At 66.4% G+C, this 57671-nt stretch carries 54 protein-coding genes, 2 pseudogenes and 2 CRISPR repeat arrays (1 of these 58 running past the window's edge); of the genes and pseudogenes, 25 read left to right on the top strand and 31 right to left on the bottom strand.

Annotated elements, in window-relative coordinates:
• The 4 genes and pseudogenes from ACFXB5_RS10780 to ACFXB5_RS10765 form a co-directional block, all read left to right on the top strand.
• Positions 1-640, top strand: partial view of a winged helix-turn-helix transcriptional regulator gene (locus tag ACFXB5_RS10780; RefSeq protein WP_385205182.1) — the 3' portion only. The gene continues 278 nt to the left of window position 1, outside the view; only the last 640 of its 918 coding nucleotides appear in the window; its start codon lies off the left edge, out of view; the stop codon is at positions 638-640.
• Positions 641-1185: 545 nt separating this feature from the next.
• Positions 1186-1886: direct repeats of the CRISPR family, unit length 29 nt; unit sequence GGGGCCATCCCCGCGGGTGCGGGGAGCAG.
• A gap of 363 nt (positions 1887-2249) precedes the next feature.
• Positions 2250-3079 (top strand): annotated as a pseudogene (locus tag ACFXB5_RS10775) (IS5 family transposase).
• A complete protein-coding gene (locus ACFXB5_RS10770) occupies positions 3076-3219 on the top strand; it encodes a hypothetical protein (protein ID WP_385205179.1) in 144 nt (47 codons plus the stop codon). Before ACFXB5_RS10775 ends, ACFXB5_RS10770 begins: the two are co-directional and overlap by 4 nt.
• Before the next feature lie 101 nt (positions 3220-3320).
• Entirely contained in the window at positions 3321-3497 is a 177-nt protein-coding gene (locus ACFXB5_RS10765) for a hypothetical protein (protein ID WP_020871798.1), read from the top strand.
• A gap of 156 nt (positions 3498-3653) precedes the next feature.
• On the opposite strand, the gene ACFXB5_RS10760 is transcribed toward ACFXB5_RS10765, so the two are convergent.
• The 11 genes from ACFXB5_RS10760 to ACFXB5_RS10710 form a co-directional block, all read right to left on the bottom strand.
• Entirely contained in the window at positions 3654-4388 is a 735-nt protein-coding gene (locus tag ACFXB5_RS10760; protein ID WP_385205175.1) for a hypothetical protein, read from the bottom strand.
• Between the two features lie 602 nt (positions 4389-4990).
• On the bottom strand, positions 4991-7894 hold the full coding sequence (locus ACFXB5_RS10755; RefSeq protein WP_385205172.1) for a hypothetical protein: 2904 nt from the start codon (positions 7892-7894) through the stop codon (positions 4991-4993).
• A gap of 89 nt (positions 7895-7983) precedes the next feature.
• Complete coding sequence (locus tag ACFXB5_RS10750; protein ID WP_385205169.1) at positions 7984-8430, bottom strand: TadE/TadG family type IV pilus assembly protein; 447 nt, start codon at positions 8428-8430, stop codon at positions 7984-7986.
• Positions 8427-8939 (bottom strand): TadE/TadG family type IV pilus assembly protein, encoded by a 513-nt coding sequence (locus ACFXB5_RS10745; RefSeq protein WP_385205167.1) that lies wholly within the window; start codon positions 8937-8939, stop codon positions 8427-8429. The genes ACFXB5_RS10750 and ACFXB5_RS10745 overlap by 4 nt, the downstream gene beginning before the upstream one ends.
• Positions 8936-9301, bottom strand: a complete 366-nt coding sequence (locus ACFXB5_RS10740) for a TadE/TadG family type IV pilus assembly protein (RefSeq protein ID WP_385205164.1) — start codon at positions 9299-9301, stop codon at positions 8936-8938. The genes ACFXB5_RS10745 and ACFXB5_RS10740 overlap by 4 nt, the downstream gene beginning before the upstream one ends.
• A 120-nt stretch (positions 9302-9421) precedes the next feature.
• Positions 9422-9610 (bottom strand): hypothetical protein, encoded by a 189-nt coding sequence (locus ACFXB5_RS10735; protein WP_385205161.1) that lies wholly within the window; start codon positions 9608-9610, stop codon positions 9422-9424.
• A gap of 30 nt (positions 9611-9640) precedes the next feature.
• On the bottom strand, positions 9641-10537 hold the full coding sequence (locus ACFXB5_RS10730) for a type II secretion system F family protein (RefSeq protein WP_385205159.1): 897 nt from the start codon (positions 10535-10537) through the stop codon (positions 9641-9643).
• A complete protein-coding gene (locus ACFXB5_RS10725) occupies positions 10534-11433 on the bottom strand; it encodes a type II secretion system F family protein (protein WP_385205156.1) in 900 nt (299 codons plus the stop codon). Before ACFXB5_RS10725 ends, ACFXB5_RS10730 begins: the two co-directional genes overlap by 4 nt.
• Positions 11430-12734 (bottom strand): CpaF family protein, encoded by a 1305-nt coding sequence (locus ACFXB5_RS10720; RefSeq protein ID WP_385205154.1) that lies wholly within the window; start codon positions 12732-12734, stop codon positions 11430-11432. Before ACFXB5_RS10720 ends, ACFXB5_RS10725 begins: the two co-directional genes overlap by 4 nt.
• A gap of 130 nt (positions 12735-12864) precedes the next feature.
• A complete protein-coding gene (locus ACFXB5_RS10715; RefSeq protein ID WP_385205151.1) occupies positions 12865-13677 on the bottom strand; it encodes a hypothetical protein in 813 nt (270 codons plus the stop codon).
• Between the two features lie 38 nt (positions 13678-13715).
• Positions 13716-14306, bottom strand: a complete 591-nt coding sequence (locus ACFXB5_RS10710; protein ID WP_385205148.1) for a hypothetical protein — start codon at positions 14304-14306, stop codon at positions 13716-13718.
• 454 nt (positions 14307-14760) lie between these two features.
• Here ACFXB5_RS10710 and ACFXB5_RS10705 point away from each other — a divergent pair, with 454 nt between their 5' ends.
• Positions 14761-15003 carry a hypothetical protein gene (locus ACFXB5_RS10705; protein ID WP_385205146.1) on the top strand — a complete coding sequence of 81 codons (243 nt, stop codon included), beginning with the start codon at positions 14761-14763 and terminating at the stop codon, positions 15001-15003.
• A gap of 574 nt (positions 15004-15577) precedes the next feature.
• Here the strand turns inward: ACFXB5_RS10705 and ACFXB5_RS10700 are convergent.
• Positions 15578-15952, bottom strand: coding sequence for a hypothetical protein (locus ACFXB5_RS10700; RefSeq protein ID WP_385205143.1), 375 nt, complete (start codon positions 15950-15952; stop codon positions 15578-15580).
• 582 nt (positions 15953-16534) lie between these two features.
• On the opposite strand from ACFXB5_RS10700, the gene ACFXB5_RS10695 reads away from it, so the two are divergent.
• The 7 genes from ACFXB5_RS10695 to ACFXB5_RS10665 all read left to right on the top strand — a co-directional run bounded on the left by ACFXB5_RS10695 (position 16535) and on the right by ACFXB5_RS10665 (position 22094).
• On the top strand, positions 16535-17650 hold the full coding sequence (locus ACFXB5_RS10695) for a PrsW family glutamic-type intramembrane protease (protein WP_385205140.1): 1116 nt from the start codon (positions 16535-16537) through the stop codon (positions 17648-17650).
• Positions 17619-18605: a hypothetical protein gene (locus tag ACFXB5_RS10690; RefSeq protein WP_385205138.1), complete on the top strand. Its 987-nt coding sequence runs from the start codon at positions 17619-17621 to the stop codon at positions 18603-18605. Before ACFXB5_RS10695 ends, ACFXB5_RS10690 begins: the two co-directional genes overlap by 32 nt.
• Complete coding sequence (locus tag ACFXB5_RS10685) at positions 18606-19043, top strand: hypothetical protein (protein WP_385205135.1); 438 nt, start codon at positions 18606-18608, stop codon at positions 19041-19043.
• A 193-nt stretch (positions 19044-19236) separates the two neighbouring features.
• Positions 19237-20043 (top strand): BtpA/SgcQ family protein, encoded by an 807-nt coding sequence (locus ACFXB5_RS10680; RefSeq protein ID WP_385205133.1) that lies wholly within the window; start codon positions 19237-19239, stop codon positions 20041-20043.
• A 47-nt stretch (positions 20044-20090) separates the two neighbouring features.
• Positions 20091-20318, top strand: coding sequence for a hypothetical protein (locus tag ACFXB5_RS10675; protein ID WP_385205130.1), 228 nt, complete (start codon positions 20091-20093; stop codon positions 20316-20318).
• Positions 20276-21178 carry an SIS domain-containing protein gene (locus ACFXB5_RS10670; protein WP_385205127.1) on the top strand — a complete coding sequence of 301 codons (903 nt, stop codon included), beginning with the start codon at positions 20276-20278 and terminating at the stop codon, positions 21176-21178. The genes ACFXB5_RS10675 and ACFXB5_RS10670 overlap by 43 nt, the downstream gene beginning before the upstream one ends.
• Before the next feature lie 166 nt (positions 21179-21344).
• Complete coding sequence (locus ACFXB5_RS10665) at positions 21345-22094, top strand: HAD family hydrolase (protein WP_385205124.1); 750 nt, start codon at positions 21345-21347, stop codon at positions 22092-22094.
• Here ACFXB5_RS10665 and ACFXB5_RS10660 read toward each other — a convergent pair.
• Positions 22084-23283: a helix-turn-helix domain-containing protein gene (locus ACFXB5_RS10660; protein ID WP_385205122.1), complete on the bottom strand. Its 1200-nt coding sequence runs from the start codon at positions 23281-23283 to the stop codon at positions 22084-22086. The genes ACFXB5_RS10665 and ACFXB5_RS10660 overlap by 11 nt on opposite strands.
• Positions 23284-23699: 416 nt before the next feature.
• Here ACFXB5_RS10660 and ACFXB5_RS10655 point away from each other — a divergent pair, with 416 nt between their 5' ends.
• The 9 genes from ACFXB5_RS10655 to ACFXB5_RS10615 all read left to right on the top strand — a co-directional run bounded on the left by ACFXB5_RS10655 (position 23700) and on the right by ACFXB5_RS10615 (position 32525).
• Complete coding sequence (locus tag ACFXB5_RS10655) at positions 23700-24662, top strand: SAM-dependent methyltransferase (RefSeq protein ID WP_385205120.1); 963 nt, start codon at positions 23700-23702, stop codon at positions 24660-24662.
• Positions 24663-24985: 323 nt separating this feature from the next.
• Complete coding sequence (locus ACFXB5_RS10650) at positions 24986-25138, top strand: hypothetical protein (RefSeq protein ID WP_385205117.1); 153 nt, start codon at positions 24986-24988, stop codon at positions 25136-25138.
• A complete protein-coding gene (locus ACFXB5_RS10645) occupies positions 25138-26082 on the top strand; it encodes a hypothetical protein (RefSeq protein ID WP_385205114.1) in 945 nt (314 codons plus the stop codon). Before ACFXB5_RS10650 ends, ACFXB5_RS10645 begins: the two co-directional genes overlap by 1 nt.
• A 43-nt stretch (positions 26083-26125) precedes the next feature.
• Positions 26126-27655, top strand: coding sequence for an amino acid permease (locus ACFXB5_RS10640; RefSeq protein WP_385205111.1), 1530 nt, complete (start codon positions 26126-26128; stop codon positions 27653-27655).
• Between the two features lie 251 nt (positions 27656-27906).
• Positions 27907-29034: a glycosyltransferase gene (locus ACFXB5_RS10635; RefSeq protein WP_385205108.1), complete on the top strand. Its 1128-nt coding sequence runs from the start codon at positions 27907-27909 to the stop codon at positions 29032-29034.
• 55 nt (positions 29035-29089) lie between these two features.
• A complete protein-coding gene (locus ACFXB5_RS10630) occupies positions 29090-29701 on the top strand; it encodes a LuxR C-terminal-related transcriptional regulator (protein ID WP_385205105.1) in 612 nt (203 codons plus the stop codon).
• 37 nt (positions 29702-29738) lie between these two features.
• Positions 29739-30704 carry an endonuclease/exonuclease/phosphatase family protein gene (locus ACFXB5_RS10625; protein ID WP_385205103.1) on the top strand — a complete coding sequence of 322 codons (966 nt, stop codon included), beginning with the start codon at positions 29739-29741 and terminating at the stop codon, positions 30702-30704.
• A 128-nt stretch (positions 30705-30832) separates the two neighbouring features.
• A complete protein-coding gene (locus ACFXB5_RS10620; RefSeq protein WP_385205100.1) occupies positions 30833-31654 on the top strand; it encodes a hypothetical protein in 822 nt (273 codons plus the stop codon).
• 211 nt (positions 31655-31865) lie between these two features.
• Positions 31866-32525: an HAD family hydrolase gene (locus tag ACFXB5_RS10615; RefSeq protein ID WP_385205097.1), complete on the top strand. Its 660-nt coding sequence runs from the start codon at positions 31866-31868 to the stop codon at positions 32523-32525.
• Between the two features lie 90 nt (positions 32526-32615).
• Here ACFXB5_RS10615 and tyrS read toward each other — a convergent pair whose 3' ends face one another.
• From tyrS to ACFXB5_RS10545, 14 genes are all read right to left on the bottom strand, one after another.
• Positions 32616-33884, bottom strand: a complete 1269-nt coding sequence (gene tyrS / locus ACFXB5_RS10610; RefSeq protein WP_385205094.1) for a tyrosine--tRNA ligase — start codon at positions 33882-33884, stop codon at positions 32616-32618.
• Between the two features lie 138 nt (positions 33885-34022).
• On the bottom strand, positions 34023-35165 hold the full coding sequence (locus ACFXB5_RS10605) for a glycosyltransferase (RefSeq protein ID WP_385205091.1): 1143 nt from the start codon (positions 35163-35165) through the stop codon (positions 34023-34025).
• A gap of 4 nt (positions 35166-35169) precedes the next feature.
• On the bottom strand, positions 35170-36123 hold the full coding sequence (locus ACFXB5_RS10600) for a phosphotransferase family protein (RefSeq protein WP_385205088.1): 954 nt from the start codon (positions 36121-36123) through the stop codon (positions 35170-35172).
• A complete protein-coding gene (locus ACFXB5_RS10595) occupies positions 36120-37025 on the bottom strand; it encodes a glycosyltransferase family 9 protein (protein WP_385205085.1) in 906 nt (301 codons plus the stop codon). Before ACFXB5_RS10595 ends, ACFXB5_RS10600 begins: the two co-directional genes overlap by 4 nt.
• A gap of 152 nt (positions 37026-37177) precedes the next feature.
• Positions 37178-38860: a pyridoxal phosphate-dependent decarboxylase family protein gene (locus ACFXB5_RS10590; RefSeq protein WP_385205083.1), complete on the bottom strand. Its 1683-nt coding sequence runs from the start codon at positions 38858-38860 to the stop codon at positions 37178-37180.
• Between the two features lie 43 nt (positions 38861-38903).
• Complete coding sequence (locus ACFXB5_RS10585) at positions 38904-39503, bottom strand: DUF4254 domain-containing protein (RefSeq protein WP_385205080.1); 600 nt, start codon at positions 39501-39503, stop codon at positions 38904-38906.
• Between the two features lie 1918 nt (positions 39504-41421).
• Positions 41422-41889, bottom strand: a complete 468-nt coding sequence (locus ACFXB5_RS10580; RefSeq protein ID WP_359534303.1) for a PPC domain-containing DNA-binding protein — start codon at positions 41887-41889, stop codon at positions 41422-41424.
• Between the two features lie 38 nt (positions 41890-41927).
• Entirely contained in the window at positions 41928-42926 is a 999-nt protein-coding gene (locus ACFXB5_RS10575; RefSeq protein ID WP_385205076.1) for an asparaginase, read from the bottom strand.
• Between the two features lie 65 nt (positions 42927-42991).
• Positions 42992-44545 (bottom strand): helix-turn-helix domain-containing protein, encoded by a 1554-nt coding sequence (locus ACFXB5_RS10570; protein WP_385205075.1) that lies wholly within the window; start codon positions 44543-44545, stop codon positions 42992-42994.
• Between the two features lie 269 nt (positions 44546-44814).
• Entirely contained in the window at positions 44815-45372 is a 558-nt protein-coding gene (locus tag ACFXB5_RS10565) for a class IV adenylate cyclase (RefSeq protein ID WP_385205072.1), read from the bottom strand.
• Positions 45373-45399: 27 nt separating this feature from the next.
• Positions 45400-46047 (bottom strand): class I SAM-dependent methyltransferase, encoded by a 648-nt coding sequence (locus ACFXB5_RS10560; protein WP_385205069.1) that lies wholly within the window; start codon positions 46045-46047, stop codon positions 45400-45402.
• Positions 45965-46603, bottom strand: a complete 639-nt coding sequence (locus tag ACFXB5_RS10555; protein ID WP_385205067.1) for a hypothetical protein — start codon at positions 46601-46603, stop codon at positions 45965-45967. The genes ACFXB5_RS10560 and ACFXB5_RS10555 overlap by 83 nt, the downstream gene beginning before the upstream one ends.
• A complete protein-coding gene (locus ACFXB5_RS10550; RefSeq protein ID WP_385205064.1) occupies positions 46596-47498 on the bottom strand; it encodes a radical SAM protein in 903 nt (300 codons plus the stop codon). Before ACFXB5_RS10550 ends, ACFXB5_RS10555 begins: the two co-directional genes overlap by 8 nt.
• Positions 47499-47596: 98 nt before the next feature.
• Complete coding sequence (locus ACFXB5_RS10545) at positions 47597-48289, bottom strand: HAD family hydrolase (RefSeq protein ID WP_385205269.1); 693 nt, start codon at positions 48287-48289, stop codon at positions 47597-47599.
• Between the two features lie 97 nt (positions 48290-48386).
• Between ACFXB5_RS10545 and ACFXB5_RS10540 the strand changes: the two genes are divergently transcribed.
• Entirely contained in the window at positions 48387-49160 is a 774-nt protein-coding gene (locus ACFXB5_RS10540) for a helix-turn-helix domain-containing protein (protein ID WP_385205061.1), read from the top strand.
• The gene (locus tag ACFXB5_RS10535; protein ID WP_385205059.1) at positions 49147-49614 is read left to right on the top strand and encodes an NUDIX hydrolase; all 468 of its coding nucleotides are present in this window, start codon (positions 49147-49149) and stop codon (positions 49612-49614) included. The genes ACFXB5_RS10540 and ACFXB5_RS10535 overlap by 14 nt, the downstream gene beginning before the upstream one ends.
• Here ACFXB5_RS10535 and ACFXB5_RS10530 read toward each other — a convergent pair.
• From ACFXB5_RS10530 to cas6e, 4 genes and pseudogenes are all read right to left on the bottom strand, one after another.
• On the bottom strand, positions 49596-50165 hold the full coding sequence (locus ACFXB5_RS10530; RefSeq protein WP_385205056.1) for an HD domain-containing protein: 570 nt from the start codon (positions 50163-50165) through the stop codon (positions 49596-49598). The two genes, ACFXB5_RS10535 and ACFXB5_RS10530, sit on opposite strands and share 19 nt — an antisense overlap.
• Positions 50166-50448: 283 nt before the next feature.
• Positions 50449-52866: direct repeats of the CRISPR family, unit length 29 nt; unit sequence GGGACCATCCCCGCGGGTGCGGGGAGCAG.
• An 83-nt stretch (positions 52867-52949) separates the two neighbouring features.
• Positions 52950-53306: a type I-E CRISPR-associated endoribonuclease Cas2e gene (gene cas2e, locus ACFXB5_RS10525; RefSeq protein ID WP_385205053.1), complete on the bottom strand. Its 357-nt coding sequence runs from the start codon at positions 53304-53306 to the stop codon at positions 52950-52952.
• Entirely contained in the window at positions 53303-54280 is a 978-nt protein-coding gene (cas1e, locus tag ACFXB5_RS10520; protein WP_385205050.1) for a type I-E CRISPR-associated endonuclease Cas1e, read from the bottom strand. Before cas1e ends, cas2e begins: the two co-directional genes overlap by 4 nt.
• Before the next feature lie 4 nt (positions 54281-54284).
• A pseudogene (gene cas6e, locus ACFXB5_RS10515) lies at positions 54285-55076 on the bottom strand (type I-E CRISPR-associated protein Cas6/Cse3/CasE).
• A gap of 221 nt (positions 55077-55297) precedes the next feature.
• On the opposite strand from cas6e, the gene istA reads away from it, so the two are divergent.
• A complete protein-coding gene (gene istA, locus ACFXB5_RS10510) occupies positions 55298-56932 on the top strand; it encodes an IS21 family transposase (RefSeq protein WP_385205267.1) in 1635 nt (544 codons plus the stop codon).
• On the top strand, positions 56929-57671 hold a 743-nt coding region (gene istB, locus ACFXB5_RS10505), incomplete at its 3' end, for an IS21-like element helper ATPase IstB (RefSeq protein WP_385205047.1). The genes istA and istB, both read left to right, overlap by 4 nt.

Here is a 57671-nt window from a genome sequence, read left to right as displayed (position 1 = left end):
TGTCCCCAGCTATTCTCTCACCGCCCCTCCGGGCCCACACTGGACTGTCCCGCCCTGTCCTGATGAGCCGTGGTCGACCAGTCCCAGGTTCCTCTGCCTCGCCCTCCACCTGGTCAGCATGGGGACTCGGTCGTCCAAGGCGCCCCAACAGCAACCATTAGCGTGGAAGGCACGAATGTCCCGCAGCGAGCACCGCCGACGCCCAGAAACGAATAGCGCAGAGGTCACCTCAAGCACGGGCGCGAAGCCCAGAGACCACATATTCACCTTAAACCTGCGCCACGCCCTCCATATTCTCAACGGAGAGTGGATACCCGACGTCCTGGTGGCACTGGCAGAAGGCCCCAAACAGTACACCGGATTACTGAGCACCATCCGAGAAGAGACCCACGAAGACGGCTGGTCAGAGACTCGGCACCTCTATCTCCAAGAAAGTGTGTTGAACCGGACCCTAAGGCGCCTGGAGCGGGAGGAGCTCGTCGAGCGTCACCGCGAGCCCACATTTCCCTACCGTGCCCGCTACCAATTGACGTCGGCTGCCAACGAGTTGCTGACAGCTCTCACCCCGCTGACGGAGTGGCCCAAACATCATGCGGACCTTGTGAGTCGCGCCCAGCAAGCCGGTCACAGGGAACAGTAGTCAAGAAACAGTCGGATCGAATCTCGGACCGGCCGGCTGCACCTGACGGCCAACCCGGCGCTGCGGGCGAAGGCGGACAGCAGCCTGGAGAACGCGGCCCCGTATCGTCACGATGTATCAGTGCGAGATCACGGCGCTGACCTCGGGCACGGTAAGGGGCTAGGACCCGGAGCAGACCTCGCGGAAGCTAGCGGCGAACGGGAACCCCGACCTGAGCGACGCCCCCACCGCTCTGCATCCTGGTATTGATCAGCATGAACGCCAGGAGCGAGGGCCTACGACGGTCTGGGGCCAGTGAGGCGCAAGGTGGTGACACTCGCCACCAGCGCGCCAGCAAGGCGTACCGATAGAGGCAGCGTCCGCGTCAAACAGCTGGACGTCCCGTGTGGCCAGGCTTACCGCACGCCGTTCCCAAGCGGAACTTCCCCTCCACCCACACCGAGCATGACTCACACCAACCGCAGATCTCGCCCCGCGCCGCCCACATCCATTACCGAGCCCTCCGCCGCGAGACTGCCACTCGTCGCCTGGTTCTGGCCATAGGCGGAACTATCCCCGCAGGTGGCGGGGAGCAGACGTGCCGACGACCAGACTCTGGGTGTCCGCAGGGACCATCCACGCGAGTGCGGGGAGAACTCGAGACGTCGCAGGAAGCGCGTCACCCCTTCGGAGCCATCCCCGCGGGTACGGGGAGCAGGAGATGTCCGTGACGGGACACGGCACTGCCACGGGACCATCCCCGCGGGTACGGGGAGCAGGGTCTGTCGCATCTGGCAGACCGCCCCTTTGTGGGGCCATCCCCGCGGGTGCGGGGAGCAGGGCAGGATGTGCCCGAAGTTCGGCCCGGCCGTGGGGCCATCCCCGCGGGTGCGGGGAGCAGGACCGTATGGAGCCGGTGCCGGACCCGGAGACGGGGCCATCCCCGCGGGTGCGGGGAGCAGAGGAAGGCGAAAGTGCCATCGCTTGGTTCCTCGGGGCCATCCCCGCGGGTGCGGGGAGCAGACAACGAACGGAACCCTCATGCCTCTCAAGTTGGGGCCATCCCCGGGGGTGCGGGGAGCAGCACAGGGCGCCGCTGTCCACGAGTGTCGCGAGGGGGCCATCCCCGCGGGTGCGGGGAGCAGAGTTCCCAGTGGCCGTGAATGCTGGCGTGGTCGGGGCCATCCCCGCGGGTGCGGGGAGCAGGCCCGCCGGATGGCGACTTCGCGGTTCTCGCAGGGGCCATCCCCGCGGGTGCGGGGAGCAGGCTCCCTGACCTGCATGTCTATCTGCCAGCAGGCGGTTCGCAGAGCACTTTCCCAAATTCCGGCATGCCGGACATAAGTTTCCCATCTCTTCCGAGATTCGCGCCATGGTTGCTTGGCCGACCCGCCTTCCCTAAAGCCCAGACCTCGGCCACCAGGGCCACCAACCCCTTCCCGCTCGACACAGCCTTCCTACGGTCTATATTCGCGCAGTCCTCGCGAGCCCACAGCACCCGCCAGGTGCACATCGTCCACGTCACTCAGAGGGTGGTATGTGACATGATGCCGCGTTTGTTGTCGCTGGAACGTGTGGCACAGTCGTATCGGGGCTGAACGGGGAGTCCTGTCGTGCTGGAGTGTTCTTCGTGAGCGACCGCCAGCCCTACAAGAGCAACTTATCTGACGAGCGGTGGGCCCTGATCGAGCCCGTCATCGCCTCCTGGAAGGCCCGGCATCCCTCTGTCAGCGGTCACCAAGGCGCCTACGAGATGCGGGAGATCGTCAACGCCCTGCTCTACCAGTCCCGTACCGGCTGCCAGTGGGACTACCTCCCCCACGACCTGCCCCCGGTCGGAGCGGTGAAGTACTACTTCTACAAGTGGCGCGACGACGGCACCGACCAGACCATCCACGACCTGCTGCGCTGGCAGGTCCGCGAGAGCCGGGGGCGCTAGGCCGACCCGAGCCTGGTGGTGCTCGACACCCAGAGCCTGCACGCGGCCGTCGGGGTGCCCGCCGACACCACTGGAAGGGACGCGACAAAAGAGTCCCAGGCCGCAAGCGCGGCCTGGGAGTTGATGTTCTCGGTCTGGTGATCGCGGTGGTGGTGCTGGCCGCGTCCGCGCACGACAACGCCGCCGGCATCGCCTTGCCGGACAAGGTCGCCGCCGACACCGGCACGGTGCAGAAGGCCCTGGTGGACCAGGGGTTCAAGACCGCCGTCGTCGACCACGGGCAGAAGGTGGGCATCGACGTCGAAGTCGTCGAGCGCAACCCGGCAGCCAGCGGGTTCGTCCCGCAGTCCAAGAGGTGGGTGGTGGAGCAGGTGAACGGGATCATGATGCTGCACCGCAGGCTGGTACGGGACTACGAGCACCGGCCCGCCTCCGCCGAGTCGAGGGTGTACTGGGCCATAAGCGACGGGATGGCCCGGATGCTGACCGCGACCTCCACCCCCACCTGGCGCGGCGCATGAACGGCAGCGAGCTGACCTTGGGAGCGGTGCTGGCGCACCTGAAGGAGCAAGAGTGCGAGATCGCCGCGCAGGCCGAGGCCGCGCGGGGACGCATCGCGGAACTCTCCGCGCAATTGGAGGAGTTCGACCGGGTCGCCTAGGAGGTCCGCATCACCCGCAAGACCTGCTGGCGCTGCCTGATCCGTCCCCGCCGACGCCGCCGGCCGCGAAGCTGCCGGACCATCCGGCCTACCGGCAGATCATGGCGGTGTTCGCCGCGGCCGACGCCCCGCTGCGGGCACGGGCGGTCTGCGAGGCGATGGATCTGGAGATCGCGCCCAGCAACATCAACAACGTCCGGCTGAAGCTCAAGCGGCTGGTCGAACGCGGGATCCTGATCGAGCCCGAGCAGGGATTGTTCACCCAGCCACGGCCATAGCCACCCGGAGAGGCCACCACCAGCCCGACAGCCCCAGCGGCAAGCGCGAAACGGGCAGCACGTCACTTACCGCTCTCTCAGTGCTGCTGCGTCCGGTCGAGGTCTTCGCTTCGCATCCCTGAGCCCGAGTCACCACCCCCCGGCCGCGTTTGCGGATCAGGTGAAGTCGACGCCCGTTTCGCTTATCCTGACCGACACGTTGTGCCAGGCCGCGGGAGACATGTGAGGGTTGAGGAACTGGCAGTCGTACCCGGTGTCCTCGCCCACCTTCACGACCTTGAACGCCGGCATCCGGTCGCAGCGCAGCTCCCAGCCGGGCTCGTGGTAGCCGTCCCAGAACCGGCTGTACACGGCCTCGGACTTCAGCACCGTCGTCCCGTGGGCGCTGACGCCGTACTCGACAAGAAAGTCGCTCTCCCGGTACGTGGAGGGGACGGAGATGGTCCAGTGGACGTTCACCCCGTCGTATTTAACGGTGCACTCCGTCTTCTTCCCTGCCGCCAATTGCACACCGCCGTCGGCGCACCACGCGCTCGTCCGGCCCTTGAACTGGGTCATGAGCAGCGTCTTCTGGCGGAGTGAGTACAGCACCTTCTCGGTCGCCGAGGCGCCCAGACCGGGGTCGGGCGGCAGGAGCTTCTCCGCCTGGTCGAGGCCGGAGACGAAGCCCTGGTACGTCTTCGTGACCCTGACCGGCAGTGCCTGGCCGGACGGTGAGGGGCTCCCCGTGGGGGTGAGGGTGGGGAAGGGGAAGGACGAGGCGCTCGGGCTCGGGACCGGTGCGGAGGCGGAGTCCTTGCCGCCGTCCTCGCCGGAGGAGGAACCGGAACAGCCGCTCATCACCGCCGCAGCGATCACGCACAGGGAAAGTCGTGCCCAGACAAGGTCCATGGGACTACTGATACCAGCTTCGCCCGGCAGGGGGGCCACGAGTCGAAACCGCAACGGGCTTGTGGGTCAGGCGTGCTGAACGCCTCCGTGCGGTTGCGGCAGGGAAGACGGCCGGCGCGTGCGCGGACGTGCTACTGCTTGGCGACTGCGACCGGGGAAGATGACCGTATGCCGCAGTTCAGCACACCCCAGGTGCGATTCCACCGCTCGGCCATAGCCACCCGGAGAGGCCACCACCAGCCCGACAGCCCCAGCGGCAAGCGCGAAACGGGCAGCACGTCACTTACCGCTCTCTCAGAACCCAACCGGCTCCTGGACCACCCAGCAAGCCCGCAAATACCTCACGGACCTCAGCGACGACGCCGAGACAATCAGATTCCACACTCCTCGCACCTCCCACTACGACGCTCAGGCGCGTGAACAGAGCTATGGCCTCCGGCAACATCAGCCGCGCCAAGAGGGTCAAATTCAGTGGGTTTCAGCGGGTTTGGACCGTCCATGAGCACAGCGCCTAGCGAAGTTGCTCGTCGACAGACTCATCCCGTACCAGCATGACGATCTCCGGTGCTCCCATGGTCAGGACGCCACGCACAAGCCGCCAGTCACCGGCGTGTACTCGGTGGACCCCAGTTGGTCCTACCACGGGGATAGTCGGCAGAAGGAACGCGTCGGCGAAGTAACTCGCACAGTGACACTGTTTCTTGGCTGGGTCTTTCTCCCAGCTCAGCCAGTGTGCTGGTGAGTAGAGCAAGGGTGCGTGCGACAGCATCACGCTGGCCGAGGTGTGCCTGAAGACGGGCGATGTCCTGGTACAGGGTCTCGTTGTAGCGGTCGAGTGTGCGGGCATGTTCCAGGAGGATGAGGGCCTGCTCCGGGTCGGTGTCGTCGATGGTGTGGGCCAGGGCGCCGAAGGCGTCGAGTACGTCGCGGCGCAGGGCTTCGCGAGGGGCCTCGATCCATTCAGCGGTCAGGTCTTCGGCGAGGTCGCCTCGGTAGAGATCGCCGAGGCGCTCCACCGAGGCCAGGCGGTGCTGGTTGGTGTGGCCAGGGCCGGTGGCGTCGAGAACGTCGTGCAGCTCCCACAGGTCGACGCTGACCCGGTCACGATCAAGGGTGTAGGGGCCGTCCGTGCGGACGATCACCTCGGCCAGTGCCTCTTGGGTCGCGGTGCGCAGTGCGCGGCGTAGTTGGCTCAGTGTGGCGTGGAGAGCGTTGTACGGGCGGTCGGCGGGGGCGTCCGGCCACAGCGACGCGGTGAGTGTCTCGCGACGTGCTCCGTTGCGCTGGAGGGCGAGGAAGGCCAGGACTTCGCGCTGGCGGGGTGCGAGAGCGCTGGTGATGTCTTGGTGGTGGTCACCGTGGTGATGGATCACTTGGAGATTGCCGAGGAGGTTGATCGTCAGTGCGCTGTCGGCCGGTGTGATGTCACGAGCAGGCCGGGGGTGGCGTGGTTTCCCCTCGACAAGGTCTCGCGGGTTCTCCCGTGGCGGCCCTCCGCCTGGAGGATCGCTCGTCTCGGTGGCGTTCTGTGGTGCTGCGGGTGTGGCGGCCGGTGGTTGTCGAGCATGTGTGTCGGGTGTCGAGGACGCGTCGCTGCTGGGTGCGGGCAATGACGTTGGTGGTGGCGGGGTATCGAGGAGTTCGGCGCTGTCGATGCTCGGTGGGTTGGGGTTGCTTTCCGACGATGAGGTGCCGCGGTCGGGTGGCTTCGGACTCGACGGTCTGTTGCCCTCTGGCGAGGCGGTGGTTGTCTCGTCGTGGGGTGAGTCGCGGTTGTGCGGTGGGGTTATGGCAGGGGTTTCGCGGGGCGAAGGGTCTGCTTCGGCTTCGCTGAGCAAGTTCATAAGGGCTTGGCTGTCGGGAGGTGGGAGGGTGAACAGCCTTGCGTTTGTGAGGGTGTTGGCCCATCGTGTGCTGGTGGCGGCGACAGTGCCGTCTGTACGGACGTGAGCGGTTGCTCCGGGGCGCCACTGTCCGATGAGTACACCTGACAGGCCGAGGCTTGATCCGTTGTCGAGGATGGCTTGCATCCGTCTCTGGGCATGCGGGACGGGTGTGGCGACCAGTATGAGTTCGTTGGCGTTCGAAGTGTTCGTCGTCGTGTCGGCGTCTCCTCGAGCCCGGGTGAGGAGTTCGGATTCGAGTGTGTCCAGGGCGGTGTCCAGGTCGTCGACGATGTGCAGTCGGCTGAGTCGCGGCTGGCGGTTGTCGTTCTCGCCGACCAGGAGGTGGACGTCGTGGGAGGGGATGAGGATGTCCGGGGGCGGCTGAGGTCCATGTCGTTCGGCGAGCAGGGTGATGATCAGAGCGCGGAGAGCGTCGAGTGCGCCGGGGCCGACCAGGCCGAGGCCTTGAGCGCGGGCCAGGTCCAGGACGAGCGCTCGGCCGTCTTTCACCGCGATAGGCCGTTCTGGCCTTGGCAGCGCCGCCAGGGCAGGGCGTCCGATCGGAGCCGTTCGATGAGTTGGGTCCGCGGACGCCTCGGACGTGACGTCGGCGGTGTCTGCGTCGGAGACGGAGGAGAGGTGGTCCTGGTCGTTGGCGAGGCGGAGTGCGCGGACGACAGGCGTGACGGTGAGGTCCTCGCGCTCGCCGCTGCCGGCACGGTAATGCATACGACGGCGCCACCGAACCGACAACCAGGCGGCGGAGATCAAGGCGGCCAGGCCCAGGCTCACGAACGCCCCCGTGGGCAAGGAGATGCCCGTACCGGGGCCGCTGTGGTGCGCTCGGTCGTCGGGGGCGTGGGAGGAACCTTGCTGTGTGGAAGGAGCGGGCTGGGTGCTCGGTGACTCCGGCGCGGTGGGGTGAGGGGCCGGAGGGAGTTTCGGGCTGCCGGGGATGGGTTGACCGTCGTGCCCGGGGCGAGGGTGCCGGGGTGTGTCGGGAAGATGGAGGATCCAGCCGGGCCGGATGAGACCTGGCGTGGTCAGGGCTCGGCCGTCTGGCTGCGTACGGCCCTCGTTGAGGGCATAGATCTTCGGCCAGAGGCGCCCATCGCCCAGTTCCCGCTCCGCGATGCGCCACAAGCTGTCATAGACGCCATCGTGTGGCGGGCGTACCACGGCCCTGCCCGGCGCTGCTCGCTGGTTCTCTGCTGCCTCGCTCGATACCGGTTGTGTGGGGACTGTCGGGCTGGTGGCGGTCGCGGTGTGGTCAACCACGGTAGTGGCGTGGGTGGGAATGCTCTGAGGGGTGGCTCTGCTGGTCGCCAGGGCCAGGAGAATCGTTCCTACGAGCGCGGTGGCCAGAGTGTGCACGAGGCCCGCCGGGCGTATCTCGGGCCACGCGGCGGTGCGCACGCTGTCGACAGTGGTGCGGGCGACGTCGAGGACGAAGACGGCCCATGTGGGCCAGAGCAGGCACGCCAGGATGTTGAGCAGCAGCGAGTCGCTCAACGGTGTGAGCAGGAGGTCTTGGATCTCGGTCCAGGTAGGCAGGTGGTCCGGCAGTGGCCAGCCGGCGAAGCACACCAGGCCCCAGGGGATGCCGACTGCAAGGACCATGAGAAGGAGTGCGGCCAACAGGGCACGGGCCACGGGACCGAACCGGCGCAGCCGCTGGTGGTGAGCATCATGGACCATATGGGGGTCTCTTAGGGTTCGGGGGTGCTGAGGCCGTGGCGGGGTCGGGCGGTGCCGGAGCTGGTGACGGTCAGTTCTTCGATGCCGGCCGCTTGGAGCAGTTGTGTGGGTTGTCGCACGGTGACGGCGACGGTCACCATCTGCTCAGTGGCCGTCACGGTGCCCGTGTCGTTAGTGGCGGCGAGGTAGCGGCGGGCCAACGCGCGGGCCTGATCGGGTTCGAGTCGTACTGTGCCGTTGGCCCGGTAGGCGCTCAGGTCGATTGCCTGAGCTCCCGCGCGGGCGGCTTCCTGCGCTTCGCCCAGAGCGCGGATCTTCGCAGCGAGCGCCAAGCCGCCGTCGACGGCCAGACCGGCGAACAGCACGACGAGTGCCGTGATGACGACGACGAACACCGTGATCTGTCCCCGGTCATCGGCCAGGTCACGTAGCCGGGAGACGGGGCCATCGGGGTTCACGGGCTCTCCTGTACGGAGTGGGGAGATGTTTCCGATGTGCCGCGAGCCGTTCTGCCGCGGTAGACGTCGACCGGGGCGGTGAAGCGGGCCTGGAGCACCGTCGTTCCGGGAAGTTGGAGGAGCGCGAGATCGTGCAGGTCTACCGTGCAGGCGACGGTGACGGTCACCGTCGAGCCGGGTAGCAGATTGCCGCGGGTGTTCACAGCGAGGGGCTGACAGGTGATCCCGGCCTGGTCCAGTGCCGCAGCGGCTGTGGAGCGGGCCTGGCGGGTGGCGGTGGCCGGACTGCGCGCCTGGCTTGCGGCGCGGGTGGCTTGGTGGGCCACGTCCTCAAGGCGCAGGCGTGCGTCGGGTAGCCGCGAGCAGTAGACGAGGAACCACACTGCCAGGAGCAGGACCGGGATGAGCAGGACGAGCTCGGCTGTGGCTGATCCCCGGTCTCCATGGTGGGCGGCAATCAGTCCACGCCGGTGCTGTGACGAAGGGCAACGTACGAAGGGGTGGTTCATGGCGCGGCCTGGTCGCCGGGCTGGAACCTCTCCAACGGCCCGGCCGATTCCGCGTGAACCGGCAGATGCAGGAAGGGCACGACACTTGTTCCGGTTCCCTCCACGCGCACCGAGGCACTGTCGGCGTCCCGGGTCACGCTGACCTTGACGCTGCGCAGCGGACCGCGGCCGAGCTGGTCCAGGACGTGTTGGGCGTCGGTTCTGCCGGACTGGGCGGTGCCGTCTTCCATGCGGGTGGCGGACAGGGCGTGCGAGGCGGTGGCCTGCGCCGTGTGGGTGGCGTGCGCCCACACGGTGACCTGCCCGATCACCAAGACAAGGGTGAATAACAGCGGGAGGACGAGCACGATCTCGGTAGTCACCGCCCCGCGGTCATCTCGGGTCCGCTCCAGCAGTCGGCGCCGTTCCGGGAAGCGGCGGCTTGGTAGGAGGTCAACCGGATCGGGCAAGCGGAGGGCCGCGATTACTGTCATGTTCGTGACCTACTTGAAGCGTATGTTGCGGGCGGCGTCCACGATCTCCGGACCGATCAGCGCGCCGACGGACAGGGCGAGTGCGGAGAGGAGCGCGATCCAGATCACGGTCTCCGAGGTGTACCCGCGGTCGTCGCGGGCCAGAGTGCGCAGCCGGGCTGCGAGGCGCGTCGTGATCGAGGTTGGCGGCGTAGGCACGGCAGGCTCCTTCTCGGCGTCGGGCTGGGTTCACAGCGAGCTGGTGACATTGGTCAAGGCGGGGTAGAAAACGAAGACGATGAAGCCGACCGCCATGAGCGCCGCCGGCAGCGTCATCCGTTCGGTGGCCGCGTTCGCCGCGGCCTCGGCATCACTGCCTCCTTGGTGGCGTAGCGCGGCGGCTTTGGCGGCGAGTGAGGCCCGGACCTTGGCTCCTTCGGTGCCGGCCAGGGAGAGTGCGGCGGCGAGTTCGGACAGCTCGTTGATCTCCAGTTCGTCGCCGAGTTGTCCCAGGGTCTGCCATGGGGAGGTGCGGGTGAGTCGGGCGAGGTCCAGTGCGCGGCTCAGCTGTTGGAAGGCCCAGCCGTGTCCTGCCCCGGCTGCGTCGGTGAGCGCTCCGTCGACGCCGGAGCCGCCGGCGAGCAGGAGGTGGACGAGGTTCAGGAAGGCTCCGAGCGCGTGGCGGAAGGCAGTCCTGCGTTTGGCGGCTTCGGAGCGCACCATGGCGTCCGGCAGGAGGAAGCCCCCCACCGCCAATGCCAGCGCCCCGGCCAGAGGCATCGTCCACGGCAGTGGACGGTCGCCGAGGGCCAGCAGCAGCTCGATCAGCGTGGGCAGCAGCAGGCCGGTCAGCGCCAGGGCCGCCTTTTCGGCGAGGTGGACCTCGGCCGAGCGCTCGGTGATCGCGAGATCCCTGCTGAGTGCGCTCTGGGGCAGTCCCAGAATTCGCATGACCTCGACGAAGGGGCGCCCCAAGCGCTGTGCCCACCCGCCGTCACCGGTACGGACGACGATCGGGGGCGGGTCGGGTTCGGTACGCAGGCGGGTGACGAGTGCGTCCAGGGGCGGGCGGGGCGGGATGAGCCACACCCACAGTGCCCACAACCCCGCACCCACACCGGCGGAGAGCAAGATCAGCACAGTCACCGGCTGGCCCCCTGGTGCTCGCCGACGATGTCGCCCCATGGTCCTGGTCCCGTGAGGAATCGTTCAGGCTCCTCGATCCGGGCCATCCGGCGCAGCCAGGCGAATCCGACGGTGAAGATCGCCCCGATCAGCAGCAGCATCAGCTGCCCGGTGGCGGAGTCGTACGGGCTGAGGAATTCCGAGTTGAGTAGAACCATGCCCCCGGCGAAGACCAGGGTGGTGGCCACCACCACGCGGACGGTGGTGCGCATCCGGGCGCGGCTGGCGTCTACCCGCTGGCGCATCCGGACCTGCGCGCGGGCAGTCGAGGCCAACTCGCCCAGCAAAGACGTGAGTTGCCGCGCCTGGTGCTGTGAGGCCAGCATGAGGGCGGCGATCACCAGATCGGCGGTCGGATCGTCCAGGTCCGCCTGCAACCGTCGCAGCGCGACGGTCAGGCGTTCTCCGCCGGCAAGCCGGGCGGACAGACTCAGCACGTGGGGGCGGATGGCCTTCGGCGCGGTGTGAGCGGTGGCCATGATGGTCTGCTCCAGGCCAGCCGCGGCGGCGAGGGTGTCGCGGAGCATCTCGGTCCACCCGGCGATGCCCTCGATCCGGGTGGTCTGCTGCTGATCGGCCCTGGTCGCCTCCAGGATGCGCGGCACGCTCCAGGTGGCCATCACCGCCAGCAACGCCCCGACCACCCAGCCGGTGACGCTCCCCGCCAGTACGCCGACCGCGACGGCCGCGGCCATCCACCACCGCGTCCGCGCTGGCTGCCGCGCCGAGCGACGTGAGCGTCGGCGCTCCGTTCGGGCACCGGTCGGGAGACTGCCGCGCCAGACACCAACCAGCACGATCAGGCCGGTGGCCACTCCGAGTCCGCACAGGCCCAGCAGGGCGACGTAGCCGTTCATGACCGCCACACCCCCTCCGGGCGCTTGAACAGCCCTGCCTCGAACCCGGCGGCGGCAAGGTCTTCCTCCGTCTCGGCGCGCAGCGGTGCCCCGGGCACCGCTCGACCATCCGGACCAGGTCGGAAGACTTCGTTGGACACGACCTGCTTGTCATCGGCGTCGACCACTTCCCTCACCGACGCGACGACCCGGCCTCCGCCACGCCCGGTATCCAGGTGGACCACGAAGTGAAGGGCGGAGGCGAGGAGGAGGTTCGTGGCCTCCAGTGGGAGCTTCTCTGGGCCCTGGACGGCGTAGGCAGCCAGTTTGGTGAAGGCCCCGCGGCTGGTGGATGCGTGGAGGGTGGCCATGGAGCCGTCATTGCCCTGGCTCATCGCGTTGCACATCGGGATCACCTCAGGTCCGCGGACCTCGCCGACGATGACGCGGTCCGGAGACATCCGCAGCGCCCATCGCACCAGTTCCGCTTGGGTGATGGCTCCTTGGCCCTCGACGTTGGCCTCGCGTGCCTGCATCGCCACCACGTCCGGATGCTTCTGGCTGTCGGCGTCCAGTCCGAGCTCGAAAGTGTCCTCGATCGTGATCAGCCGCTCCCACCAAGGGATTTCGCCGGCCAGAGCCCGCAGCATGGTGGTCTTCCCCATCACCGTCCCGCCAGTGATCAACACGTTCTTCCGCGCGCGGACCACGGCGCGGAGGAACGATGCCAATGTCTGGTCGACCGTCCCCAGGTCGCACAGCTCGGCGAGCGTGGCCTTCTCCAAGCGGTGTCGTCGGATCGACAGGGACGGGCGAGGGGTGACCGCCATCACGGCGAAGGCCCGCTCCCCGCCGGGCAAATGGAAACTGACCCCCGGCGTCCCCCGGTCGAAACGCCGTTCCTCCGCTCCGGAGCGTGCGGCCAGATCGCGGATGAACTCGATGAGCTCCGTGTCCGACCCGGTAACAGCGGGCAGCTGCTCGCGGCGGCCGTCGGCGTAGCGGACGAAGACCCGGTCGCCGGTGACGTTGATGTTCTCGATCTCCGGGTTGCGCAGCAGCGGCTCCAGCCCGGCCAGACCGAAGACCTCGTCCATTACCTGGGCCATGATCTGCTGTTCGGTCTCCGGCGGTACCACGGTGCCACCGCGGCTCAACTGGATGCGGGTGTGTTCCTCGGCTGCCTCGGCCAGGATCATCTCCGCCTGCCTGCGACGCTCGCTCGACGGGACCTCCCGACGACCCGCTTCCTCATCAGCCCGGATGCGCTCGGACAGTCGTGCAGCCAGCTCCCGGCGCAATGTGCGTCGCAGATTTTCCACAGGAGAATCCACAGGCACTCCGGCGCCGACCAGATCGGCCGGCCCAGGAAGTCTCACCCCCGGTTCCCGGTGCCGTTCCCTCCCCTGGTCCTGCTGCCCTTGCCCTCCTCGGGGAGGCCAGGCAGCCTGCTCACCGCCCGGTTGCGTCATCGGAGCGCACCTCCTTGGGCGAAGACACCGGAGCTCTCACCCGCCGCGTGGACGGGCTGAACCGCGCTATCGCGGCGAACCGGGGCAGACGACGTCCGCCCCAGGCGGTGGGCTCGGAACGGGCGTGGGAGGACACCAGCGCGGCAATGTCGACGATGGCCTGCCCCAGAGCGGAACGCGTCGGCGTCGCACGCCGGCCAGGCAGCCCGCCGCACGCCGCGGCGCCCTTCGCGTCCTCCGGGATACGCGCCAGAACCTCGATCCCCAGCGCCCCGGAGACCTCCGCCGTCGAGCAGCCATCGCCGACGAGCACCAAACAGGGGCGCCGCGACCAACAAGCCGCCTCCTCAAGCCTCACCGCGACATGAGCCAGAGCGTCGTCATGCGCCCGAGCCAGGAGCAGCATCACGTCGGCCGCCTGTACGACGGCCATGGCCGGGGAATCGGGGTCAAGACGCCCGCAGTCGGCGATCACCGCGGTGTCGGGCCTGTCGGCCGACCGGCGCAGTACCGACGCTTGGGCATCGCTGATCTCCCCCAGCGCCGCTCGCGCCTGTGCGGCGCCCGCGGGTCCGGCCACCACCGAGAGCCCGCCGGGGAGCCATTGGGTGTGCTGCCACACCAGGCCCGGCTGCGAAGAGCGGCGGGCCGCGACGGCCAGACTCACCAGCCCCGGTGACAGCTCCAGGCGGAATCGGGCCAGCAGATCGCCTCCGGCAGGATCGCACTCCACCACCACCGGCCGCTCCCCGGTCGGCCATCGGGCCCCCAGCGCCACGCACGTGGTCGTCACCCCAGGCGAACCCTTCAGACTGCACAGGGCCACCAGGGTCACAGCGTTTCCCCGCGCACCAGCAGCACACTGATGCTGTCCGGCGGCGAAGCCGCCACCTCGCGCGCCTCGTCCTCGCCCAGTTGCAAGGACACCACGGCCGTCTCCCCACGCTCCCTGCCCCACGCCGCGACCACCGTCGCGTACCACACGGGGGACGACGGCTTCGGTAATGGAGCCTCCGTGGAATCCCCCGCAGGCTCCGGCACCTGCACCACCGCAACCCGGCTCCCCCGCTCCAGCCCCGCAGGAAACCGCCCCTCCTTCACCCCCACGGCAACCACGGCCTTCCCCCGCGGTGGGACCTGCGGCTCGCCCAGCACCGACTCCGTCAGCAACGTCCCCTTGGGCATCGTGTAAGCCGCCGGACGCCCGACGATCCGGTCGGTCAACCCGGCGGAGATCGCTGCCAGCCCACTGCCACGGGCCAGGCTCACTTCCCGTAGGTCCCGCTCCATCAGCGTCTGCCCCACCGTGACCGGGTGCGCCAACGCCAGCACCGTCTGCCGGTGCCCAAGGTTCAAGGCCACCACTACGCCGCCCGCCGAACAGCCCAGTACCAAAAGCACTCCCAGCGGCAGATACGACACCCGGCGTCGCCACCGACCACCGACCAGCCGAGACGGTTCCTCGCTCGCCCCAGGGCGCCGCCGTCCAGAGTCGTTGCCCTCTGGGAACGGGGCTTGAGGAGGAAGATACGTTCGCGTACTCATCACAACCGCCTCCTGGCATGGGATATTCGGCACCGAGCCGCACAGCCCGGTGATCACAAACAGATGTGGGTGTTATCGCCCTCCTCCATCGGCAGGAGGAGAGCAGGCTCATTCGTCGTCGGTGTTGACTGCCTGGCTTTCCGCAACGCGGAAAGCAGCAGCCGAAGTCGTTGTCAGGCCCGGGAAGACGCCCGATTGGCCGGCTCCGGACCAGGTCACCAACCAGTGCACCGTCGCCGACACCCGATACGCGTCATCCGGCTGCCCAGCTGAAGACGAACGGTAGGTATAACCGCAATCCGGCGACGGCCTCTTCGGGTTCGGCCGCGCCTTGGACGCCTCGCTCGGACGGTACGACGTACCAGGGCCATGGCAGACTTTCGAACCGCCATCGCCCATCGACCAGACCACCGATGTCGGCCGCGCCACCGCGGTCACCGACACCCCCGGCACCGACGCCGTCGCCGACGCCTTCCGCCACGCGCCGCGCTCCAACCACAGCCACGTCGGCAAGGTCACCAGTTGCTGCTCCGCCGGGCTCGCCTTGATCTCCGGCGAGGGCAGCCGGAGCTGACCGCGGGCCTGCTCCGCCAACGCGGCCGGAGATACCCGAGGGCCGCCATCGTCCTGTGGTCCCTCGGGAATCCACACCGGAGGCCGGTAGAGCGCGTCACGTGTACCGCCCGCATCGCACTTGTAGACGTACCAGGCCCCGTCTTCACCGGGCTTCGGTCCGGCCACCGGCCCAACCACCGGGAGCTGGGCCTGGGCGTGGAACACCGCTGACTGAGCCGTAGGGACACCGCCAATGAGGGACCCCTGGTAGGAGACCGATTGAGCGTCCGCGAGCGGCTTGTAGTCACTGCGCCGGTAGGAGCAATCAGCCCGATTGAAGTCAGGATTGGAGCTCTCCTGATCCTCCCTGCGACGGCTGCCGCCGCTATCGCCTCCGCCTCCCCGTTCAGGCGATTCGCCACCCCCTCTACGATCCGGGCTCTCCTTCTGCGGGCCCTTCCCCGCGCCCAAGTCGCATCCGGGGTGCGGGTTCTGTGTGCAGTCCACAGAACCCCACGAATCATCCGACCAAGCGGGGACCGCGCCCGCCATCACTGCCACCAGCGACAGCCCCGCCACGACCGCTCCTCGCTTTAACACGAGCCGATCCCCTCGACGGCAAAGCGCGTCACCTTCCACTTACCATCCGACTGCTGCTTGACCTCGGCCGTAATCGACCGGTGTCCGCCAGGCTCATTGTCGGCGAGCTTGCCGTTATCGACCCGATACTTCAACCAGTGCGTAGAGTCCCCGCAGTCGGAGATCAGCACCGTATTCGGATCCTTCGACGGATCCACCGACGTCACCTTCGGGTGGTTTTTCGGCCTTCCCTTGTAAACGAATCCGTTGAGGTGGTCGGCATACATACCTCGCGAGATCGTCGACAGCGCATCTCCGGTGGCATACCTCGACAGCGTCGGGGACCGCCAGTCCGACGTCTCTCCCGCCTCCGCCATGTCCCGCCACATGCCTACGTATGCTGCTACTGCTTGCTGACGCGCCGCCCCCACCGCAGACAGGGAAGACGGCGAGACTGGCGCCCTTGAACTCGATGCATCACCCGCACCCGCGCCGGAGGCGCCTCCACGGCCAGTTGGCCCATCTGAATTGCACGCCGCTACGACAAACATTACGGAAGCGCCAAGGACCGCCCAAATGATCCGATGCCCGCACGACCTCCGTGATCCTTCTCTCCGCATAGCCATACCGCCTCAAGTACGGTTCTCGCCACGACCGAACAGATCCACGTCTATCGCGCCTCCTCGTTCCAACTGCAAGGTGCAGCCGAGCCTCCTCCGGGCCTAACTTCAAAGTCCGGATGACGATTCAGGCGTTTTAGCTGAATTAGTGAGCGCGTCGACCAAAAGGGAGATCGTCGCCAGCTCGTGCTGGTGTAGTCGGTCAACGCGGCACGGCGCGACTGTGGGAAGGAGCTGGCGGACGGCTCAAAGTTGACCGGGCTCGCGCGGCCACCGGGCTATTTGGTTGCTCGGCTGCCCATTACCCCTTAGCGTCGCGGCTTTGGTCCTACGGCCGTTGGGGGGCTGAGCGTGGCGTTGGTCATGGTGGCCGCGACGGTGTACGGCGTGGTGCAGTTGCTGGTTCTGGCCTCGCCTACGAGGTCGGTACGGGTGTCGACGGTGCTGCTGGCGATCGCGGTCGGTGTCTACGGCTGTGGTGTCGTGACAGCGTTGCTGGAGCTGGCGTACACGCGGAGCGTTGCGGATCTGACGGGTGAGCCGCTGGCGAAGGTCGTGGAGGTGGCCGGCTATACCGTCGATCCGGTCATCGAGGAGCTCATCAAGCTCGCACCGCTGTTGCTGGTCGCCTGGAACGTCCGGATCCGGCGCCAGTGGGGCATGACGGACTACGTGGTGCTCGGCGCGGCGCTGGGGGCGGGGTTCGGGCTGCTGGAGGCGGTGGCCCGGTTCGGGCTGGACGCGGACCGGGCGATCGCGCATCCCGCCGGCGGCTGGGCCATCCCCGACAGCCTTAGGGCGCCCTATATTCCGGGGCCCGAGCAGATCCTCTCCGCCTGGTTCCCCGCTCCCTCGGGCACGTTGGAGCTGGGGGATCTCAGCCCGGCCGCGGAGACCAGTCCCCATCTGGTGTATACGGCTCTGACCGCGCTGGGTGTGGGTGTGCTGCTGCGGGGTCGCGGATGGGTCCGTGCGCTGAGCTCGCTGCCGGTCGCGGCCGCCGTTTCGCATCACATGCTGACCAACTATGCCGCCGCGCGCCCCGCCGACCGGGATGCGCGGGCCTGGGCGGATGTCTTCGACGGAGTCCTGTGGACGGTTCCGCTGCTGTGCCTGGCCATCGCCGTGGCCGTCGACCTACGGCATATCCGGTGCGGCAAGCGGCTCGTGCCGGGCATCCTCCTCCGGGGCGAGCGGACCGGCCGGTCCGGTTTGGCGGCGCTGGCGGCGTACGGGGGATGGCGGGTGCCGTGGACGATGCTGATCGCGCTGCGCTTTGCCCGGATGCGGCGGTCGCTGGCTCTACGCCGCGGCTCGTCCTGCGTACCCCGGTGCCGAGGCCCTGCATCACAGCGTCGTCTGGGCTGCGGGGCAGATCGACGCCTCCGACAACGAACACGCCTGGCGGCACCTGGACTTCCGCGCCGTACGCGGAATGGCGGGCGCCGTGCGGGACCGGCGCCGTAAGTGGTTCGTCCTCATCTCCATCGGGCTCGCGGCCCCGGCGATTGTCTTCCTTTGTGCCGGCTCCTTCCCCGCCGCTGCCGCCCTCCAGGAGCGTTTCGGTTCGGGAAACGGCCCGTACGTCCTGATGGCTTTCGGTGTCGCCGGACTGCTGTGGATGGGCTGGCAGCTCATCGCGCTGCTGCGCACATGGCAGGCGACCCGCGCCGTGCCCCACGGGGAGCTGCTCGCGGTCGCCCGGCTCCGGGTCTGGACGGCGCTGGGCGGACTGACCACCGGAGCGGTGCTCTTATTGCGCCTCCGGGACGGTCTGGAGCCGGATGAACCGCTGATCCGGAACCTCCACCTGCTGGAGGCGCTCGACAATTTCCTCGCCTATCTCGGCTTCGCTCTCCTCCTGATGGCGCTGCTCGCCCTCTTGCCATCCGGCGGCGGGCTCGCTCTGGCGACCGCCGGAGCCGAAGCGGGCCTCGTCACCGTCCCGTCGGTCATTCACGCCGCGGCCTTCGGCACCTTGGGCATCGTCCTGATGTCGGCGAGCGCAGCCGGGCACGGGGGCGGGGGTTCTCCGGAGTCCGAGGGGTCCGGAAGCCCGGTTGAAACGTCAGGACAGGGCAGGGTGCGGCGCGGTAAGGAGTACGAGGACCACGTGCAGGAGAAGCTGGGCGGTCGCGGATCCTTCAGGGAAGGGGGACGCGAGTTCGACGGAGCTTACCCGGGAGACGACGGAGTCGAAGTATGGTACGAGGCCAAGTCCGGCAGATACTGGGACCTCGCGAACGAGAATCCGAAGGTGATGGAGAAGTTCAAGTCAAACCTCGGTGACGCGCGCCGCATCGCCGAAGAGGGCGGCAGGAGGTTCTCGCTCATCTCCGAGAAGCCGATCCCGGAAAACATCGTCAAGTGGCTCAACAAGAAAAACTATGTGTGGCGCGTGATCTCGAAGGAGGCGGGATAGATGTCCCGAACGGCAGACATCGACTTCACATTCCAGGCGCCGGTCACGGCTTCCCTCATTTTGCGCGCCTTGTCGGAGTCCGGATGGTCACCGGCCGAGCCTCGCGGGATCTCGTACGCCATCCAGGATGAGGACGGCGACCTGGACTGGTCGAGCGCGCCGCCAGAAACGCTTGGACAGATCATCGGCACTCTTGACTCATCCGAACGTGAGCAGCAGAGTATCGGGTTTTCCGTGTACCACCCGGGAGCTGAGACCGGAGGGTTGCTTCTCCTCTTCCCTGGAAGAAGGGAGGCCTCTTTCACACCTTCAATCTACAGGAAGTCTCACACGGTGGCCGAGGAGATGACGGACCTGCCGTGGTATCTCGAACAGATACTGGCCCCATTGTTCAAGATTGGCCTCTTGGGATACACGGCCCAGGACATGGCCGACTGACTCGTCCCGCGACGTCGCCCGAGATTTCGGTCAGTAATGGCGGGCTTGCGGGTGATGAGGGTTCGCGGGGAAGATTCGCGGGGAGACCTCCCCAGTAGCCGCAGGGAACAGTTCGCGGCGCCGCCGCGACACCGGACCTGCCACGCAGGGCCGGACTTGCCGGTTGATCAAGCCAACTGTGCGGGAGGGACCTATGCCCGAGTTCACCGCGCTCGGCACGCGGAAGTCCGTACTGGGCATGGTCCATCTGCGGCCATTGCCCGGCACACCGTTTTACGAAGAGGGCAGCCTGGAGAAGATCCTGGAGACCGCGGTGAGTTCGGCCAGGGCTCTCCACGAAGGTGGCGCCGACGGATGTCTGATACAGACCGTCGACCGCGTCTACAGCGTCGAAGACGAGTCGGATCCCGCCCGGACAGCCGCCATGAGCTTGATCGTCCGTGCCGTGGTGCAGGCCACCGGACCGGAGTTCCAGGTCGGTGTGCAGTTGATGCGCAACGCGCTGAAGGCATCACTGGCGGTGGCGAAGGTAGCCGGTGGCACCTATATCCGGGCCGGGGCGGTCGTCGGGGCCACGCTCACCACCCATGGCATGGTGCAGGCCGATCCCCTCGGGGTGATGGAGTACCGCGGCAAGATCAACTCCATGGGGATCAAGATCATCGCCGAAGTGGACTCCATGCACTTCCGATGGTTCGGCGAGGAGAAGACCACCGCGGAGGTCGCGCGGGCAGCGCGCTACGTGGGCGCCGACGCCGTATCACTGTGCCATTCGGACGAGAACACCGCACTGGAGATGATCGCTTCGGTACGCCGAGCCGTTCCCGACGTTCCGGTCTTTCTGGCCGGACACACCAACCACGACAACGCCGCCCGACTGATGGCGGCGGCAGACGGCGCGTTCGTGGGCACATGCCTGGAGCGCGGAGGCTGGGGCGGACAGATCGATATCGACCGAGTGAAACGGTACGTCGACATCGTGCGAGCGCTGGAGCGGTGATGCGCCGTGCCGGCCACCACCCGCAGCTAGAGGAAGGACGCGGGGCCATGGAGCCCTTTCAGCCCGAGGTCATGGTCCGGCAGGTCGAAGCCCTGTCCACCGACCTGCGCACCCGCACGGACCTGTTCACCAACCGGGTCAGCAGGCTGCTCTCCCCTGCCGAGTGGGAATCGATCGACACGGTGATCCTCACCGGGAGCGGGGACTCCCACACGCCGCCTGCGCCGCGGAGATGGCCTTCGAGACCTTCGCCGAGGTCACCTGTGAGCCGCTGAGCGCATGGCGATTCCTCCGCTACAGTCCTCCCCTCGGCCGCCGCACCGGTGAAGGCCGCACCCTGGTCATCGCCACATCCGCCTCGGGCGGCACCAAGGGAGTCGTCCAGGCCATCGAGCGCGCCAAGGCCGACGGCGCGCTCACCGTGGCCCTGACCGGCACTCCCGGCAGCGCCGTCACCTGGGCGGCCGACCGCTTCCTCCTGGTCGACCTGGAGCACCCCGAGCGCTCGCCCGGGATCCGCACCTACCAGACCAGCGTCTTGGGCATGCTGCTCATCGCCCTCCAACTGGCCGAAGCCCGCCGAGCCGACTCCTCTGAAGCAGCGGCGGCCAGCCTGCGCCGGGAACTCTCCGGGCTCGCCGACACCATGGACGCGACCACCAAAGCCATCAAAGAACGGTGTGCGCGGCTTGCCGAGGTGATCGCCAAAGCGCCGGTGGTGACCATGGTGGGAAGCGGCCCGAATCATGGGACGGCACAGTACGGCGCGGCGAAACTGGTCGAAGCGGCGGGAGTGTTCGCGGCGGGCCAGGACCTGGAGGAGTGGAGCCATGTGGAGCGGTTCGCCTATCCGGTCGACATGCCCGTGTTCATCATCGCCCCACCAGGACGTTCCCAGCAGCGAGCCACGCGACTCGCGGAGCAGGCATCCCGGCTCGGACGGCATGTCATCGCCGTCGTCGACGGAAACGAAACGGACCTGATCGCGCACGCCGATGCGGTCCTGCCGGTGCACGGCACGGTGCGAGAAGAGTTCTCTCCCCTCCTGTATCACCTCTTCGCCGGCTATACGGCCTCCTACACGGCACAACGCCTCGAGCGCCTGCCCTTCCAAGCAGACCGCTCCAGCAGTTGACGCCACAGCCGTCGCAAGCGTCGGCGAGCGCGCTCCGCGAAGGGTCCCGAGCAAGGGCCGATTCGACAGCCCTGATGGCCACAGGGTCGGCGTCGCCTCCCATGCGTGCTGGACGGCGTGGGTAGCCTGCACTTGACCTGGTGGCCAACGACGCATGGGTGGCGGTATGCAGTTCGACGAGTGCGCACGCCTGATCCTCTGGGACATCGACCACACCTTGCTCGACGGCGGCGGAGTGAGCCGTGACGCCTACAGCAGCGCCTTCGCCCGAGTGACGGGGCGCCCCATGTCACGCATGGCCGACATGACAGGTAAAACGGATCTGCTCATCGCCTCGGAGACCCTCCGTCTGCACGACATCGATCCAGACCCGGGCACCCTCACCACCTTCATCACGGCTGTTGCTGAGGAGCTTGAGGCACGAGCAGACCTACTAGCTGTCCGCGGCCACGTTCTGCCAGGGGTTCCAGAAGCACTCGACACCTTGAGCCGAGTACCCGGTGTTCGGCAATCGGTCCTTACCGGGAACATGCGAATTCTCGCCGAGCTCAAGCTGAGCGTCTTCGGGCTGGGTGAGCATCTCGATCTAGACGCTGGGGCCTACGGGGATGACGCTGAGGAGCGGGTGGCACTGCTGCCGTGCGCCTGGAAACGCGCCCAACTGCACTACCGTCGGGACTTTTCCGCTACTGAGACCGTGATAGTGGGCGACACCTTGATGGACATCGCGACCGCTAAGGCAGGAGATGCGCGAGTTGTCGCCGTAGCGACCGGGTCGGTGTCAGCTGATGAACTTCACCGCGGAGGAGCGGACATAGTTCTTCCTGACCTTGCAGACACCCAAGCGGTGCTTGACGCAGTCCTGGGTACCAATGCCGGTGAAGCCAGCGGACCGCTGACGAAACTCAGCGAGTGATCCCTGACTCTGCGACCCTGCCAAGCAACTGCTGAACAGGCCGCGTGGATCCGTGCAGCCGCAGCTTGGCCATGAAGTCGGTGATGTTCTTCGTCATCCGCGTCGAGGAAATCTGCTCATTGAGAGTGAGTGCTCTTCCGGCCTGAGCACAGGATTCGTCGAGGTCACCGGCCATTAACCCGATATCTGCCAGTCGGATCAGGTAGTGAACTTGGTCGCGAAGATTCTGTGTCCCGCTCGCGCGTAGATACTCAAGGGCACCGCCCAAACAGGCACGCGCTTCTTCGAGAGCGCCACTCTTCATCAAACAGGTTCCTTGCTGCGCCAATAGTTCCCCTTCATTGAAATAGGCCAGCCACACAGGTGAATCGGACTGTGCCCCTGTACGACCGAAAGCACCTTCCGCAACACGGAGCATTGCCCGCGTCTCGACCTTTTGACCATTCTCAGCGAGAGCGCGAGCCATACGAGTGGCGAGCATCGCGCCCGTTCGCCCCGTAGCAGAACTGGAATCATAGGCAGTTCGAGCCAGGGCGAGCGCCTCGACAGGACTCCCATGGTAGAGAGCTGTCAGACTCATATACCCAAGAACGCTGCTGGCGAGACCAGGGTCCTCGCTTATGTGGGCAGCGTACAGAGCCGTGGTGAGATTCCTACGGGATTCTGCCGGCCGACCGGCATCCAGCGATAACCATCCCACCATCTGCGCCAGTTGGGCTACGGCATTTTGGAGAGGCTTCTCATGCGCTGTACCGCCGGCTGACAGCACTGCCACAATTTCATGTAGCCGACGCTCAGCCGCGGCGATGAGCGCATCTCCTCCAAATTGGTTGTCCTGCTGCTGCAATTCTATGACAAGGAGGTCTAGATCCTCTAGATTGGCTGAGGGGACCGGCGCGTTAATCGCATATGCATGTGGCCCTGTCAGGGAAGCGATTACCGATTCCGGGCCCTTGATTGCGTCGCCAATCGGGAGATCCGGAACCATGGCGTCAGGCACGCCCAGAGCCCGTGTCCAGGTCATCACCTGCCGCCGGTCACGGACTGTCTTACGGCCCCGCTCCAGACGGCTTACCTCTGCCTGGTCGATGCTGACAAGGGCAGCGACAGCAGATTGTGAAACGCCCGTATGTCTCCGATAGGCGAGGACCAGAGCACCAACGTCCCACCGGCCCAGGGCTTCGCGCATGGCATCACTGGCCCAGAAGTTCGCAGACAGCTTGGGCGAAGACCGCCTACAACTGGCGCACAGCCCAGATGGGTTGTAGCGGCTGAGGTCTGTGCCGCACCCCGAGCAGCTCCGGGAGCTGGCCCCGCGCATGTCCATCCCTGCCTCGTCCTTGCGTGGCTGCTACTGACCTTAACCGACTCTGTCATAAACGCTCATACGCAATGGGCGACTTGAGCCTCATCGTTGAGTTGGGCCTCGTGACCGGCGACCGGTTGCTCCTCCTTACGGCTGAGCACTGCGCCGGTTACAGCCGGGTACCTCGGCTGGGCCGGCCCGCCGACTTCACAGTGCATCCCATGCCGCTGAACAACATGGAGCCACTTCTCATGACTAGCTGTCCTGACGAACCCCGAACCAGGAGAGTACCGTCCGTTGTGGGTTCGAACGCGCAGGAGCCTGACCGGCCGCCGTCCGCAGTGGCAGGCCATTTGGGGAGCCGGGTTTGGGGCGAGGTCGGCTGGGCCGGTACGGAGGTGCGCACCGATAGGCCGCACCCGGCACGGATGTACGACTACTTTCTCGGCGGGAAGAACCATTACCACGTCGACCGAATTGCAGCGGAGGAAGTAGTCCGGCGAGTACCGGAGGCCATCGATAGCGCGCGAGCCAACCGCGCGTGGATGAGACGGGCGGTGTGCCATCTGGCAGAGATGGGGGTCCGCCAGTTTCTCGATCTGGGAACCGGTCTCCCCACCGAACCCAATCTCCACCAGGTAGCACAATCAGTAGCCAGTGATGCTCGGGTCCTCTACATCGACAACGATCCGATCGTGCTCACCTACGCGCAAGCGCTACTTGTGGGCAACAACCCTAATCAGGTCGACTATGCTCTGGGTGATCTGCGGGACCCGCAAGGAATCATCCGCATGGCGCGGTCACAGGACATCTTTGACTGGGGGCAACCCATCGCGCTCGTGCTGTCTGCGATCGTGCATTTCATCGCGGACGAGGAGGACGTCGCCAACATTATCGCCACCCTCAGAAATGGATTGCCCCTCAGAAGTTTCCTGGCCCTGTCGCATGCCACGGATGACCTTCAGGGTGACAAGGCTGCTCGCGGTGCAGCCGTGTATGACGAGTACCAGGCTACCGCTGGCGTCACGATGCGTTCGCATCAAGAAATCGAGGCCCTGTTCTCGGGGTTCACTCTGATCGAGCCTGGGCTAGTGCAGGTTCCACTTTGGAATCCCGACGACGCGATCGGCGACGAGGAACTCAAGCGCGTATGGCTGTACGGCGGAATCGGTCAAAAGGTCACCACGAACGGGTCACGGGACCTACCTCAAATGAGCAACCCTAGGCGGGAACAACTTCCAGACCGGCGGAATCATCTGTGAAACCTTCCTTCTGGCCCTCTGAGCACTCACTTAACACCTGACATCCACCGCACCTCGCTTGCTCAGCATGACGCCACTGCACAAGTATCTGGACCGGCCGTCGGGGCGATCTGCGAATTAGGGGTCTTCGGCTCCCCCGTCCCGAAGCCCCGCAGCGTCCCGACGGCCTTCTCAACCCTCTCCCTATCCGTTGCGTTCGAGGTTCTGATGGCCTTCCTCTCCCTCTTCTGGTACTCGGCCTTCATTGTGGCCGCCGCGTCTGTGGCTTTTTTACGCTATCGCCTATCGACCATAACTCACGCTCATAAGGGGGAGGATTCGCTGTGAAGGTGCCCACGCGAGGGGCGATGGTTGCCGAGGCCAGGAAGCTGGTACGGATACGTCAGCTCTCGCTGACCTGCCCCGAGGGCGAGGTCCTGTACGTGTCCTTTGGCTTCTGGCACGGCGAACCGCGGATGGTCTGGCGGGCCGAGTGATGGCGCGGCGTGGACAGGCACAGAGCGCGGCCCTCAACCAGCATCCGGCTCGTGACGACGCAGCGTTGCGGTCCGTGGTGGACGACGCGGCGATGGGGCGTTGGGAAGGCGCCCGGGATCTGCTGGCCGCGACGGGCGCGGACTGGGACCGCCGGATCTTCCGTCTCCAGGTCCTCGCCGAGGTGGGGGTGCGGCTCAGGTTCGCCGACACCTGGGCGAAGGCCGAGCCGCGCTCCCATCACGCCCTCGCTCTCCTCGCGAACGTGCAGGCCCTGCGCGCGATGATCGCCGGACGCAGTGCCGGCCGGGCACTGATGGAGGATGCCTGGTCCACCTGCCGCGCCGCTCTCAAGGTGTGGCCGCAGGATGTGGCACCGCTGGTGGTCATGCTCGCGCTGCTGCGCACCCACGCTCCCGACCGGAAGGCACTCAGCCACGTGTGGGAGGAGATCAAGCAGCGTGACCCCTGGAACCGCGAAGCCCATCATGAGGTGGTCACCTACCTGTTCCCTCGCTATCACGGCGGGCCGGGAGAGGCGGCCTGGTGGGCCGAGGAGCAGGCATCCGCTGCCCCCAATGGGTTGCCCCTGGCGGTCTTGCCACTCGTCGTCCTGGCGGAAACACACCGGGCCCGCCAGGAGCAGGACCAGAAGTCCTACGGCCTGACGATCCATCCCTGGATCGACTGTCCGCATATCAACCGCGTGCTGGAGCGCTGGTGGCGCTATCGCGCGCCGAGCCCCCATGCGTGTTTCGCCGATGACGCCAACTACCTCGCCCACGCCCTGTCGTTCGCGAACCGCCACATCGAGGCCCTGGAGGTGTTCGACGCCATCGGCCCGTACGCCACGGACGTTCCCTGGTCCTACTGCGGTCAGGCCCGCGAACTGTTCCTGCGGCACCGTGCCTGGGCCTACAGCCCACCGCGGCGCCGACACCGCTGAGCACCCACAACCACCCGACCGACGTAAGAAGGGCGGAATACCTGTGCCTCTTGATGTCTCCCGTGTCTCCGACGAGGAACGCCTCAAGCAGCTCGGCTACCAGCAGACGCTGTCCCGCTCGATGTCCGGCCGCGCCAACTTCGGCGTCAGCTTCACGATCATCTCCATCCTGTCCGGCTGCATGACGCTCTACGGCTACGGCATGAACACCGGTGGACCCGCAGTGATCATGTGGGGCTGGCTGTTCGTCGGCCTGATGACGCTCTTCGTCGGCCTGTCGATGGCCGAGGTCTGCTCCTCCTACCCCACCAGCGCAGGCCTGTACTTCTGGGCGCACCGCATGGCCCCCAAGCGCTCCGCAGCAGCGTGGGCGTGGTTCACCGGCTGGTTCAACACCCTCGGCCAGATCGCGGTCACTGCCGGCATCGACTTCGGTGCCGCCAACTTCCTCAATGCCTTACTCGATCTCGAATTCGGATACGACGCCACGCCGGGTCACACCATCACGCTGTTCGGCGCCATCCTGACCCTCCACGGCGTCCTGAACACCTTCGGTGTGCGCATTGTCGCCCTCCTCAACGAAGCCTCCATCTGGTGGCACATCCTCGGCGTCGCTGTTATCTGCGGTGCCCTGGTGCTCATCCCTGACCACCACCAGTCGACCCGATTCGTCTTCGGCGAGTTCGTCAACAACACCGGCTTCAGCTCCAGCGGCTACGTGGTGCTCATCGGGCTGCTGATGGCGCAGTACACCTTCACCGGCTACGACGCCTCTGCCCACATGACCGAGGAGACCATCGACGCCTCCATCGCCGGGCCCAAGGGCATCGTCCGCTCGATCCTCGTCTCCCTCGCGGCCGGATTGGTCCTCCTCTTCGGCTTCACCTACGCCATCCAGTCCTACACCGGTGCCCTCGAATCGGACACGGGAGTGCCACCGGCGCAGATCCTCATGGACGCCCTCGGCTCGGCGGCCGGCAAGTGGATGCTGCTCATCGTCATCGTCGCCCAGCTCTTCTGCGGCATGGCATCCGTCACCGCGAACTCCCGGATGATCTACGCCTTCTCCCGCGACGGAGCCCTGCCCTTCTCCACGACGTGGCACAGACTCAACCCGGCCAGCCGGACTCCCACCAATGCCGTCTGGCTCGCCACCGGCGGCGCCTTCGTCCTCGGCCTGCCCTACCTGTGGAACAGCACCGCCTACGCCGCGGTCACCTCCATCGCCACCATCGGCCTCTACCTCGCCTACGTCATCCCCACCTTCCTCCGGCTGCGGCAGGGGAGCCGGTTCGAGCGGGGGCCCTGGCACCTTGGCTCCTGGTCAACCATCGTCGGCACGATCGCCGTCGCCTGGGTCCTGGTGATCACGGTGCTGTTCATGCTGCCGCAGAGCTCACCGGTCACCGCGGACACCTTCAACTACGCGCCGATCGCAGTCGGCATCGTCATGGCCTTCTGCGGCACCTGGTGGCTCGTCTCGGCCCGCACGTGGTTCCTCAACCCTGCCCACCCACGCAACTTCAGCCCGCATCGCGAACGTACCCGCGGAGAGGAAGTCCCTCGCCCATAGACCAGAGGCAGAAAGTGGCGGCCCGCTGCTGCTCGCGGGCATCCGGTATACGGAGACGGGGCGAGAGCCTCCACCGTAAGAGATGTCGGTGAGGAAGACCCAGTGACGCTGACACTGCCGAGGCACTGACGCCCGGCGGCACTGCCCACTGTGGCTGCATCGGCCCTTCACCCATGATCTGGCGCACTCGGTATCCGCCGCCTTACCAACTCGCCTCTCACTCAGTCCTGGACTCCCCAAAGGGCCCTGCCATGACCACACAGCACCACACGCAGCGATGCTCCATCCTCCTCGTCCGTGCATCCTGGCGCATAGACGCAGTAACTGGAACAGATCGATCCATCTCTTCACTCGCCACCGCACTGGCGGCGGCCGGGCACCAGGTGGCCATCGCCACGGCCACCGAACAGCATGACGGCACCGGACTGCCCGGCGTCCCCGTCGAGCAGTTCGACCTGCCCCTCGCCCTGCCCTGCACTTCACAGGCGCTGCGTGAGGCCCTCATCACCACTGAGGCAAAAGTCCAGCGGTCCCTGAGCGACCTGATCGTCCGACGTCGGGTCGAGACCGTCGTGTCCGTAGGTGCTTTGTGGGGTCTGGGTCGCCTGCCAATTGATCTTCCCTACGGCGTCCAGCGTGTGCTTGTGGTGCCCGCGCTCCCGCACGAGCAGGACATGCCACCGGCTCTGGCGTATACGGACACCGTCATCACCTCCTGCGACGCCGTCCTGCGACAGGCCACCACCGCGGCCTGGCCCACCCATAGATGGCGCGTCGTCCCCAACGCCCCACTCCACAATCCCGGCGTCCCAGCCCCGGTTGCACGGAAGGCTGAAGCCCCGGTGCGGGTGCTGGCCCGGGTCGGCCAGGACGTGGGTGTCCTCGAGCTGATCGCAGCCGCCCGAGCATGGCATCGCCATGTGGAGGTCGCCCTCGCTCCTCCCGGGCCCGACGACCTACGCGGTGGGCGGACCTTGCGGCAGCAGTGCCAGATACTCGCCGACCGGGCACCGAATATCACACTCGCGCCGGTGCCCGGCTGGGCAGAAGTAGCCGGCTGGCTGGCCGACGCTGCCGCAGTGATCATCCCGTGCCGTCGCCCCACCAGTAGCATGACCGCTCTGGAAGCCCTCAGCCAGGGCACACCGGTCATCGCCTACAACACCGGCATCCTGTCCGACCTGCTCCTGCCTCTCCAGCACGGTCCCCGCCGGCTGCTCGCCGACGTCATGCACGGGCCGAACTCGTTGCTGTTCCTCACCGACGGACTGCTCGCCGACCCTGCTGCCTACCACGCGGCCTGCCAGGCCGCCTACTGGCGTGTCCAGGACCTCAGGCCTGCCCGCGTCGCACAGCTCTTCTGCTCCGCCCTGCCCTGAGCGACACCGAACCGCCCCAATCCACCCGTCCGGCTACGTCGATGGATCCCCAAGGATGACCGACCGCATCACTGTCCAGGTGTGCGCCGATGACCCCCTCTCCGAAGCCGGGGTGATCAGTCTGCTGCGCCCGCGGCCGGAGATACTCCTGTACGACGGTGCCGACGATCCAGCCGTGACCGTGGTGACAGCGGACGTCTCCGATCCGGCCGGGTACCAGCTGCTACGCACCGCGCAGCACAGCGGCTCATCGCGGCTCGTCCTGCTGGTCTCCCGTCTGCTGGACCATCAACTGTCGCTGGCCGCCGAATGCGGTGCCGCCGGGATCATGTGGCGCGCGAGCGTCGACAGCGATCGGCTCGTCCGCCTGATCCAGACCGTGGCTACAGGAGACGGCCACCTCCCGCCGGACCTCCAGACACGCCTGCTCCACTTGCTCGGCCAACTCCACGAAAGGGAACAGAGTCTGGGGATCGGGCGAGTGGCTGAGAGAGAAATCGACGTCCTGCGGCTGGGCGCCGAGGGCTACGACACCCCGGAGATCGCCCTCAAGCTGAGCTTTTCACAACGCACGATCAAGAACGTGCTGCATGCCTTCATCACCCGGCACCACCTGCGCAGCCGATCCCACGCCGTGGCCTTCGCGCTACGCAAGGGACTCATCTGACCCGCCCCCGTCATCCTCTTCAGGAGAACCACTGGTCATGCCCGTAACGAAATCCGCCGATGATAGTGGCAACGACACCTTCCTCATCGCCAGCTGCAACTTCGAGGGCAACGGCGTGGGAGACCCCGGTCGCCGCCGGGCCATGCACGCCACCATCACGGACATCGGCCCCGGCATCCTGCTGCGGCAGGAATGCGACAAAGCCCTCGCCAACAACCGCAAGCTCCTCTACGAGGACGAAGACGCCCTCGGCCTGCGCGGCTGGATCGGCCCCAAGAAGAGGAAAATCAAGCAGCTCACCGGCATATTCGTTGACCAGTCGCGGTTCCGCTGCGTCGGCGAATGGCGCGACAAAGCGGTATGGAACCAACCGCCCACCACTCTCTCGCTGAAAATCGACGACTGCGCGGTGCCGTTCATCGCCTCCTCCGTGCACGCCAGCTACAGCTCCCCGGCCAGGCGTCGGCTGGAAGCGGAGCGGTGGACCATGCTCAACGACAAAGCGGCCACAGTCCCGGGCGCCTCACGCGCCTACGATCGCGACCGGCGGAAGACGCCGGTGTACATGATCGGCGGCGGAGACTGGAACTCCTATCCCGAACCGGGTCTGGATCACGTCCAGCTGCCGGACTGGAGCGAGATCGATGACGAGCCGCACATAGCCCACCGCAGCGTGCTCGACGCCCACGGACGCCGTATCGCGGACAGTTATCCCGATCGGATCCTGCGGACCGCGGGCCTGGAAGACATCGCCCGGCATGCCGTTCACACCAACGGCGCCGCCCGGCGCCAGGCCCTGGCCCCCACCTGCGGCGTGGACTGGCAGGGAGGCCGACAGCGCGTCGACCGCATCTACGCCAGCAAGCCCCTCCTCCCAGCGATCACAGACGTCAAGGTCATCGACGTGGACTGGTCCGACCACGACGTCCTGGTGGCCACGGTGAACACCCAGGAGTTCATCCAGATCCTCAATCACACCTGGCAGCTGGCACTCGCGGCCTGACCGGCCCTCTCAAGCACCCACACCGTCCGGGGGGTTGCCACGCCCCATCTCAGCTCGGGTCCCTCGGCACACGAGCCCCCGCTCCACACATCTCTGTATCCCGCCATCACCATCAGACAGGAAACACCTTGGCTCACGCGAGCTTGTGCACCGACCACCCTGGCTGGACCGACACCGAGTCCCGCTGCTACCGGCTGCTGTCCAACGAACAGGGCGGCACCTGGCTAGCCTCCTGGGACGGGCAAGCCCTTGACTTCATGCCCATGGCCGGCGACGGAAGCCTCCCCGACCTCACGTACACCCATCACAACCAGCTTCCCCCGGCCGTGCCACACCAGCTCGCCGATGCGCTGGCCCCCTTAGGAACAATCGTGCGCATCTCGAACCCCTCGCTATGGGACGCCCTGTGCGTGGCGATACTGCGACAGCGACAGCTCCCTCCCGGCACCAGTCGCAGGCTCTACCACCGTTGGTGCACCCTCTATGGGCCTGTCTTCGAGAGCCCATACGGAGCCCTCCACCTCGCCCCTACCCCGAAGAGGATGCTCGGCCTGCCCGACCACGCCTTCCACAGGGCCAAAATCGCCACCCTCCAGGCAAGCCTACGATCGGCCGCCCATGCCTACCTGCTCCATGCCACCGCTTGGAGACAACTCCGGGGCCACGCTCTGGTCACCGCACTGAGCGGCATTCACAAAGTCGACAGTTGGACCGCCGCCGTAGCAGCAGCCGACTACCTGGGCGATTTCGCTCTCTATCCCCGCCACGACCTCACCTTGCGTACACTCGCCCACCGCGCGGCCCCCGACGCCAGTCTTCCCGTCGCGGAAGAACCCTTCGCGCACCAGTGGACAGCCTGGACCGCCACCTCCAGCCAATTGCGCACCTTGACGCTGGCCACCCTCGCCTTCGGCAGCCACGCCTCCACCGTCCCCACCCCAGCGCAATGAAGTACCCCCCGCCCCAGCCAGCGACGAAGCTACTCTGGCGTGCGGTGACCATCACGGCGGCTTTGCCGGACGCGAGGACCACGTGCGCGATACCGCCCGCTGCCAGCCAGTCGGTCGAGCGCTACCAATGGCAGACATTGAAGAAGTGGCGAACCCGACGACGACCATACGCGGCACGGGTGTTGGTCACCGCAGGTCTACACTGCCGACCATGACGCGGAGTCCTGTCGATCTGGCGATCTTCGATTGTGATGGCGTACTGGTGGACAGCGAGCGGATATGCGTCAAAGTAGACGCGATGATCACGGCTGACCTGGGGTGCGCGTTCACCGAGGAGGAGATCATCGAGAAGTTCGTCGGCTCCTCCACCGAGGTCTACACGGCTGCCGTGGAGGAACGGCTTGGACGCCGCCTGGAGAAGAACTGGCTGCGGCAATACGAGCATCTCTACCAGGCGGCCCTCGAAGCTGACTTGACCGCTGTCGATGGCGTCGTAGAAGCCCTGAACAGCCTTGCGATGCCCGTTTGCGTTGCATCGAACACTGGTCACGCGAGCCTCAGGAGAAACCTGGAGATCGCCGGTCTGAGAGACCACTTCGAGGGGCGCATCTTCAGCGCAGCCGATGTCGCCCGAGGCAAGCCCGCCCCCGACCTCTTCCTGCACGCTGCGCGATCCATGGGTGTAGAACCCGGGCGGTGCGTGGTGATCGAGGACAGCGCGTACGGGGTTCAGGCAGCCCGTGCCGCCGGTATGCGGACTTTCGGCTACTGCGGCGGCCTCACTCCGGCCTCGCGGCTGGAAGGACCAGGCACCACGCTGTTCGACGAGATGCGCGACCTGCCCAAGCTGCTGGCCACCACTATCCACTGAACTTCTACAGTGCCTTGCTCCTGCCACTTGGCTCCGTGAGCCGGAGGCACTCCCCCGGCTCATGGCTGAGCTGCCGTCTCCCGGTCTGCTTCAGGTTCCGGTGACCTCGATGGCCGCCAGATTCTTCTTGCCCCTGCGCAGCACCAGCCAGCGTCCGTGAAGGAGCTCGTCGGCCGCGACCACGGCATCCTCGGCAGTCACCTTGACGTTGTTCACGTAGGCGCCACCCTCTTTCACAGTGCGGCGGGCGGCCGACTTGCTCGGCGCCAGGCCGACCTCAGCGAACAGGTCAGTGACCTGGCCGAGCTCGCTCACCTTGGCGTTCGGGAGCTCGGAGATCGCGGCGGCCAGCGTTGCCTCGTCGAGTTCGGCGAGCTCGCCCTGCCCGAACAGCGCCTTTGACGCTGCGATCACGGCGGCACACTGGTCGGCGCCGTGCACCAGCGTGGTCAGCTCCTCGGCGAGCGCACGCTGCGCGGTACGGGCTTGCGGCCGCTCCTCGGTCACCTTTTCGAGCTCCTCCAGCTCGTCGCGGGACTTGAAGGAGAGGATGCGCATGTACCGCGAGATGTCCTGGTCATCCGTGTTCAGCCAGAACTGGTAGAACGCGTACGGAGTGGTCATCTCCGGGTCGAGCCAGAGCGTGCCCGTCTCGGTCTTGCCGAACTTGGTGCCGTCCGCCTTCGTCATCAGCGGCGTCGCGAGCGCGTGCACCTCGGCGTGCGGCTCCAGGCGGTGGATCAGGTCCAAACCGGCCGTGAGGTTGCCCCACTGGTCGCTGCCGCCCGTCTGGAGGGTGCAGCCATACCGCCGGTACAGCTCCAGGAAGTCCATCCCCTGAAGCAACTGGTAGCTGAACTCCGTAAAGCTGATGCCCTCGTCGGACGCCAGGCGCCGGGCGACCGAGTCCTTGGTGAGCATCTTGTTCACCCGGAAGTGCTTGCCGATATCCCGCAGGAACTCGATCACGGTCATGCCCCCGGTCCAGTCCAGGTTGTTGACCATGGTCGCCGCGTTGTCGCCCTCGAAGGAGAGGTACGGCTCGATCTGCGCCCGCAGTCGGGTCACCCACTCGGCGATCGTCTCCGGGTCGTTCAGGGTGCGCTCGGCGGTCGGCCGAGGATCGCCGATGTGGCCGGTCGCTCCGCCCACGAGCGCCAGCGGTCGGTGCCCGGCCTGCTGGAGTCGGCGGAGGGTGAGCACCTGCACCAGGTGGCCGACGTGCAGGCTGGCCGCGGTCGGGTCGAAGCCGCAATAGAACGTGACAGGGCCGTCCGCGAGAGCCTTGCGCAATGCGTCCTCGTCAGTGGCATGGGCGATCAGCCCGCGCCACGTGAGCTCGTCGACGATGGCCGTCACGGTCCCGTGTCTCCTTGAGTCGCGCCTACAGTGCGGCGGCCAGTCTAGTCGTCCAGCCGGAGCTTCCGCGTTTGTGCTGGTCAGCGGCATCACGTACGGCGGAAAGGCCAAGATCACCCCACATCTGAGTGTCCTGAGTCACACAGTCCCGAACCATGCGTCGAGCATCCGGCCGGAAACAGCCTCGCTGTGATCACGGTAGTCACGCACGAGTGCTCTGCCGTTGGTCACGAATCGGGCCCGGAGTGCCGGATCATGATCAAGAGCGTCGATCGCCTGCCCGAGATCTTGCGCGGCCCGCTCGACGTCATTCTGGGAAACCATGGGATACAGCACATTGCCATCAAGCTCGTAGCCGGCGATCGGTGGCGGGGCGATAAACATCGCGGCGTTCCCGAGTTCGGGCAGGCTGCCTATCCGGTGAGCTATGACAGGCACTCCTGACTCCATTGCTTCAAGCGTGACTCGTGCGAGACCTTCCGGGCCCAGCGAAGGCACCAGCAGAATTCTGGTGCGGTTGTAGATCGTGGTGGGATCCGGGGTGAATGCGGCCACTTCGACCCTCGGTGAGGGCGGCACATACGCCGGGACATCAGGCCAGGTTTCCACGGCCAGGTAGGCATCGCTGGGGCGCTGCCGAATGAGCGCGTCCCAGACACGTCGACCCTTGATCGGGTGGTGATTGATCAATGTCAGGGATCGACTCTCTGCCCCCGAAGATGCCGGGACGACTCGTCGCTCGGGTAGGAGATTAGGGAGAACCTGCGCTGGCACACCGGTTTCGCCATGGAAGGCGTCGGCGATAGTCTCGCTGACCGCGTGCACGCTGGTCTGCCGCATCAGGCTGTAGTAGCTCCGCACCTCATCTTCAGGGTGGTCCCTGCTTGTGGGGTAGAGCTGGTCGGTCACGAGCACGGCTACCTGCCGACCGCTCGCAAGGCTCTCGTCCAGCACCGCGTGATGCGCTTCATTGAGCCGAACCGCACACGAGTTGAGCAGGATCACGTCGGGGTCCAGGCCGTTCAAAATATCTTGAAGAGCCCGCCGGTACGCACTGGCTACCTCCGGAGCACTGATGAAGGTTTCGTGGACAGTGCAACCCTGGATGGTTCGAGTTCTGCGTCCGACTCCGGGGTTCCTGCTCTGCGCGATACAGGCGAGGCTGGCCGGGTGCCCTCGGGTTATGACGCGCTTTAGTAGTTCGCGCACCTGCAAGAACAGACCATTGGTAAAGCCCTCGCGGGTGAAGTCGTCGATACTCACAAAGACGATACCGGCCATGACGTTACTCCTTGTGGGCCGCGGCAGCGGCAAAGCCATCGAGCAAGCTCCGAAGCCGGACGGCGATCTGGCTGCCGGCAGAGGGCGGGCCAGCGACGCTGAGGGGACTGGGGGCGAGCATTTTGAGGCATGCGATCGCTGAGTACAGGTCGAATACACGACGCCGATTCGGACCGACGCACAGCGGCACTGCAACCTGCTCAATACAGTCGGCCTCCGGTCCACGGGCCAGAAGTCCAGCACGAGCGACACCAAGCGGGTACAGAGAGTCACCGAATCCGACCTCGTCCAGGTCGACGATCGCCGTGACTCTCCCGTCTTCCACCAACACGTTCTGGTGGGTGGCGTCGATCAAGTAGGGCAACGGGGCGATGCCATCGAATTCGGGATGTAGCTCGTGGATGGTTCTGCGAATTTGTCCAATGGCCGGGGCCTCCCGCTGCAGGGGCGCAAGCTGATCGACGGCACCGGTGAAGTACTCCCACAGCACGTCCGACCAGCGCGGGTGGCACCGAAGGTCACCGTAACTGGCGATACCGCCGTACCCGGGACCGGGCGGGAGGCCGCGCGTGCGGTGTTGGATATCGAGCAGGTCGTCGGCAATGCTTCGCTTCTCGGCAGCCGTAAGGCCCACGTAGACGTTGCAGAGATCGGTTCCTGGGGCTTGCTCAAGGAACATGATCGGCCAGGGCAGCGCTGTCCCGCTCAGGTCCATGTGCAGCACGCGGGGAACGGGCACTCCCACCCTTGCCAGCTGGCGCCGCCAATACGCGAAGCCGGCGAAGCACTCAGCACGGTCGTGACGCGTGATCCGCGCAATCACTCGCTCACCGGACACCAGCTGCACCGTGAACACGAAGTGACTGCGGCCCATCGGGATTCGGTTCGCGGTCAGGGCCTCTTGGTTCAGGCATCGACTGGCCGCCCGCAGGACTGCCTGCTCTGCCGGCGGCTTCACGGCAGGAGCACCTCTGCTGCCTCGAGCGGGATGACATTGAGGCTGGCATAGCCTCGAAAGAATGACCAGGTCGTCTCGAAGTCGTCGGTACTGACGATCAGACCAGGCACACCGAGGCAACCCGCGAGGTGGCCCAGGCCGCTGTCGCACCCTACGAAGAGACGGCATGACAGCAGACGGGCGACCATTTCGGGAAGGTCGGCCCGGACGTAGATCAGGTCCTCGCCAAGGTAGGTCTGGGTGTCGGGGCCGCCGAGGACCCGCACTTCACCGTGCGCCGAGACCTGGTTCAGGAGCCGCCGAGCTGAGTGTCGCGATGGCGCAGTGCCGGAACGCGCATCGAGCTGGCAATACACCACATTCTCTTCGCCACGAGGCGTCGGTGCCCGGCGGAGAGGCAGCGGCGGCACTCGGTGGCGGGCTCGCCCTCCAAAGGCGTCGGTGACGGCGTGGTTGAACCGGTCAAGCCAGGGGATGCTCCATGACGATCGGGCGAAGATCGCGTCGCCGTTGATCGACTCGCTGGGCGCGGGGGCATAGCTCACCCGCTTGCACGCGAACACCTCCACTACCTCGGCAAGGATGGGCGAACCGGATACGGCAACTGATGCCACGGCGTTGTCGCGGCAGTAGTGCTCGAGGCCGGTCACGATGCCCAGTGCGTCACCGAGGCGGTTATGCCGGGCAAACCGCATCACAGTTCCCCCGGCGAGTGTTGACGGCGGTGTGTCCACCCGCGACGCGATTTTTGCTGCGTCGACGAGCTGGTCGCTCAGGCAGCGCAGCCCTCGTTGGCCGCAGCGCCAAGTCCGGGGGACTGCCGCAATGTCCACCGCGGGCTGCCGGTGGAATTCGACAAATCGCACCTCGCCAAAGCCGAACTCCTCGATGAGCTCACGCATTGCCGGCGGCCCGCTCACCTCGACTCGGGCTAGTCCATGTGTCCGGGCATAGGAGGCCAGGCCGGCGGCCAACTCGACACAGTCACGGACAGGAAGGTCGGCGGCTGCGAAGCGCGTCGGTAGCTCTTCTCGGCCACACAGCGGCGGTCGCTTCATTGAGCCTCCTCGCACGCATCTGCATGCATGTACGTAGCATCGAACTGTTGCTTGCCCCTCAGCAGGCGTATGACCAGCTCTCTGGCGTGAGCATCGGAGAAGTACGGGTTGAGGGAGTACACCCGGAGAGCGACGACCGGCTCGCCAGCCGGTGTATAGAAGGCCGCGGAGGACTTGCTCACTGCGATTTGTTCAGCGTCCGGCACCCGTTGAGTCGATAGCCACGCGAATAAGTCAGAGATATATTGGTTTATCCGGCGGACGGAGCTGGTGTCGTCGAAGTCCTCCTCGGTAGCGGCGGGGTCGTCCGGCGGGTAACAGCGCACGAACACGTCCGGGCCGTACGAATGTCTGTTGACAGCTGTCGCGTCGCGACCTGCCAAGGCATTGATGTGGCGCCGGAGCGCTTCTGCCGTTTCAAGCGCGTGGCCGAGCAGTTGCCGCATCCCCTGCTTGCCGAGAGTCTGCAAGCCAACCCAGGTCGCCACCATGTTCGCTGCCGACCTGGACGTCTCCAACGTGAAGGTCCCGGGGTTGTAGGCATCCTTGTCATGGAACAACGGGGTCATGGCTCCGCCGTCGCGGCGCAGCCGCGAGAAGTCCCGACCATCTCGCATGACGATCATGCTCGACGTATAGGGCGCGAAGCCGGTCTTGTGGAAGTCCGTTCCGAACGAGTCGGCATGCTGCACCGTTTTCAAACGCTTCACAAGACGTGACAGCTTGGCCACCACAGGAGGGCTGAAGCCGAGGGGATTCTGATGAAGGTCGTAGTCGATAAAGCAGAGGTATGCCCACCCGATGACCGTGTCTGCGTGCACATGGGGCGTGTAATCCAACCCATATTCGGCGGCCAGGCGATCCCGCATCACAGCGATCTCGCCGAAGTCGTCGACAGCCATGTTGGAAGTCGTCCCGCCCGCGCCGATGATGCATGCAAGCCGGTGGCCGCGTTCCAGCACGTCGCGGCAGGCCGCTTCCATCGACTCCAGGTCCGTGGTCTGGTCGGGTAGCGACGCAGCGGATATGTAGTTTCGGGTGCCGATCCCCAGCCACGCGCACGCGGATTTCTGCGAGTAGTGCGCCGGCCAGGACCCGACGACGGCCATCCCAGGCTCGATCCCACGCTCGGCGTGGTCGGGCTGTGCCTTGGAAATACCGACGTTGATGGCGTACAGGTTGGTCGCAGTGCCGCCGAACGTGAACAGGCCGCCTGCCCGCTCCGGGTCGTACCCCGCCAACCGCGCCAACGCCCGGGCGGAGGACAACTCAGCGGAAAGGGTCTCCGCAGCGTCCTCCCCAGTGACGCCGTTCGGCATGAACAACGACACCGCGCACAACGCTGCCAGGTTGACGAACGACGGTGGCGGAACGATGTTCTTGGCGAACATCTGGTGATGAACTTTGACCGACCCAGCGAGCCACCAGCGCAATTGGCTGAGCGCCGTCTCCGCCGTGACAGGGCTTTCCGGCAGCCATCCGTCACCCACAGGGGAACGCCCACCCTCCTGGCCGGTGCGCGGATACACGGGCCCCTCGCCCTGATGGCTCAGCGTCTCATCGAGGGCGCGGCGGAGGAGCCCGACAAGCGCATCGGCATTGGTCCCGTCGGGACGTAGGAACAGGCCGCTGCGCCAGCGCTCAAACTCATCCCCGTCCCCGAAGGAGTCAATCGTCATCGCAGATCGATTCTGGCGCTTCGGAGGAGCAACGTGACCGCGCTCATCGCGCGGACTTCCCGTAGAGCTTCATGCGCTCAGGCCGGGGCGTGCGTCGACGGCCGGACACAAGATCCTCGCAAGCGACCGCAATAGACCACACTAGATCGTCGTACTGGCGACGCAGAATCGCCACTCGCTCTGCCGTACCAGTAGCCCGCCCGACGAGTCGCTCGATGTGCATGATCCGAAGCGTCTGCACCGAGAGTCGGTCAAGCGCCGAGCCGATCGACTCCGTGAGGGGAGGCACGCCCTCATTCGCGCTCCACGCCGCATCCAAGATTCGATCGACCTGCTCGATGAGTGCATGGCGTTTGCCGTTGAGAGCGTCGATCTCCCGCTTGATGGCCGGAATCTCCCCGTCGCCAGCTTGTCGCACCCGATCCTCGGCGTCCCACTGCCGACTGTTGACTGCGTGCAGCCGGTCCAAAGCCGGCGACAACTCCGGCGAGTCAGGAAGCGGAATCCCAGCGAGAGCGTCCTCGCACCAGCCACCTTGCCCGCCTGCCACGTCGAGGCAAGATGCAACCGCCGTCATCGGAGTGCGCGGGTCGCCCTCCAACTCATCCGTGTCCTTACCCAGTCCTGCACGTGTCTCAGTCATCAATGGTGATCCCCCTTCGGTATCTCGGGAGGCTGCCTCTGTCGACCGTCATCGAAGACAGCCTTGAGCACGGCCGGAGGGTGTCCGAGAGGGGCGCGTTACTCCACGATCGCTAGGCCATGATGCCCCTGACTCAACGGCCAAAGTGACCGCTTGACATCCGTCCAGGTCCGCCCCTGCCCCTAAGTTGATCTCGTGGCACGCTAACAGTTCAGGGAGAGCCGGTGATCACGGGCCATCTTGCACCAGCGTCTGATGCCATCTGTCGCATCAGCGACCTGGCTCCGAGCCAGTGTGCGTCGACACAGTCGCATATCGTTGATCACCGCAAGCAGAACTGCGACGTTGATAGCCAAAATCATCCGGCCAGTCCTCCCCTCAGCAGCTGGCATCCCGCCCCTCTGCATAGCTCGAATCGGGTACTTCGACGGCCCCATCCGCAGTGTTTGGCGACAGGGACTTGTCCAGTGGCTGGATTCATAGCGCTCCCGCAGCGTTACGCTGGCCAACAGATTCTCCTCGCACCCACTGCCCCACTCGACTGTTCGGGACAGAGCGGTTGGGCGACCGGGACCATCCCCGCGGGCGCGGGGAGCAGGCACCGAGGTACAGGCCCGCGTTGTGCAGCTGGGGACCATCCCCGCGGGGCGGGGAGCAGGGGATCCAGGTCAGCCACTGGCAGCTGCCGTCGGGACCATCCCCGCGGGTGCGGGGAGCAGAACCAGTTCCCGGCCGGAACGCGCCGGACGAAGGGACCATCCCCGCGGGTGCAGGGAGCAGCCGTGGTCGACGATCCAGCTGTGGTCGTGGATGGGACCATCCCCGCGGGTGCGGGGAGCAGTCGGGTTCGAGGCCCTCTTCCTTGAGCCAGTGGGGACCATCCCCGCGGGTGCGGGGAGCAGAACTCGGCCAGATCGTTGATCCGGTCGAAGGCGGGACCATCCCCGCGGGTGGCGGGGAGCAGCTGATCGCTCCGGCGGAGCGGGCCGTCGTCTGGGGATCATCCCCGCGGGTGCGGGGAGCAGTTGTCCGGCGGCACGGCGTTGTGGGCCTGGGTGGGACCATCCCCGCGAGTGCGGGGAGCAGTCCAGCCGGGTCAGGAGGCGGTGGTCGAGGTCGGCACCATCCCCGCGGGTGCGGGGAACAGCGGATGGCCTGCTCGCCGCCGATCTGGTCAAGGGGACCATCCCCGCGGGTGCGGGGAGCAGGTCGCGACCTGGGGGCGGGATGCGCTCCGGCAGCTCCCACAAGAGGCAGGAGCTAGCAACCCACTCGCCAAGCTTGCAGCGATCGACGAGATGAATCCGGTGCTCCTTCACCCACTGTTCCTTCGAGCGTGATCGGTTGGTTTCCGCAGGTCAGGTATGAACTCCGTGGTGATGCGGCAGGGATGATGCGTCGTGTCGTCGCCATCGTGGAGGGGCGGCTGATGCCGTCGGTGATGGTGTTGCTGGAAGGAAGCCGAGGAACACGCTGCCCGGCAGCAGGTGGGGGTGCTGCGCGAGCAGGCCGACCGTCTGCTGGCTGAATTGAACGAGGCACGAGACGGACTTGGCAAGAGTTGGTCATCGCCCAGCATTAGGTGGGCCGGGTCCTGGCCGGACGGCACGATGCCGAGTCCGAGCGGCAGGCTGTGCCGGTTGCTGTGGCGTCGCCAGTCGAGAACACCGCGGCGACGTCGGCTGTGGAGCCAGCCAGGCCCGGAATGATCGTCCCGCGGTGGAGACCGCCGCCCGGGCACACTGGCGGCCGACTACCAAAATCCTGTCGATGCTGGCCGATGCCTGCCACCACGGACAGCCGCCGATGACCTGCAAGCAGATCACCATCGCGATGGGAACGGGCTGGCCCCGTCCAAGATCTAGGGGGTGGTGGGCTCCGCCACTGCACCGTCATCCCGCGTTCGCCCACGAGGGTCCTACTCCGGCGCGCCGAAGGTAAGCAGCGGTACGTCGTACAGAGCGTGGTTCCGCGGCCGAGTCATGTTCGGGGAGACGACTTCGATGATGAGAAGCTCGCTGAGAAACTGGACCTTGGCGCTCAGGAGGTGGCTGGTGCGGCCGTCGGCCGATTGCGCCTTCAGCCCAGCGGAAACATGGATGTGCGGCAGAATGCTTCCTGTCTCCAGATCGTGGGCAATCGTTCCGGCGCCAAATGCCTCGACGTTGGTGACATGGGTCTTGGCCCAGACCGGAGCGTCCGGGTCTTCGAGTTTCTCGCAGGCGCCGACGATTTCGGCTTCGGTAAACGCCCCGATGAATGAGGGAATGTAGCCTTGCCGAACCTCGTGGTCACGGCAGAACGCCGAGAGCGCATCGAAGAAGTCCTCGCCGTGGTCGAAGGTGACACCAAACGTCCGGCCGGTGGTCAGTTCGTGGGCGCGCATACGGATCCTCTCTCTCGGGCGGAGCTGACGTATGTGGGTCAGCGCTCGAAGACGGTGAACTTCTTGTTGATCGTCTCGCGGTCCGCGTCTTGGGCGAGCAGCGCCTGGAGCAGTATGCGTGCCTGGTAGGGGCTGAGGTGGTGGGCGGGGATGAGCCCGCGATTGATCAGGTCCGTCTCCGAGCCAGGGAAGCCGTACGTTCCGGTCAGGACGGGGCCGTTGCCGATACGCGAGGCGAGAACCACGGGGATTCGCGCGGCGAGCCGTTCGAGGCTCTCAACGAGTCGCTGAGGGACGTGCCCAACGCCGAAAGCGGCGACGACGAGCCCATCGCATCGGCCGTCCCACGCATCGATGAGCGTGCCGTCGTCGCCGAGGCTGACCGTGTACAGGCCTACGCGCGCGTCATGACTCGGCAGTACCAGGGGATCGGATCGGCGGGGCAGCGGGGCAGCCAGCCGTACGCGGTTCTCGACGACCCGGCCGACGGGGCCTGCGCCGGGCGACGTGAAGGCGGCGGGACTGGTGGTGTGGGACTTACGGACATGGTGTGCCGTATGGATCTCGTCGTTCAGGACGACCAGCACGCCAGCGCCGCGCAGCTGCGGGTCGGCGGCAGCAAGGACGGCCGCGTACAGGTTGGCGGGTCCGTCGGGCCCGGCCATGATGGGATTGCGCATGGCGCCAGTGACGATGACCGGCTGCTCGTGACCATGATGGATGTCGAGGAAGAACGCGGTTTCCTCGATGGTGTCGGTCCCTTGCGTGATCACGATCCCGTCGACGTCGCCTCCGGACAGGGTCTTGTCGATGGCCGCGCCAAGGTCTGTTAGATCGTCGAAGGTGAGTGAGGCACCGGGCAACCGCCGGAAGTCGTGCACGTGCAGGTCGATGCCGTGATCCCTCAGGCCGGGGATGGCGGCAAGGAGGTCGAAGGCGGAAAGGGCCGGTACGACACCGCCGGTGGCCGGATCCGTGGTCATGGCGATGGTCCCGCCCAAGGAGTAGACCGCCACTGTCTTTACCGCGTCCACCATCGTCCCCATCTGCCATGTCGGTTCGGTCCGAGTGGGCCTTACGCGCAGAGATCGTCCCGTGCAGGCTAACGGGTCACCTCGTGGAGGGCACCGGACTCGGCTTCGGACCGCAACTCGGTGGCCACGTACGTGCAGGCGACGTTCAAGGCGTCAAGGCTGAGGTGACGGCTGCGGGGCCGGGCAAGAGCGGTGACGCCCTCCGCCGCGAGCTGTGCGCAGCGGCGTGCTAACCATGCGCGGTCCAGGTCGAGGTAGTCCGCGGTCGCTGCCAGACGTTGCCCCGGGCTTGCCCCGGCGTTGATCGCGTGGGCCTGGGCATGACCGATAACGTCCGCGAACGTGCGTAATGTATGGGCCCCCGCCGTCAGCGCAGTCTGCGGATGGGAGCCCGTGCGTACCCAGGTCGCGATGGCTGCCCTGTGACCGGGTACGAGTGCGAAGCCCTCTGTCTGCTGGAGGTCGAGTTCATCGGTCAGCCAGGTCGTCACGCTGTAGGACTCCATCAGCGCGATCGCAAGGAACAGCAGCACGCGCTCGTGGGTGGGCGACACGGCGACCTCCTGGCGGGGGATGCAGAAGGCGCGCCCGACTCCGTTGTGGGCCCTGCGGGGAGCCGTCTCCTGGAGATAACGGTGCTTGTGCTTGAAGATCAGCCACGTGGCCGCTTCCTCCCCACGTTGTTCGCGGGTCCAGAAAACTGGTTCGCCAGCCAGTTCGTCTCTCTGGTTGAGGATGAATTCGGCGCATGCATGCGACCCGAGGAGCATCTGGGACCCCTCGGTCAGGCTGCCCGGAGCAACAGGCCCGCCGTCTCCCCCGAGCACGCGCTGCGGTGGGAGAAGCAGTGTTTCCTGGAGCTCTGTGTCGTCGCTGAGGACAGCGGAGTCATAGCCCGCGACGGCCCACAGGATTCCATAGGTCAGCTCGTCGAGTTCGTATGCGGACGGAATGGCCAGAGGAGGCCTCTTCGCTGAGCCGCGGGCTGCTTCCCGTGCGTCCATGACGAAAAACTGCCGTCTCCCCTCGACGGTGCGGTGTGCGGCGAGCAGAGCTCTGAGCGGCATCCGGCTCCATGCCTCGGTGTCCCTGTTCGGCGCGAGCCACAAGGTGTTGTCATGAAAGGACGCAGCAGGTTCTGCGAGGACAGGGATCACCGTCAGGGAAAGGTTTTGGCCGGCAGGCATGAGCATCTGGCACACTCCGTCCTGAAGCATCAGATGGCCACCAGGACCGCCCATATTCGGTAAGGGCGGCTGGTCCGCGGCGGGCAGCGGGCTCACCAATTCCCCTGGTATTCCCAGGGCCTCGCTCCATTGGGCAAATTGGCGCCGGTCGCGGATTTTCTTTCGACCACGCTCCAGTCGGCTCACTTCGGCCTGATCGATGTTGACCAGCCGGGCCACTGCCGTCTGTGACAGTCCAGTGTGCTTCCGAAAGAGTTGCACGACCACGCCGAGGTCCCAGGCGCTGATCGCGGATTCGACGACCGGGTCCGCCCAGAACTCAGGCGCAGCCCTGGGCGTCATGCCGCTCTGACAGGGCCCGCACTGCGTTCCCGCGTTGAACCGGCTGAGCTTCGCACGGCACACCGAGCACCGGCGCTCCGTCTTGCCAGCCATCTCCACCTCGCCAGTACGTGATCAGGTGAGTCCTCAGCATGCGTAGGCTGCTGCAAGATCCACTCAACGTGTGTGTGGTTCTCGGTGACCGAGCCCTGGTCGCGGGTCCGTGCCGTCGGGCAAGACCCGAGCATTCCGTGACCAGGGCGGGCCACGCGAGTGCACCGCCCGGAACGGCAATACTGGGTTGCTCTGGGCGAAGCGGTTCTGGTAGCTAGGCCCTCGGACGTACTGGGAGGGCCAGCAGTTTTGCCTGCTATAGACCGCGCCTACGGCTTCTCGGTATCAGGGAAAAGGAGGGTCGGCTCGACCAGGATGTCGCGGCCGACCTCGCTCTTGTAGATCTCATCGACGCTTCCGAACCGGGCTTCGGTGTAATCGAGATCGAGCAAGGCGGCTGCCTGGCGGACCGATGTCTCGTCGGGTCCTTCGATCTCGACGAAGGTGGGAAGGTCGGGCCAGGTGTCGAAGTCGAAGACGACCTCACCCAGACGCCACTCCTCACGGTAGTTCTCCTGGTAACGGACTTCACGCAGACCGATGTGACGCAGAATATCGGCCATGGCATACAGATCGGTGACTTCCGTCTCGATCTCGGTAGTACCGTCGATCGTGGTGGAGTCGGTGACCTGCTTGAGGGTGAGGGTCGAGCGGGTGCCTTCATCACGGAGGCGGACCCACTGGCCATTGTCGAGAGCATCGTTCTCGAAGATCTTGCGGGTGAGGAGAGTCCGGGGGAACGCGCGGGTGGCGCCGAGGGCGGTCAGCTTGGACTGGAGGTCGGTGACGTCGACGGACAAGAACTTGGCCTCGTACTCGTGGTTCATAATCCTCTTCTTCGGTCTCGGTTTCGACTACTCAGCGGTGCGTGCTGCCAGGACAAGGCCCATGCGGTGTGTGTGGGCATGGAGTTGGCCGACATGGGCTTGCTCAGTGAACTCGTCCGTGCGCAGGGTGAGCAGGACTTGCCAGTCGGTGGCGAAGTGGCTGCTGAGCGTCTCGGGTGAGGTGTAGTGCTCGATGAGGTAATGGCGTTGTTCGACAGGCATCATGAATTCTGCGCCGAACAGGCCGCCGACACGGACAAGGGACTGCATGCGGGCTACAAAATCGAGGAGTGGGCGGTTGTGATTCGCACTGTAATGCCATGAGCAACTCGTCCACACGGCATCGCACTGCGGCCCCAAGAGTTCGGCCTGGAGGAAGTCCTCCTCCACGACCTGTACCCGGTCGTAGAGTCCTTCGATTTTCAGTCGGTCGATCAGCCCCACCGCATGAGCGTGGGTATCACTCGGAAGTATGACCTCGCCTCCGTAGAGGGCGACTGGATCGCGTTCGATGGCTACGACGCGGTAGCCAGCGGCGGCGAGGGGGAGTACGAACTTGCCATCACTCGCGCCGACGACTGCGACCGTGGCGTCAGCGGATGCGCGATCCTTCAACGCGGCGAGGAACTGAGGGAAGAACGTGAGGGTGTGTTCCCATAGGCTCCGGGTCTCCACAGTTGGCTCCTTCGTTCTCAGTGGAGAGAATGGTTTGCACGACCTGGTCAGGTCTGAGGCCCGTGGTGTCCACCTGTTGCATCGGGAACTGGGCATAGGCATCGGTAATCGCGTCTGCGACCTTCTCACCGAGCTCATCCCAACGGGAGAGAGATTTGGACCGTTGAGCGAGGCGGCGCTGGCGTTCGCCCTCACTACAAACCAACTGGTATGTGACGGGTTGCGGCAGGCAGCGCGGCAGGGTAACGCCAAGCCGGGTTCCGAAGGCGCGGTGAGTGGCCAAGCAGCGGGCGAAGTAGCTCTCCACGACGACCGGGACGCCATCTGCCAGATAGTTCTGGATCTCATCGGCAGCTGTGAACAGCGCGGAGAGGTAGAAACACATGCGCGCCTCGACGCTTCCCTGCATGTCGACCTGCCGTCGCAGCGACTGGTAGCAGAGCGGCACGGTTGGGACATGGACGGCCCCCCGGGCTGCCGCCAGCAGCGGTGCGACGGTCGACTTTCCTGTACCACGTAGACCTTCGAGGCTCTCAAACAGCGGCAGGTCAGGCACGGGTATAAACCACGTCCGGCACCGGGAGGGTGAGCTCGTCGCAAGCCGAAGGACGGTGGACGACACGGTTAGCGCCCTTTTCGTACCAGAAAGCGCGTGAATCCTTGCCCACGGCCTTGCAGGACATCGTGAGCGCGCCGCGCGGGTCGGACTCGATCCGCTCAATCGCTTGAAGCTCACTCCCCGGCCCACAGACCTCCGGGGCACCCTCCTCCGACAGATCCTCGTCAATGATCACCTCGATGGACAGCCCGGCCGCCTGGAGCTGCTCGCGTAGGCGGGCGTACCGAGTTGTATCGGTGACCAAGAGCTCAGGGTGTGCAGCAGCGTTGCCCACGGGCCGCAGGCAGTGCAGCTTCATCTGATACGCACCGAGCTCCTGCAAGGTGCGGGCCAGAGGCAGCACTTCGTCGATGTTCCGGGAGGTGACCGTCATCGTCGCCCCCGTCCTGACTCCGAGCTCTCGGGCGAGTTTGAGTGCGCTCAACGCGCTCCGGTAGCTGCCGGACTTGCGGATGTGGTCATTGGTCGCGCCGATGCCCTCCAGCGAAAACCGCAGCAGGTCAAGATACTGCGCGATCTCGGTAAGCCGACGCTCGATCCGGTAACCGTTCGTGCAGATCTCGACTTGCAGGCCCATTTCCTCCTTGGCGTAGTGGACGACCTGGGCGAGATCCTTATGGAGGAACGGCTCGCCGCCAAGCAACGTGACAGCCTCGGTGCCGTACTGGTTGCGCATCAGCCGGATGAGGTTAACCGCCTCGTCAGCGGTGAAGGCGCCGGCGTGTTTGAGCCGCTCGCCGTGGAAACAGTGCAGACACTGGAAGTTGCAGCGGTACAGCAGTTGCAGGTACAGCATGCGGATCCTGCGGATGCCGGTGACTTCGCCGATCACGATGGGCCCCCTGGGCTGGTTGGAGACCCGATCGTGGCGCAGCCGACCAGGACCTCGTTACCGCATACGCGGACGCCCCAAGACGTCCGGGGACGTTTTCACCATCGGGCGAAGCTCGCCAGGATCTCAAGGAGACCAGCCGTGTCCGACAGGTCCGGAAGGACCACGGGTGCTTCGGCAGCCGTCAGCTCTTCCTCGCTGTGGATACCGGAGGCGACTGCGATGATCCCTGAGCCTGTCGAGAGAGCTGCCTCGACGTCCCGCGGCGTATCACCAACCAACACCACAGGCACCTCCCCCCGCACACCGCGGAGTTGGTGGACACGGCTTCGGGCGACAGCTACAAGGTCAGCGCGATGTACGGCATCCTCCCCATAGGCGCCTACGGACAGGTCCAGCAGTGGGTCGAGTTCGAAAGCTGACAGCTTCACACGGGCGTTGGCCGCGATGTTGCCGGTCAGAACGGAGGAGATCCAGCCCTCCCGCACCGAGACGGCCTTCAGGACATCGCGCACACCGGGCAACGCCGTCCCCCGTGCGCGAAGGTCGTCGAAGCGCTCCTCCCCGGCATGAGCGAGGGCAGCCTCTATGGCAGTCCAGTCCGGGACGGGCAGTCGGTGCCGACAGAACATGTCACGCATGATCAGGCGATCCGTACGCCCTTCGGTGCGCGCCGCCTCGGCCGGCGGGAATCCCGCCAGCGCCGTGAAGGCACCGGCGTAGGTCTCCTTGCCCACCCCTGCGTTGTCGATGAGCGTGTGGTCGATGTCCCACAGGACGATGAGCCGCATATCGCCAGCGTAAAGACGCCGGCTGTGGTTCAGGCCCATCGAAGTGGCCCCATACCGAGCTTGCCCGCTCCTGGCCACCTGGGCTTGTATAGCCTGTGTGAACGAGCGACTTCACTCCGTACTCGCCCAGCGCAATGTTTCGCCCGAATCGCTGGCCGAAGTCTGCGAGGTAGACGCCAAGACCGTCAGCCGCTGGCTCAGCGGGCGCGTACCGCACCCGCGGCACCGTTTCCGTGCCGCTCAGCACCTACGCGTGGAGGAGACATTCCTCTGGCCCGTGGCGAAGTCCCGCACCGGCCAATCCGGTGCCGGGGTAGGCATCGAGCTCGTAGGCACTTATCAGAACCGGGCCAGCGTTCCGCGGGACGTGTGGCTCTCCCTGCTGCAAGGAACACAGGAGCAGATCGACGTCCTCGTCTTCTCAGGCACCTTCTTTGCCCAGTCCAATCCATATGTCGCCAAGATGCTCACCGAACGCGCAGCTGCCAGTGTCCGAGTGCGCCTGTGTTTCGGCGACCCTCGAGGGCACGCGGCCGCCATCCGGGGCCGCGAAGAAGGGATCGGCAACACTCTCGCCGCCAAGATCCGCGCCTCTCTCACCTACTACCGCCCTTTGCTGCCGGAGGCTGGGTGTGAGGTGCGGCTCCACGACACCACGCTCTACAACTCCCTCTTCCGCTACGACGACAACCTGCTGGTCAACCCACACATCTGGGGCCAGCCCGCCAGCGCCAACCCCTTATTCCACCTCAAGAAGGCGCAGTCCAACGGCTGGTTCGACAACTACGCTCAAAGCTTCGACGCAGTGTGGGCCGGCGCACGGCCCTGGAATCCCGATCAGGAGGAGACCGCCACACATGGGCAGGATTGAGTACTACAACGACCCCAATGCCCCCAAGGCCAACACCCTCATCCCCGCCAGCAACCTGCTCGTCGTCGATGACAGCGGCGCGATCCTTCTCCAGCGCCGCCGCGATACCGGCCAGTGGGCCCTGCCCGGCGGTGCCCAGGACATCGGCGAGACCGCCGCGCAGTGCGCGATCCGCGAATGCCGGGAGGAGACCGGCATCATCGCCGAGATCACCGGCTTCCTGGGGGTCTACACCAACCCCCACCACATCGTTGCCTACACCGACGGCGAGATCCGGCAACAGTACGAGAACACCTACATCGGGCGCCCAGTCGGCGGCAAGCCGACCATCAACGACGAGGCAGACGGTGTCCGCTTCGTCAAGCCCTCCGACCTCGACCAGTACGACATCCACGCCAGCATGCGCCAACAGATCGGCGATTACCTCGCCGGCACCTACCCCCACCTCGGCTGAGCCGCCAAGGCCGCCTCCACCCGCTCCACGGTCGCAAAGATTTCCGGCGACGCCCGCCGAATAAACCTGCCCACCACACTGTCAGCTCCGTAGCGGCAAACAATTTCCGTAACTCGCCGCTCAGCAGTCGTCTGCTCCCCGTTGGGGGTCGTCGTCATGTCACACCACACGAGAGCGTCCACCAGCAGCGGCTCGTCAAGCAGCGGGAACTCCTCCTCCAGTGCTTCCCTCAAGCCACGTTCTTCGGCCTCCAGCAAGGCAAACGAGTGGTTCGCCACCAACCGCACCAGCCGCTCATCAGCGCAATGCACGTCACGGAGAAACCGGGCACCGTCAAGCGGATGAAACCCGGTTGCCACGAGCCCAGGTGAATACCCAATGTCATGCAGAACTGCTGCCGCGCGCAGGAGCTCTGCAGAATCGCCAAGCAAGGGAGCCAGCTCTACGGCCCTTGCGGCCACACCCAGCGAGTGCGCCCAGCGTCGCGGCAAAGTTGACGCCAGTTCCGTCTTCGCCGTCTTCCAGGCCCACTCTGCGAGTTGCGAAGTCATAGCCAAGCCCGTTCCCAAAGCATCCGTATTCCAGTCACCGAACGACGGATACGCTCTCCTTCTGATCGGCCGACAGGCTCATCGCCACCACTACTTACTTTCTGCCGGACGGTAGCACTCATCACCGCGAATGCGAGGAGCAGTTGGCCGTCTCCAGTCACCGCGCCTCGTAGCTGGAGCCATCCCCTGTAGGTGTGGGGAACTCCTCCCGGACGACGCCTCGCTCGCGGCCGCCGGGGGCCACCCCGCAGCGCGCCAGGTTCAAGAACTGGTCCCCCGAGGCGGGACCATCCCCGCAGGGGCGGGGAGCAGCCGGGAGCAGTTGGGGCGTCGCACGGTGGAATCGGCCCAGACGGGACCATCCCCGCGGGTGCGGGGAGCAGAGCCTGACTACCCGGTACCGGGATGAGCACGGGGGACCATCCCCGCGGGTGCGGGGAGCAGGGGCACGGCCGTCGTGTACGAGAAGGCCAAGGGGGACCATCCCCGCAGGTGCGGGGAGCAGGTGATCGGGATATTCGACCGGGTAAGTACGCCGGGACCATCCCCGCGGGTGCGGGGAGCAGGCCACCGCCGGCGGTGTGCTGATGTATGCCGGAGGACCATCCGCGCGGGTGCGGGGAGCAGCATTGGACGTCGGCGTTCTCCAGCGGGTCTCTGGGACCATCCCCGCGGGTGCGGGGAGCAGATCGCATAACCGGCGGTGCCGGTTCCCAGAGTGGGACCATCCCCGCGGGTGCGGGGAGCAGGACACCCGGCTCGCCGAGGTCGACGTGCCCACGGGACCATCCCCGCGGGTGCGGGGAGCAGCGACCGGATACAAGCGGGGTGTGTACCTGCTGGGGACCATCCCCGCGGGTGCGGGGAGCAGTCACAGAGTCCAGCCCGGCAATCATCGCGTTCGGGACCATCCCCGCGGGTGCGGGGAGCAGGCGTCGCCGAGCGTGGACCGTCGCGCATGGTGGGGACCATCCCCGCGGGTGCGGGGAGCAGATCTATGACCCGTTGGAATGGAACCCGGGCGAGGGACCATCCCCGCGGGTGCGGGGAGCAGTACCGCGGCCGCGACCCCATCCACTTCCAGGCGGGACCATCCCCGCGGGTGCGGGGAGCAGGCGGTAATTCTGGCGTGGAAGCACTTCGGGTGGGGACCATCCCCGCGGGTGCGGGGAGCAGGCCAGCACCCAGCCGTCAGGGTCGTGGCGGCGGGGACCATCCCCGCGGGTGCGGGGAGCAGACCTGCGGCTACGACCACATGCACGCCGCAGTGGGACCATCCCCGCGGGTGCGGGGAGCAGGGCACGCTCGCGGTCGTCCCCGATTGGTGACAGGGACCATCCCCGCGGGTGCGGGGAGCAGCAGAGCATGTACATCGCCCGCTCCGGGTTCGTGGGACCATCCCCGCGGGTGCGGGGAGCAGACCGAGGTGCAGCTCATGGAGATCGCCTCCGCGGGACCATCCCCGCGGGTGCGGGGAGCAGGCCGCCTGACGCAGAATCTCGTCGCGATACCGGGGACCATCCCCGCGGGTGCGGGGAGCAGCACTGGTACCAGCTGCCGGTGTCCCCATCGACGGGACCATCCCCGCGGGTGCGGGGAGCAGTGTGACCTGCGGTGGTCGGGGTCATGGTCTGGGGGACCATCCCCGCGGGTGCGGGGAGCAGCGGGCGGCGGGTCACGACGATCCTGCTCCGGTGGGACCATCCCCGCGGGTGCGGGGAGCAGACGATGTGGCCCTCGGGGAGGGTGTCTGCGCCGGGACCATCCCCGCGGGTGCGGGGAGCAGAGGGGCCGTGCCGGACCGGACACAGCAGCGTGGGGACCATCCCCGCGGGTGCGGGGAGCAGAGGGTGCCCACACACGCGCTCTGATCCAATCCGGGACCATCCCCGCGGGTGCGGGGAGCAGAACCGTTCCGGCGGCTCGTGAGTCTGACCCTGGGGACCATCCCCGCGGGTGCGGGGAGCAGATCAGCGACGTTCAGCACTACGGGCGCCGTGAGGGACCATCCCCGCGGGTGCGGGGAGCAGTGAGCATCCTCTCCGAGCCGGGCGACCATGTTGGGACCATCCCCGCGGGTGCGGGGAGCAGCTGGAGACCGCAATGACCATCGTGAAGGGCAAGGGACCATCCCCGCGGGTGCGGGGAGCAGTAGCCGAAGAATTGGGAGTGGCCATTTCGTCGGGGACCATCCCCGCGGGTGCGGGGAGCAGCGGACACTCGGGTGAGTGTCCGGCCCCTTGGTGGGACCATCCCCGCGGGTGCGGGGAGCAGTTCCCGCATCGCTTCGTCGGACAGGCGGTTGTGGGACCATCCCCGCGGGTGCGGGGAGCAGGTCACCGTGCCCGAGATGGTCATGGCCGACCCGGGACCATCCCCGCGGGTGCGGGGAGCAGCTCAGCTTGGCCCAGGTCTTCACCGACGGCGGGGGACCATCCCCGCGGGTGCGGGGAGCAGAAGGGTGGGAATGCCGACGTCGCGGAGAAGGTGGGACCATCCCCGCGGGTGCGGGGAGCAGCTGCCGGAGCAGGTCGGCTTCGACTGGTCCCCGGGACCATCCCCGCGGGTGCGGGGAGCAGTCGGTCTTCACGGATCATGATGGTCTCCGGTGGGGACCATCCCCGCGGGTGCGGGGAGCAGGTTCGTCCTGGTGAGCTCCGCTCAGCGCGCCGGGGACCATCCCCGCGGGTGCGGGGAGCAGACTGCGTGACCTGCGGGTTCAGCGTGGGCAGAGGCCCGTTTCCCACACTTTCGCCGATTCCGGCAATTCGGTGATTTGGCTCATTATCGGGCCCGCCTACCGAAGCGGCGGCGCTTGGATGCCTTGCTCCAGCCTGGCTTCGGCACGCCGGTGGTCTGCTGTGCTTTGGAGTGGGGGCGTCGGATAAGCGTCAGACCCTCATGATCGATGGGGTGCCAAGCGTGGTCATGGGTGCGGAAGGTGAAACCCTGCTCGTTGTTCGTGGTGTGGGCGAGCAAGGAGCGGCCTTGACCCGCATATTGACGGACCTCATCCCACAGGGCGTCGCGGACACGGCCCGAGGGGTTGCCGATGAAGACCCCGGCAGAGATTTCCAGGAGCCAGCGGGTGAGGAAGCCGCGAAGGCCGGGCGGGCAGTTGGTCAGGACGATGACGGTCACCAGAAAACCTCGTCGCTGCCCGGGCCGTCGCTTTCGGCATAGTTGCGACCAGCGTGCACCTGGCGTCCACCGTCGCTGTGGAGGACGACGCGGTCCGTGTCGGGATCGACGGCCGTACTCCCTTCCGTGGCATTCGGCAGAAGCAGGGCTTTGATGTCGTCGACGCAGCGGTCCAGCAGAGACGTCTGGTTGATTCGGTCCCGCAGTGCGCGGCGCGTGCGGGCGCCGACGTCCTGGGCGTCTTCTGCGGCGACGTCGAAGGCGACGGGGATACCGATCTCGGTCTTGTACAGGTCGGCGATGTCGAGGACGAAGGACAGTTCGTGCCCGGAGTGGACGAAGCCCAGTGCCGGACTGCAGGCGAGGGAGGCCACGACGGCGTGGGCGATGCCGTACATGCACTGTGCGGCTGCCGTGACGGACTGGTTGACGGCATCACCGCTGGTGAAGTCGCCCGGGGTGTATCGGCGTCCACGCCAGGGGACACCGGTGCGGGCGGCGTGCTCGCGGTAGCAGTCCTTGACCCGGCGTCCCTCGCGGCCGAGGAGTTCCTGCCGGGTGAGACCAGCGGGGTCCTCGTCTGGGAAGCGCAGCCGGTACATGGCGCGTGCGACCGCGAGTCGGGTGCGGGGGTTGGCCCACTTGGCGGCCTGGGCTTCGGCGAGGGCGGCGGAGCGTGTCAGGGCGCGGCCGCCGGCGTAGTAGCGCACGCCGTGCTCGCCGACCCAGGCGACGGCTGCTCCGGTCTCGCCGAGGACGCTCATCGCCTGGTGGGTGATGCGGGTGCCGGGGCCGAGGAGGAGGGTGCCGATGGTGGCGGAGGGGATGTGGGTCGTTCCGTCCGCGTCTTCGGCGGTGATGGCGTTGGCGTCGCGGTGGACCAGGCACCGTTCCAGGTAGACGAAGGAGAGGCGTTCGCCGGTGCGGGTCAGGTGCCTGGGGGTGAGCGCGGGGCGTCGGCCGACGGTGGTCACCGGCTCACCTGACCGTCGTGGGGAGGGGTACGAGGGTCATCAGGCCGCAGCCGTATGCCTTGGCCTTGCCGAGGCCCTGGGTGAGGGTGGCGCGGCGCCGGTCGGGGTCGGTGACGGTGAGTCGGCCGTCGTAGGTGACGGTGACCAGGGTGACGCGGTGTCGTTTTGAGGTGTTGTCCGGTCCCTGTTTCGGGAAGGACAGGTTGCGCTGGTCGCGGACCATCAGTTCATACCGGTCGCCGTGGTGGGGCTACTTGTGGTGGGTGGTGCCACCGGGCAGGAGGCGTTTGTCCGGGGGCTTCTCGCAGATGAGGAATCCGCCGCGTTCTTGGCGTTGTGGGTTCAGCAGCCAGTCCATTTGGTGGATCGGGGTCAGGTGCGCGGTCCGCTTGGTCGGCTCGCCTTCCTTCCTGCGGATCTGGTGGACGGGGTTGGCGGTGAGGCGGAACGCCCACACGCTCCCCTCCGCCAACCGGTCGAGGAACGGGGTATAGGGGCGAGTCTGCCAGCCGGGGGCTTGCGCGGTGGCTGCCGCCGGCCAGCCGGCCTGCTCCACGAGGTGGGTCATGTCGGGCCGGTCAGGGCTGACGACATACAGCAGGACCTCGGCGGCCGCGTTGCGGTCCAGCCTCCACAGCACCCGCGACCCGTCGGCTGCGCCGCTACCGGTGCCGGTGCCGGTGGGCAGCAGGTGGGGGAACGAGGACATTACCGCCGCGTGCAGCGATTGCGGGGAGGAGAGCAGACGCCGGGCCCCTGGTCGCGCGGTGTTGAACCGGAAGCGGGACAGGTACATCAGTTGCTCTCCTCCAGTGCGGCGAGAGGGTCGTGCTCGGGCACGCGCATCGTGGCCATCGCGGCGGTGGCTTTATCGAGCAGCAGCGACGTCACTTATCGATGGGTTTGGGAGGCGCCCCGATCCACGGTCGGGTGATGTTGATGAGTTTGGGAGGCACCAGGTCTCTTGCCAGGGCAGCATCGGGATGCTCCTGGTGAAAGGTGCTGGTCATGCCGCAGATGTCGAAGGTCGAGCTGTACTCGGCGATCCGGCGTGACCACCGCGACGGTATGTCGATGCGCGAGCTTGAGCGCAAGTACGGCGTGACGTGGCGGACGGTGCGGAAGGCTTTGGACTCGGCCTGGCCGGAGCCGCGCAAGAAGCTCCCGCCCCGGGCCTCCTCCCTGGACCCGTTCAAGCAGGTGATCGACGAGATTCTGCGGGCGGATCTGGATGCGCCACGCAAGCAGCGGCACACGGTCACCCGGATCTTTCATCGGCTTGTCGAGGAGCACGGGGCGGACGTCTCCTACGGGATCGTCCGCTACTACGTCGCCAGCCGGAAGCCCGAGATCCTGGTCGAGTCTGGCAAGGCGCCACTGGAGGCGTTCGTCCCGCAGACCCACCAGCCTGGCCATGAGGCGGAGGTCGACTTCGGCGACGTGAGCGTGCGGCTGGCTGGCGAGCTGGTGACCTGCTACCTGTTCTCCTTCCGACTGTCGTATTCGGGCAAGGCTGTCCACCGCGTGTTCGCCTCGGCTGGCCAGGAAGCCTTCTTCGAAGGCCATGTCCACGCGCTGCGGACGCTGGGCGGGGTCCCTCGGGGCAAGGTCCGCTACGACAACCTCAAGGCCGCCGTCGCCCAGGTGCTGGGACTGAGCCGGGCCCGGGTGGAGACGGACCGGTGGATCGCCTTCAGGTCGCACTTCGGCATCGAGAGCTTCTACTGCCGGCCCGGCATCGAAGGTGCCCACGAGAAGGGCGGTGTCGAAGGTCAGATCGGCTACTTCCGCCGCAACCACTTCGTGCCCGTCCCCGAGGTCTCCTCGCTCGCCGAGCTGAATGAGATGGTCGACCAGTGGGACCGACAGGACGACGCCCGCCGCATCGGGTCGAGATCCAAGACGGTCGCGGAGTGCTTCGCATTCGAACAGCCGCTGCTGCGGCCGCTACCCGACGAACCGTTCGAGACGGGCCGGCTGTTCACACCGCGGGTTGACCGTTACAGCCAGATCCCTGTCCGCACCAACCGCTACTCAGTCCCGATCAGGCTGATTGGGAGACGGGTTCGGGTTGTGCTGCACGCTTCTCACCTGGTGGTTTACGACCAGAACGTGGAAGTGGCCCGTCATGAGAGGTTGATCGCCAAAGGCGCCGTCCGCCTGGACCTGGACCATTACCTGGAGGCTTTGGTCCGCAAGCCCGGTGCCTTCCCCGGCTCCACCGCTCTCGAACAGGCCCGTTCGGCCGGCAAGTTCACCCCAGTCCATGACGCCTGGTGGGGCCAGGCCAAGAAGATCCACGGCGAGCGAGACGGCACCCGGGCTCTGATCGAGGTCCTGCTACTGGGTCGGCACCTGCCTCATGAACATGTCGTCGCCGGCCTCGCTGCGGCCCTGCGGGCCGGGGCCATGACCGCGGACGCCGTTGCACTGGAGGCCCGCAAGGCAGCCCAGGCCGAGACTGAACCCGACCCCGGAGCAGGCCAGCTGGATTCCGGCAAGCCGCCGGCGACGGTGACGTCCCTGCACGAGTGGCGCCTGGCTCATCTTCCGCCGGACACCAGGCCGCTGCCCTCGGTGACCCCCTACGACCAGTTGCTCCGACGCCGCCGCGAAAGCGGCGGTGACCACCGTAAGGGAGAAGCTCAATGACCCTGCCCCGCCAGCGAGGCTTGACCGAGCAGGCCGCCGACGCCGCCATCGACAGTGCCTGCCGCATGCTGCGGCTGCCGTCGATCCGCAAGGAGTTCCCCGACATCGCCGAGCGGGCGCTGAAGGAGCAGATGAGCTACCGGGGCTTTCTCGCCGAACTGATGATGGCCGAGTGCGACGACCGGGCCCGCCGCCGCTCGGAGAGGCGGATCAAGGCGGCGAACTTCCCGCGGGAGAAGTCTCTCCGGGCGTTCGACTTCGAGGCCAACCCCAACATCGACGCGGCCACCATCCACACCCTCGCCAGCTGCGAATGGATCAAGAACGGCCAGCCGCTCTGCCTGATCGGCGACTCCGGCACCGGCAAGTCCCACATGCTCATCGCCCTGGGCACCGAGGCGGCCATGAAGGGCTACCGCGTCCGCTACACGCTCGCCACGAAGCTGGTGAACGAGCTGGTCGAGGCCGCCGACGAGAAGCAGCTGAACAAGACCATCGCCCGCTACGGGCGTGTTGATCTTTTGTGCATCGACGAACTGGGATACATGGAACTCGACCGGCACGGCGCCGAACTCCTCTTCCAGGTCCTGACCGAGCGTGAGGAGAAGAACAGCGTCGCCATCGCCTCCAACGAGTCCTTCGGCAAAGCGCACATGTTCCGGCGAACTCGTGCAAGGTGCTGCCGAAACTTCACGGGTTCGGCAGGCGTCCTTCGTCGACGTGGTCGGCGAGATAGATC

The organism is Streptomyces sp. NPDC059455, assembly GCF_042750115.1.
Classification (GTDB): domain Bacteria; phylum Actinomycetota; class Actinomycetes; order Streptomycetales; family Streptomycetaceae; genus Streptomyces; species Streptomyces endocoffeicus.
This window is presented reverse-complemented; position numbering and strand designations above follow the sequence as displayed.

What these genes read in the sequence shown, in the direction of transcription:
- ACFXB5_RS10755 (WP_385205172.1), bottom strand. Translation starts at nt 7,894, where the DNA reads ATGGTCCTTGCAGTCGGCATCCCCTGGGGCCTGGTGTGCTTCGCCGGC.
- ACFXB5_RS10630 (WP_385205105.1), top strand. Translation starts at nt 29,090, where the DNA reads ATGACCGACCGCATCACTGTCCAGGTGTGCGCCGATGACCCCCTCTCC.
- ACFXB5_RS10635 (WP_385205108.1), top strand. Translation starts at nt 27,907, where the DNA reads ATGACCACACAGCACCACACGCAGCGATGCTCCATCCTCCTCGTCCGT.
- ACFXB5_RS10760 (WP_385205175.1), bottom strand. Translation starts at nt 4,388, where the DNA reads ATGGACCTTGTCTGGGCACGACTTTCCCTGTGCGTGATCGCTGCGGCG.
- ACFXB5_RS10590 (WP_385205083.1), bottom strand. Translation starts at nt 38,860, where the DNA reads ATGACGATTGACTCCTTCGGGGACGGGGATGAGTTTGAGCGCTGGCGC.
- ACFXB5_RS10575 (WP_385205076.1), bottom strand. Translation starts at nt 42,926, where the DNA reads ATGGTGGACGCGGTAAAGACAGTGGCGGTCTACTCCTTGGGCGGGACC.
- ACFXB5_RS10570 (WP_385205075.1), bottom strand. Translation starts at nt 44,545, where the DNA reads ATGGCTGGCAAGACGGAGCGCCGGTGCTCGGTGTGCCGTGCGAAGCTC.
- ACFXB5_RS10690 (WP_385205138.1), top strand. Translation starts at nt 17,619, where the DNA reads ATGGCGGGCGCCGTGCGGGACCGGCGCCGTAAGTGGTTCGTCCTCATC.
- ACFXB5_RS10585 (WP_385205080.1), bottom strand. Translation starts at nt 39,503, where the DNA reads ATGACTGAGACACGTGCAGGACTGGGTAAGGACACGGATGAGTTGGAG.
- ACFXB5_RS10645 (WP_385205114.1), top strand. Translation starts at nt 25,138, where the DNA reads ATGGCGCGGCGTGGACAGGCACAGAGCGCGGCCCTCAACCAGCATCCG.
- ACFXB5_RS10725 (WP_385205156.1), bottom strand. Translation starts at nt 11,433, where the DNA reads ATGAACGGCTACGTCGCCCTGCTGGGCCTGTGCGGACTCGGAGTGGCC.
- ACFXB5_RS10670 (WP_385205127.1), top strand. Translation starts at nt 20,276, where the DNA reads ATGGCCTTCGAGACCTTCGCCGAGGTCACCTGTGAGCCGCTGAGCGCA.
- ACFXB5_RS10605 (WP_385205091.1), bottom strand. Translation starts at nt 35,165, where the DNA reads ATGGCCGGTATCGTCTTTGTGAGTATCGACGACTTCACCCGCGAGGGC.
- ACFXB5_RS10615 (WP_385205097.1), top strand. Translation starts at nt 31,866, where the DNA reads ATGACGCGGAGTCCTGTCGATCTGGCGATCTTCGATTGTGATGGCGTA.
- ACFXB5_RS10745 (WP_385205167.1), bottom strand. Translation starts at nt 8,939, where the DNA reads ATGAACCACCCCTTCGTACGTTGCCCTTCGTCACAGCACCGGCGTGGA.
- ACFXB5_RS10665 (WP_385205124.1), top strand. Translation starts at nt 21,345, where the DNA reads ATGCAGTTCGACGAGTGCGCACGCCTGATCCTCTGGGACATCGACCAC.
- ACFXB5_RS10675 (WP_385205130.1), top strand. Translation starts at nt 20,091, where the DNA reads ATGGAGCCCTTTCAGCCCGAGGTCATGGTCCGGCAGGTCGAAGCCCTG.
- ACFXB5_RS10580 (WP_359534303.1), bottom strand. Translation starts at nt 41,889, where the DNA reads ATGCGCGCCCACGAACTGACCACCGGCCGGACGTTTGGTGTCACCTTC.
- ACFXB5_RS10535 (WP_385205059.1), top strand. Translation starts at nt 49,147, where the DNA reads ATGGGCAGGATTGAGTACTACAACGACCCCAATGCCCCCAAGGCCAAC.
- ACFXB5_RS10545 (WP_385205269.1), bottom strand. Translation starts at nt 48,289, where the DNA reads ATGCGGCTCATCGTCCTGTGGGACATCGACCACACGCTCATCGACAAC.
- ACFXB5_RS10595 (WP_385205085.1), bottom strand. Translation starts at nt 37,025, where the DNA reads ATGCGTGAGCTCATCGAGGAGTTCGGCTTTGGCGAGGTGCGATTTGTC.
- ACFXB5_RS10765 (WP_020871798.1), top strand. Translation starts at nt 3,321, where the DNA reads ATGGCGGTGTTCGCCGCGGCCGACGCCCCGCTGCGGGCACGGGCGGTC.
- istA (WP_385205267.1), top strand. Translation starts at nt 55,298, where the DNA reads ATGTCGAAGGTCGAGCTGTACTCGGCGATCCGGCGTGACCACCGCGAC.
- ACFXB5_RS10565 (WP_385205072.1), bottom strand. Translation starts at nt 45,372, where the DNA reads ATGAACCACGAGTACGAGGCCAAGTTCTTGTCCGTCGACGTCACCGAC.
- ACFXB5_RS10700 (WP_385205143.1), bottom strand. Translation starts at nt 15,952, where the DNA reads ATGTGGCGGGACATGGCGGAGGCGGGAGAGACGTCGGACTGGCGGTCC.
- ACFXB5_RS10625 (WP_385205103.1), top strand. Translation starts at nt 29,739, where the DNA reads ATGCCCGTAACGAAATCCGCCGATGATAGTGGCAACGACACCTTCCTC.
- ACFXB5_RS10680 (WP_385205133.1), top strand. Translation starts at nt 19,237, where the DNA reads ATGCCCGAGTTCACCGCGCTCGGCACGCGGAAGTCCGTACTGGGCATG.
- ACFXB5_RS10770 (WP_385205179.1), top strand. Translation starts at nt 3,076, where the DNA reads ATGAACGGCAGCGAGCTGACCTTGGGAGCGGTGCTGGCGCACCTGAAG.
- ACFXB5_RS10530 (WP_385205056.1), bottom strand. Translation starts at nt 50,165, where the DNA reads ATGACTTCGCAACTCGCAGAGTGGGCCTGGAAGACGGCGAAGACGGAA.
- ACFXB5_RS10685 (WP_385205135.1), top strand. Translation starts at nt 18,606, where the DNA reads ATGTCCCGAACGGCAGACATCGACTTCACATTCCAGGCGCCGGTCACG.
- ACFXB5_RS10660 (WP_385205122.1), bottom strand. Translation starts at nt 23,283, where the DNA reads ATGCGCGAAGCCCTGGGCCGGTGGGACGTTGGTGCTCTGGTCCTCGCC.